The 55,693-nt window shown below is 69.3% G+C and carries 57 protein-coding genes, 1 tRNA gene, 1 pseudogene and 1 riboswitch (1 of these 60 cut by a window edge); of the genes and pseudogenes, 19 read left to right on the plus strand and 40 right to left on the minus strand.

Annotated elements, in window-relative coordinates:
• Positions 1–433, minus strand: a pseudogene (locus tag AB0I23_RS05875) (hypothetical protein); the annotation flags it as partial.
• Between the two features lie 183 nt (positions 434–616).
• Between AB0I23_RS05875 and AB0I23_RS05880 the strand changes: the two are divergent.
• Positions 617–690, plus strand: a tRNA-Lys gene (locus AB0I23_RS05880).
• A gap of 520 nt (positions 691–1,210) precedes the next feature.
• Here AB0I23_RS05880 and AB0I23_RS05885 read toward each other — a convergent pair.
• From AB0I23_RS05885 to AB0I23_RS41600, 3 genes are read right to left on the minus strand one after another with little or no spacing between them, the layout of a single operon-like run.
• Positions 1,211–1,894 carry a class F sortase gene (locus AB0I23_RS05885; RefSeq protein WP_359107195.1) on the minus strand — a complete coding sequence of 228 codons (684 nt, stop codon included), beginning with the start codon at positions 1,892–1,894 and terminating at the stop codon, positions 1,211–1,213.
• 5 nt (positions 1,895–1,899) lie between these two features.
• Positions 1,900–2,508, minus strand: a complete 609-nt coding sequence (locus AB0I23_RS05890; protein WP_359107197.1) for a hypothetical protein — start codon at positions 2,506–2,508, stop codon at positions 1,900–1,902.
• Positions 2,469–2,726, minus strand: a complete 258-nt coding sequence (locus AB0I23_RS41600; protein ID WP_436846877.1) for an HAD hydrolase-like protein — start codon at positions 2,724–2,726, stop codon at positions 2,469–2,471. Before AB0I23_RS41600 ends, AB0I23_RS05890 begins: the two co-directional genes overlap by 40 nt.
• A gap of 172 nt (positions 2,727–2,898) precedes the next feature.
• Here AB0I23_RS41600 and AB0I23_RS05900 point away from each other — a divergent pair, with 172 nt between their 5' ends.
• Positions 2,899–3,678, plus strand: a complete 780-nt coding sequence (locus tag AB0I23_RS05900) for an HAD-IIA family hydrolase (protein ID WP_359107198.1) — start codon at positions 2,899–2,901, stop codon at positions 3,676–3,678.
• A 317-nt stretch (positions 3,679–3,995) separates the two neighbouring features.
• Here AB0I23_RS05900 and AB0I23_RS05905 read toward each other — a convergent pair whose 3' ends face one another.
• The 9 genes from AB0I23_RS05905 to AB0I23_RS05945 all read right to left on the minus strand — a co-directional run bounded on the left by AB0I23_RS05905 (position 3,996) and on the right by AB0I23_RS05945 (position 13,228).
• Positions 3,996–5,057, minus strand: coding sequence for a 2-aminoethylphosphonate ABC transporter substrate-binding protein (locus AB0I23_RS05905; RefSeq protein WP_359107200.1), 1,062 nt, complete (start codon positions 5,055–5,057; stop codon positions 3,996–3,998).
• A gap of 41 nt (positions 5,058–5,098) precedes the next feature.
• Entirely contained in the window at positions 5,099–5,896 is a 798-nt protein-coding gene (locus AB0I23_RS05910; RefSeq protein ID WP_359107202.1) for an ABC transporter permease, read from the minus strand.
• Entirely contained in the window at positions 5,883–6,773 is an 891-nt protein-coding gene (locus tag AB0I23_RS05915; RefSeq protein WP_359107204.1) for a 2-aminoethylphosphonate ABC transporter permease subunit, read from the minus strand. The genes AB0I23_RS05910 and AB0I23_RS05915 overlap by 14 nt, the downstream gene beginning before the upstream one ends.
• Complete coding sequence (locus tag AB0I23_RS05920; RefSeq protein ID WP_359107206.1) at positions 6,766–7,857, minus strand: ABC transporter ATP-binding protein; 1,092 nt, start codon at positions 7,855–7,857, stop codon at positions 6,766–6,768. The genes AB0I23_RS05915 and AB0I23_RS05920 overlap by 8 nt, the downstream gene beginning before the upstream one ends.
• Positions 7,854–8,570 (minus strand): HAD family hydrolase, encoded by a 717-nt coding sequence (locus AB0I23_RS05925; RefSeq protein WP_359107208.1) that lies wholly within the window; start codon positions 8,568–8,570, stop codon positions 7,854–7,856. Before AB0I23_RS05925 ends, AB0I23_RS05920 begins: the two co-directional genes overlap by 4 nt.
• Before the next feature lie 5 nt (positions 8,571–8,575).
• Positions 8,576–9,700, minus strand: a complete 1,125-nt coding sequence (locus tag AB0I23_RS05930) for a TIGR03364 family FAD-dependent oxidoreductase (RefSeq protein ID WP_359107210.1) — start codon at positions 9,698–9,700, stop codon at positions 8,576–8,578.
• Between the two features lie 133 nt (positions 9,701–9,833).
• Positions 9,834–10,598 (minus strand): GntR family transcriptional regulator, encoded by a 765-nt coding sequence (locus tag AB0I23_RS05935; protein WP_359107212.1) that lies wholly within the window; start codon positions 10,596–10,598, stop codon positions 9,834–9,836.
• Between the two features lie 55 nt (positions 10,599–10,653).
• The gene (locus AB0I23_RS05940; protein ID WP_359107214.1) at positions 10,654–11,853 is read right to left on the minus strand and encodes a hypothetical protein; all 1,200 of its coding nucleotides are present in this window, start codon (positions 11,851–11,853) and stop codon (positions 10,654–10,656) included.
• Between the two features lie 166 nt (positions 11,854–12,019).
• Positions 12,020–13,228 carry an ROK family transcriptional regulator gene (locus AB0I23_RS05945; RefSeq protein ID WP_359107216.1) on the minus strand — a complete coding sequence of 403 codons (1,209 nt, stop codon included), beginning with the start codon at positions 13,226–13,228 and terminating at the stop codon, positions 12,020–12,022.
• Positions 13,229–13,284: 56 nt separating this feature from the next.
• Here AB0I23_RS05945 and AB0I23_RS05950 point away from each other — a divergent pair, with 56 nt between their 5' ends.
• The gene (locus tag AB0I23_RS05950) at positions 13,285–14,412 is read left to right on the plus strand and encodes a Gfo/Idh/MocA family oxidoreductase (RefSeq protein ID WP_359107218.1); all 1,128 of its coding nucleotides are present in this window, start codon (positions 13,285–13,287) and stop codon (positions 14,410–14,412) included.
• The gene (locus tag AB0I23_RS05955) at positions 14,409–14,888 is read left to right on the plus strand and encodes a heme-degrading domain-containing protein (protein WP_359107220.1); all 480 of its coding nucleotides are present in this window, start codon (positions 14,409–14,411) and stop codon (positions 14,886–14,888) included. Before AB0I23_RS05950 ends, AB0I23_RS05955 begins: the two co-directional genes overlap by 4 nt.
• A gap of 71 nt (positions 14,889–14,959) precedes the next feature.
• Here AB0I23_RS05955 and AB0I23_RS05960 read toward each other — a convergent pair whose 3' ends face one another.
• From AB0I23_RS05960 to AB0I23_RS05980, 5 genes are all read right to left on the minus strand, one after another.
• Positions 14,960–15,820, minus strand: coding sequence for a fumarylacetoacetate hydrolase family protein (locus tag AB0I23_RS05960; protein WP_359107221.1), 861 nt, complete (start codon positions 15,818–15,820; stop codon positions 14,960–14,962).
• Between the two features lie 136 nt (positions 15,821–15,956).
• Complete coding sequence (locus AB0I23_RS05965) at positions 15,957–16,727, minus strand: YidC/Oxa1 family membrane protein insertase (protein ID WP_359107491.1); 771 nt, start codon at positions 16,725–16,727, stop codon at positions 15,957–15,959.
• A 133-nt stretch (positions 16,728–16,860) separates the two neighbouring features.
• A complete protein-coding gene (locus tag AB0I23_RS05970) occupies positions 16,861–17,196 on the minus strand; it encodes a DUF6412 domain-containing protein (RefSeq protein WP_359107223.1) in 336 nt (111 codons plus the stop codon).
• Positions 17,197–17,349: 153 nt separating this feature from the next.
• Positions 17,350–18,966 carry a sodium:solute symporter family protein gene (locus tag AB0I23_RS05975; RefSeq protein WP_359107225.1) on the minus strand — a complete coding sequence of 539 codons (1,617 nt, stop codon included), beginning with the start codon at positions 18,964–18,966 and terminating at the stop codon, positions 17,350–17,352.
• The gene (locus tag AB0I23_RS05980) at positions 18,963–19,121 is read right to left on the minus strand and encodes a DUF3311 domain-containing protein (protein ID WP_359107493.1); all 159 of its coding nucleotides are present in this window, start codon (positions 19,119–19,121) and stop codon (positions 18,963–18,965) included. Before AB0I23_RS05980 ends, AB0I23_RS05975 begins: the two co-directional genes overlap by 4 nt.
• A 288-nt stretch (positions 19,122–19,409) precedes the next feature.
• Between AB0I23_RS05980 and AB0I23_RS05985 the strand changes: the two genes are divergently transcribed.
• Positions 19,410–20,408 (plus strand): SEC-C domain-containing protein, encoded by a 999-nt coding sequence (locus AB0I23_RS05985; protein WP_359107227.1) that lies wholly within the window; start codon positions 19,410–19,412, stop codon positions 20,406–20,408.
• A gap of 289 nt (positions 20,409–20,697) precedes the next feature.
• A complete protein-coding gene (locus tag AB0I23_RS05990; RefSeq protein ID WP_359107229.1) occupies positions 20,698–21,132 on the plus strand; it encodes a hypothetical protein in 435 nt (144 codons plus the stop codon).
• A 493-nt stretch (positions 21,133–21,625) separates the two neighbouring features.
• On the opposite strand, the gene AB0I23_RS05995 is transcribed toward AB0I23_RS05990, so the two are convergent.
• The gene (locus tag AB0I23_RS05995; RefSeq protein ID WP_359107231.1) at positions 21,626–22,045 is read right to left on the minus strand and encodes a RidA family protein; all 420 of its coding nucleotides are present in this window, start codon (positions 22,043–22,045) and stop codon (positions 21,626–21,628) included.
• Positions 22,046–22,527: 482 nt separating this feature from the next.
• On the opposite strand from AB0I23_RS05995, the gene AB0I23_RS06000 reads away from it, so the two are divergent.
• The gene (locus AB0I23_RS06000) at positions 22,528–25,668 is read left to right on the plus strand and encodes a DUF3427 domain-containing protein (RefSeq protein WP_359107233.1); all 3,141 of its coding nucleotides are present in this window, start codon (positions 22,528–22,530) and stop codon (positions 25,666–25,668) included.
• Here the strand turns inward: AB0I23_RS06000 and AB0I23_RS06005 are convergent.
• The 3 genes from AB0I23_RS06005 to AB0I23_RS06015 form a co-directional block, all read right to left on the minus strand.
• On the minus strand, positions 25,665–26,648 hold the full coding sequence (locus tag AB0I23_RS06005) for a YDG/SRA domain-containing protein (protein WP_359107235.1): 984 nt from the start codon (positions 26,646–26,648) through the stop codon (positions 25,665–25,667). The two genes, AB0I23_RS06000 and AB0I23_RS06005, sit on opposite strands and share 4 nt — an antisense overlap.
• 177 nt (positions 26,649–26,825) lie before the next feature.
• Positions 26,826–27,200, minus strand: coding sequence for a hypothetical protein (locus AB0I23_RS06010; protein WP_359107237.1), 375 nt, complete (start codon positions 27,198–27,200; stop codon positions 26,826–26,828).
• Positions 27,197–27,853 carry an ATP-binding protein gene (locus AB0I23_RS06015; RefSeq protein ID WP_436846878.1) on the minus strand — a complete coding sequence of 219 codons (657 nt, stop codon included), beginning with the start codon at positions 27,851–27,853 and terminating at the stop codon, positions 27,197–27,199. The genes AB0I23_RS06010 and AB0I23_RS06015 overlap by 4 nt, the downstream gene beginning before the upstream one ends.
• A gap of 201 nt (positions 27,854–28,054) precedes the next feature.
• On the opposite strand from AB0I23_RS06015, the gene AB0I23_RS06020 reads away from it, so the two are divergent.
• The 3 genes from AB0I23_RS06020 (at position 28,055) to AB0I23_RS06030 (ending at position 29,786) form a co-directional block, all read left to right on the plus strand.
• A complete protein-coding gene (locus AB0I23_RS06020) occupies positions 28,055–28,900 on the plus strand; it encodes a helix-turn-helix domain-containing protein (protein ID WP_359107240.1) in 846 nt (281 codons plus the stop codon).
• Positions 28,900–29,085, plus strand: a complete 186-nt coding sequence (locus tag AB0I23_RS06025; protein ID WP_359107242.1) for a DUF397 domain-containing protein — start codon at positions 28,900–28,902, stop codon at positions 29,083–29,085. Before AB0I23_RS06020 ends, AB0I23_RS06025 begins: the two co-directional genes overlap by 1 nt.
• A 290-nt stretch (positions 29,086–29,375) precedes the next feature.
• A complete protein-coding gene (locus AB0I23_RS06030) occupies positions 29,376–29,786 on the plus strand; it encodes a hypothetical protein (RefSeq protein WP_359107244.1) in 411 nt (136 codons plus the stop codon).
• Between the two features lie 39 nt (positions 29,787–29,825).
• Here the strand turns inward: AB0I23_RS06030 and AB0I23_RS06035 are convergent, their stop codons facing one another.
• Together AB0I23_RS06035 and AB0I23_RS06040 are read right to left on the minus strand one after the other, a co-directional pair.
• Positions 29,826–29,984, minus strand: coding sequence for a hypothetical protein (locus tag AB0I23_RS06035; protein ID WP_436846879.1), 159 nt, complete (start codon positions 29,982–29,984; stop codon positions 29,826–29,828).
• Entirely contained in the window at positions 29,974–30,459 is a 486-nt protein-coding gene (locus AB0I23_RS06040; protein ID WP_359107511.1) for a hypothetical protein, read from the minus strand. Before AB0I23_RS06040 ends, AB0I23_RS06035 begins: the two co-directional genes overlap by 11 nt.
• Positions 30,460–30,624: 165 nt before the next feature.
• On the opposite strand from AB0I23_RS06040, the gene AB0I23_RS06045 reads away from it, so the two are divergent.
• A complete protein-coding gene (locus AB0I23_RS06045; protein WP_359107246.1) occupies positions 30,625–32,226 on the plus strand; it encodes a peptide-N4-asparagine amidase in 1,602 nt (533 codons plus the stop codon).
• 167 nt (positions 32,227–32,393) lie between these two features.
• Here the strand turns inward: AB0I23_RS06045 and AB0I23_RS06050 are convergent, their stop codons facing one another.
• The 3 genes from AB0I23_RS06050 to AB0I23_RS06060 form a co-directional block, all read right to left on the minus strand.
• Positions 32,394–32,555 carry a hypothetical protein gene (locus AB0I23_RS06050; protein ID WP_359107248.1) on the minus strand — a complete coding sequence of 54 codons (162 nt, stop codon included), beginning with the start codon at positions 32,553–32,555 and terminating at the stop codon, positions 32,394–32,396.
• A gap of 27 nt (positions 32,556–32,582) precedes the next feature.
• The gene (locus tag AB0I23_RS06055; protein WP_359107250.1) at positions 32,583–34,625 is read right to left on the minus strand and encodes a PA14 domain-containing protein; all 2,043 of its coding nucleotides are present in this window, start codon (positions 34,623–34,625) and stop codon (positions 32,583–32,585) included.
• Between the two features lie 510 nt (positions 34,626–35,135).
• On the minus strand, positions 35,136–36,422 hold the full coding sequence (locus AB0I23_RS06060) for a vanadium-dependent haloperoxidase (protein WP_359107252.1): 1,287 nt from the start codon (positions 36,420–36,422) through the stop codon (positions 35,136–35,138).
• A 443-nt stretch (positions 36,423–36,865) separates the two neighbouring features.
• Between AB0I23_RS06060 and AB0I23_RS06065 the strand changes: the two genes are divergently transcribed.
• Positions 36,866–37,195 carry a hypothetical protein gene (locus AB0I23_RS06065; RefSeq protein ID WP_359107254.1) on the plus strand — a complete coding sequence of 110 codons (330 nt, stop codon included), beginning with the start codon at positions 36,866–36,868 and terminating at the stop codon, positions 37,193–37,195.
• Between the two features lie 86 nt (positions 37,196–37,281).
• Positions 37,282–38,034 (plus strand): hypothetical protein, encoded by a 753-nt coding sequence (locus tag AB0I23_RS06070; protein WP_359107255.1) that lies wholly within the window; start codon positions 37,282–37,284, stop codon positions 38,032–38,034.
• 103 nt (positions 38,035–38,137) lie between these two features.
• Here AB0I23_RS06070 and AB0I23_RS06075 read toward each other — a convergent pair whose 3' ends face one another.
• The 3 genes from AB0I23_RS06075 to AB0I23_RS06085 all read right to left on the minus strand — a co-directional run bounded on the left by AB0I23_RS06075 (position 38,138) and on the right by AB0I23_RS06085 (position 41,469).
• Entirely contained in the window at positions 38,138–39,118 is a 981-nt protein-coding gene (locus AB0I23_RS06075; RefSeq protein ID WP_359107257.1) for a hypothetical protein, read from the minus strand.
• A 322-nt stretch (positions 39,119–39,440) separates the two neighbouring features.
• A complete protein-coding gene (locus AB0I23_RS06080; RefSeq protein ID WP_359107259.1) occupies positions 39,441–40,466 on the minus strand; it encodes a C40 family peptidase in 1,026 nt (341 codons plus the stop codon).
• Between the two features lie 685 nt (positions 40,467–41,151).
• The gene (locus AB0I23_RS06085; RefSeq protein WP_359107261.1) at positions 41,152–41,469 is read right to left on the minus strand and encodes a hypothetical protein; all 318 of its coding nucleotides are present in this window, start codon (positions 41,467–41,469) and stop codon (positions 41,152–41,154) included.
• 121 nt (positions 41,470–41,590) lie between these two features.
• Here AB0I23_RS06085 and AB0I23_RS06090 point away from each other — a divergent pair, with 121 nt between their 5' ends.
• Both AB0I23_RS06090 and AB0I23_RS06095 read left to right on the plus strand, forming a co-directional pair.
• Positions 41,591–41,722, plus strand: a complete 132-nt coding sequence (locus tag AB0I23_RS06090; RefSeq protein ID WP_359107263.1) for a hypothetical protein — start codon at positions 41,591–41,593, stop codon at positions 41,720–41,722.
• Positions 41,723–41,831: 109 nt separating this feature from the next.
• On the plus strand, positions 41,832–42,248 hold the full coding sequence (locus AB0I23_RS06095) for a hypothetical protein (protein ID WP_359107265.1): 417 nt from the start codon (positions 41,832–41,834) through the stop codon (positions 42,246–42,248).
• 248 nt (positions 42,249–42,496) lie between these two features.
• Here the strand turns inward: AB0I23_RS06095 and AB0I23_RS06100 are convergent, their stop codons facing one another.
• Together AB0I23_RS06100 and AB0I23_RS06105 are read right to left on the minus strand one after the other, a co-directional pair.
• Positions 42,497–43,075, minus strand: coding sequence for a TetR/AcrR family transcriptional regulator (locus tag AB0I23_RS06100; protein WP_359107266.1), 579 nt, complete (start codon positions 43,073–43,075; stop codon positions 42,497–42,499).
• A complete protein-coding gene (locus AB0I23_RS06105; protein ID WP_359107268.1) occupies positions 43,072–44,574 on the minus strand; it encodes an MFS transporter in 1,503 nt (500 codons plus the stop codon). Before AB0I23_RS06105 ends, AB0I23_RS06100 begins: the two co-directional genes overlap by 4 nt.
• 171 nt (positions 44,575–44,745) lie before the next feature.
• Here AB0I23_RS06105 and AB0I23_RS06110 point away from each other — a divergent pair, with 171 nt between their 5' ends.
• Positions 44,746–45,048 carry a hypothetical protein gene (locus AB0I23_RS06110; protein ID WP_359107270.1) on the plus strand — a complete coding sequence of 101 codons (303 nt, stop codon included), beginning with the start codon at positions 44,746–44,748 and terminating at the stop codon, positions 45,046–45,048.
• Positions 45,049–45,158: 110 nt separating this feature from the next.
• On the opposite strand, the gene AB0I23_RS06115 is transcribed toward AB0I23_RS06110, so the two are convergent.
• Positions 45,159–46,553: a DUF445 domain-containing protein gene (locus AB0I23_RS06115; RefSeq protein WP_359107272.1), complete on the minus strand. Its 1,395-nt coding sequence runs from the start codon at positions 46,551–46,553 to the stop codon at positions 45,159–45,161.
• Between the two features lie 152 nt (positions 46,554–46,705).
• Here AB0I23_RS06115 and AB0I23_RS06120 point away from each other — a divergent pair, with 152 nt between their 5' ends.
• On the plus strand, positions 46,706–47,947 hold the full coding sequence (locus AB0I23_RS06120) for an SGNH/GDSL hydrolase family protein (protein ID WP_359107274.1): 1,242 nt from the start codon (positions 46,706–46,708) through the stop codon (positions 47,945–47,947).
• 53 nt (positions 47,948–48,000) lie between these two features.
• On the opposite strand, the gene AB0I23_RS06125 is transcribed toward AB0I23_RS06120, so the two are convergent.
• The 4 genes from AB0I23_RS06125 to AB0I23_RS06140 all read right to left on the minus strand — a co-directional run bounded on the left by AB0I23_RS06125 (position 48,001) and on the right by AB0I23_RS06140 (position 51,529).
• Positions 48,001–48,654, minus strand: coding sequence for a DUF1707 SHOCT-like domain-containing protein (locus AB0I23_RS06125; protein WP_359107495.1), 654 nt, complete (start codon positions 48,652–48,654; stop codon positions 48,001–48,003).
• 189 nt (positions 48,655–48,843) lie between these two features.
• Entirely contained in the window at positions 48,844–49,824 is a 981-nt protein-coding gene (locus AB0I23_RS06130) for an ABC transporter ATP-binding protein (RefSeq protein WP_359107276.1), read from the minus strand.
• Between the two features lie 39 nt (positions 49,825–49,863).
• Positions 49,864–50,736 carry an ABC transporter permease gene (locus AB0I23_RS06135; protein ID WP_359107278.1) on the minus strand — a complete coding sequence of 291 codons (873 nt, stop codon included), beginning with the start codon at positions 50,734–50,736 and terminating at the stop codon, positions 49,864–49,866.
• Positions 50,729–51,529, minus strand: a complete 801-nt coding sequence (locus AB0I23_RS06140; protein ID WP_359107279.1) for an ABC transporter permease — start codon at positions 51,527–51,529, stop codon at positions 50,729–50,731. Before AB0I23_RS06140 ends, AB0I23_RS06135 begins: the two co-directional genes overlap by 8 nt.
• Before the next feature lie 212 nt (positions 51,530–51,741).
• Here AB0I23_RS06140 and AB0I23_RS06145 point away from each other — a divergent pair, with 212 nt between their 5' ends.
• A complete protein-coding gene (locus tag AB0I23_RS06145; protein WP_359107281.1) occupies positions 51,742–54,057 on the plus strand; it encodes a transglycosylase domain-containing protein in 2,316 nt (771 codons plus the stop codon).
• 171 nt (positions 54,058–54,228) lie between these two features.
• Here AB0I23_RS06145 and AB0I23_RS06150 read toward each other — a convergent pair whose 3' ends face one another.
• From AB0I23_RS06150 to AB0I23_RS06160, 3 genes are all read right to left on the minus strand, one after another.
• Entirely contained in the window at positions 54,229–54,549 is a 321-nt protein-coding gene (locus AB0I23_RS06150; protein ID WP_359107283.1) for a DMT family transporter, read from the minus strand.
• A 38-nt stretch (positions 54,550–54,587) separates the two neighbouring features.
• A riboswitch (guanidine-III (ykkC-III) riboswitch) is annotated at positions 54,588–54,654 on the minus strand.
• A 63-nt stretch (positions 54,655–54,717) separates the two neighbouring features.
• On the minus strand, positions 54,718–55,056 hold the full coding sequence (locus AB0I23_RS06155; protein WP_359107285.1) for a GroES family chaperonin: 339 nt from the start codon (positions 55,054–55,056) through the stop codon (positions 54,718–54,720).
• A gap of 54 nt (positions 55,057–55,110) precedes the next feature.
• Positions 55,111–55,431 (minus strand): DUF3618 domain-containing protein, encoded by a 321-nt coding sequence (locus AB0I23_RS06160; protein ID WP_359107286.1) that lies wholly within the window; start codon positions 55,429–55,431, stop codon positions 55,111–55,113.
• Positions 55,432–55,558: 127 nt separating this feature from the next.
• Between AB0I23_RS06160 and bcp the strand changes: the two genes are divergently transcribed.
• Positions 55,559–55,693 carry the beginning of a thioredoxin-dependent thiol peroxidase gene (gene bcp, locus AB0I23_RS06165; protein WP_359107288.1) on the plus strand. It continues 333 nt past the right edge of the window, so 135 of the gene's 468 nt are visible here — the first part of the coding sequence; the start codon lies at positions 55,559–55,561; the stop codon falls past the right edge of the window.

A 55,693-nucleotide genomic window follows, 5' to 3' on the forward strand; every position in this document is an offset into this window, starting at 1 on the left:
CGGTCCTCAGCGGACCCGGCATACCCTGCGGATTACCCACATCCGCATCGACCGGACCCGGATCGACCGCATCGCCCGGATCCGTCGTCCCATCCGCCGAGCCGGTCCTCAGCGGACCCGGCATACCCTGCGGATTACCCACATCCGCATCGACCGGACCCGGATCGACCGCATCGCCCGGATCCGTCGTCCCATCCGGCCGGGCGGACCCGGGCCCGAGCCCGGCCACCGCGCTCACCGCCCCGGGGGCGCCGGTGCTCAGCACCACGCCGGCCGCTGTGGCCAGCACCAGCGCGCGCCGTGCACCATGCGCGGCGGGGTGCCCTCCGTACCGCGTGGGCAGGGCACGGGCGGCGGCGCGGCGTTGCGAGGCGCACCCCGCACAGGCGCAGTCGATGGCGGGTACGTACTCCTCGAAGGCCGGCACAGTCATGCGAATCCCCTCCGCACTCGTCGAGATCTTTGGGCGCATCTGTACGGGCGTCAGTGTCCAACTCTCCTGACATAGTGCATTTTGACGGATAAAAAAGAAAAAACGACCATCCGACAGGCCGTGATGGGCGAGAAATGGTCAGGAGCACTCCTCTGCATCGGGTAGAGTTCTCCGGGTCAGCAGGCGCCGCTAGCTCAGTTGGTTAGAGCAGCTGACTCTTAATCAGCGGGTCCGGGGTTCGAGTCCCTGGCGGCGCACGCAGAGTCAAGGCCCCCTCACTTCACGTGAGGGGGCCTTGTTCGTATGTCAGCACCTCACCCGTGGCCGACGAGTGGCCCCGAGCCGTCCCTCCCGGGGGTGCGAGCAGATATCCGATCCGCTCGGGAAGCTCTCCGACTGGGGGAACGGCAGTCGGCTGCGCAGGATGTCCTTGGAGAGCCTGCGGCCGCCATCGAGGTGCGGACCTCGGAGGCGCTCGCAGGCCGGCGCCCCCGCCCCCGCACCGGACAAGACCGAGCGAATCCACCCTGACACACCCAGACGCCGAACGACGGAAAGTGACCGTTTCCGGACGTATCGTCATCTATCCGTTGGGTGTAGGCAGTTGGGCGCCCTACAGTGGCACGCAGTGGCCCACACGCCCCCCTTTGCCTCCCGCGTCGGCGCCGGGCTTCTCCCGCAGCCCGCGCACCGCGGTCGAGGACCGGCCCGGTCGGCGCCCCGGGGGAAAGCGGGCGGCCGACCGGGCCGGGTGCACCTCATCCACCGGACGGTCCGCTACGCGGACCTGCCCGCGGACGGCTTCTCGCCGGTCAGGTACGCCGAGACGACCACATTGGCGTTGTACTCGTGCGACGCGCGGTCGAACGTGCCGCCGCAGGTGATCAGCCGCAGCTCCGCCCGGCCGTCCTTGCGGGGCCCGTAGGCCTTGTGGGCGTCGAAGCGCTCCCGGGTGAAGACCTGGACGTCGTCGATGGTGAATTCGGCGACCGAGCCGTCCGTCCGGACGACCCGGATCTTCGCGCCGGGGCGGGCCGCGCTCAGTCCGTAGAAGACGGCCGGTTTGGTCTCGGTGTCGACGTGTCCGACGAGGAGCGCGGCGCCTGCCGCGCCGGGTCGGGTGCCGCTGCCGTACCAGCCGACGGTCTGCGGTTTCGCGAACGGTGGCGGGTCGATCGCCCCCGCCTTGTCCAGGCCGCGGGCGACGACGGGGGCCCGGACTCCTATCGAGGGGATCTCGACGCGTTCCGGCGCCGCGCCCTTGATCGGGGCGTGCGCCGCGGGCAGCGGTACGCCGTGGGGGCGCCCGACCGCCGCGATGTCGCCGGTGGTCGGGGCGGAGCTGGCGCCGGAGCCGTCGGCGATGCCGCGGCCCCACAGCCACAGGCCCAGGAGCAGGATGGCCCAGGCCACTCCGGTGAGCAGTCGGCCGGTGCCTGCTTGGCGGTCCGAGGCGGACATCTCGTTCAGTCCGCGGCCGGGCGGCGACGGCGGGCGCTGCGGAGGGCTACGGCGACGGCCGCGACGGCGGCCAGGGCCAGCCCGAGCACGGCGTGCGCGGTGCCGGGGCCCTCCTGCCGGGCCGTCTGTTCGGTGAGGACGGCAGTGCCTCCGCCACCGGCGCGGACCGGGGCGATCGGGGTGAGCGGTTCGGCACGGTCGCCCGCGACGACGGTGACGGTGCTGGACACCCTGGTGTCCGTGTCGCCGTCGCAGGTCACCCAGATGTCGTACGCGCCGGGCCGGGCGTCGGAGCGGATCCTGGCCTCGGCGAAGAGTCCGTCGCGGCCGGCGGACGTGAGGCGCGCGTCGGCGGCGAAGGCGTCGGATATCCCTTTGGCCTCCTTGCCCTTGCAGCCGTCGACCTGCAGGTCCACGTTGTCGCCGGGGGCTAGGGAGGACGGGGTCACCGAGAGGGTGGCGTGGGCCTTCGAGTCCTTCCCGGAGCCGGTGCCGGAGCCGGAGCCGGTGCCGGTGCCGGAGCCGGTGCCGGAGTCGGCCAGTGCAGCGGGAGCGGGGATCAGGGTCGCCGCGATCACCGCGGCCCCACAGAACGTGAGGGGTATGGAACGCATCGTGAACCTCCTTCTGGCAGGTTCACGCGTCCGGCGGCTTTTCGCATCCGCAGGGGTGAGGGACTGGGCCGTGCGGGTTCAGCGCCTTTCCTCCGGATCCGGCACCAGAAGGTGTGCATGCCCGCCTCCAGGCCGGCGAGCACGTCGGTGTCCATCCGGTCGCCGATCATGGCGCTGGACTCGGAGTGGGCACCGATCGCGTTCAGTCCGGTGCGCATCACCAGCGGGTTGGGCTTGCCCGCGAAGTACGGGTCCTTGCCGGTGGCCTTGCGCTCGAAGGGAACGTTTCCGCCCTGGCCCCGGTCCGGGCTACGAGACGTTCAGGCCCTGAATGCGATGAGTGAATAGCATGGTCACCCCGTGAGTCCGCGTATGGCAGGAGCCGCACCCATGACAGATCAGAAGCCCATCGAATCGTGGCTCACCGACATGGACGGGGTGCTGATGCACGAAGGCGTGCCGATCCCCGGCGCGGATGCCTTTATCAAGAAGCTCCGCGATTCGGGCAAGCCGTTCCTCGTCCTGACGAACAACTCGATCTACACGGCCCGAGACCTACATGTACGGCTCAGCCGGATCGGTCTCGAAGTACCGGTCGAGAACATCTGGACCTCAGCACTGGCCACCGCCAAGTTCTTGGACAACCAGCACCCTGGCGGCACTGCCTACGTGATTGGCGAGGCGGGGCTGACCACCGCCATGCACGAAGCCGGGTACGTGCTGACTGATGCCGAGCCTGATTTCGTGATCTTGGGCGAGACGCGCACCTACTCGTTCGAGGCGCTGACGAAGGCCATCCGACTGATCAACGACGGCGCCCGCTTCATTGCCACCAACCCCGACAACACCGGGCCCTCACCCGAGGGGGCATTGCCCGCCACTGGTTCTGTCGCCGCGTTGATCACGAAGGCGACCGGCAAGGAGCCGTACTTCGTCGGCAAGCCCAACCCGCTGATGATGCGCAGCGCGCTGAACACGATCGGTGCGCACTCCGAGACCTCCGCCATGATCGGCGACCGGATGGACACCGACGTGTTGGCCGGGCTGGAGGCCGGGATGGAAACCTTCCTGGTGCTCACCGGGCTGACGACCAGGGGTGAGATCGACCGCTACCCGTACCGGCCGACCAGGGTCGTGGACTCGATCGCGGACCTCGTCGACCTCGTCTGAGTGGTGGCCTGGCACTCCGCTCCGCAGCGGAGCGTCAGGCAGCCGAAGTAGCGTTCGTGTGGGACTCCTGCCGTACGCCGTGTGCGGGGACGCCGGCGGCACCGCGTTGTGCTGCGCCGACGTCACCGATTTCAGAGGTACGGCCAGGTGGCGGAGGGCGGCGGCCCCGTACCCGATCCGGGACAATCCGGACTCCCATTGGGAATGCGCTCAACTCCCCACTCTCGGCGAGGAGTTGAGCTTCAGTCCAGACCCGTTATCTTCCGGTGCGGATCACCGGTGGTCCCTATCGGTGCCAGGCCCCGTCGAGCGGGGGTTCAGCTGCCGGTGGCGGTCTTCCAGGCGTCGACGTAGTCGCCCAGGTGGGCGCCGATGTCCGACCAGTCCGGCTCGAAGACCTCCACGCCGCCCATCAGCTCGGCCAGCGCCCTCGCGTTGGCGTCGGTGGCCTCGACGTCCTTACGGGCGGAGAAACCGCCGCCGACCTCGCTGACATCCTTCTGCGCCTGCTCGGAGAGCATGAAGTCGAGCAGCTTCTTGCCGTTGGCGCTGTGCGGGGCCTTGTCGACCAGCCCGGCCGCGTACGGCAGGGCGAAGGTGGTGGGCTTGGAGCCCGCCTTCGCGGGGAACCAGATGCCGAGGTTCGGCATGTCCTTGGACTGGGCGTAGTTCATCTGGACGTCACCGTTGGCGACGAGGAGTTCGCCCTTGTCCACCTTGGGGGCGAGCTTGCCGGTGGAGGCGGACGGGCCGACGTTGTTGGCCTGGAGCTTCTTCAGGTACTCCATCGCCGGCTCCTTGCCGCCGAAGTCGTGCATGGCCTTGATGAGCACGGCCGTGCCGTCACCGGCGACTCCGGGGGTGGAGTACTGGATCTTCTCCTTGTACGTCCCGTCGAGGAGCTCGTCCCAGGTGGTGGGTGCGGTCTTCAGCTCCTTCTTGTTGTAGACGAAGCCGAAGTAGTTGTTGACGACCGAGGTCCACTTTCCGTCGGACGCCTTGTCGGCGCCGTCGACCTGGTCGGAGCCGGCCGGTTCGTACGCCGCCAGGAGGCCCTTGGAGTCGGCCTGCTGGATGAACGGCGGAAGGGTGACGAGGACGTCGGCCTGGGTGTTGGACTTCTCGCGGACGGCGCGCTGCACCATCTCGCCGGAGCCGCCCTCCACGTACGTGACCTTGATGCCGGTCTTCTTCTCGAAGTCCTTGAAGACCTTGTCGTACCAACCGTCGCCGTTCTCGCCCTTGAGCCCGTCGGCGCTGTAGACGGTGACGAGCTTCTCGTCGGAGGCGGCGGAGGAACCGCCGCAGGCGGAGAGGGTGGTGGCGAGGGCGAGACAGCCGGTGACGGCGGCTACCGGCTTGAGGAGGTTCTTGCGCATGGGTGTCGTATCTCCTGGAAGGTAAGTACGTGCGGGGAGTGTCAGCGGTACGAGGCCCTGGTACGGATGCGGGAGACGCCGAGGAGCACGAGCAGCGTCGTCCCCATGAGGACCACCGCGACCGCGGCGCCGGTGAAGAGCGAGCCGCGGTCGGTCGCCGCGAAGATCTGCACCGGAAGCGGTGTCCAGTCGGGCGGGTAGAGCATCATCGTGGCGCTCAACTCGCCCATGGACAGGGCGAAGCAGAGCCCCGCGGCCGCGGTGAGGGCGGGCAGCAGGAGCGGCAGTCTGATCCGCCACAGGACGTAGGACGGGCGGGCGCCGAGACTGGCCGCCGCCTGTTCGTACATCGGGTCAAGACGCACTGTTGCGGCTGAAACCGACTGATAGGCAAACGCCGTGACAAGAATGGTGTGCGCCAGGATCACGATCCAGCGCGTTCCGTTGAGCAGCATCGGCGGCCTGCTGAACGCGACGAGCACGGCGAGACCGACGACGACGGACGGCACGGCGACCGGCAGCATGAACAGTGCGTCCAGGAAACGGCGTCCGCGCTTTCGCAGCGAGGCGGCGGCGAGCGCGGCCCAGGAGCCGATGGTGAGGGCGAGCAGGCTGGCGCTGACGGCGGTGATCAGGCTGGTGACGAGGGCCCGGAGTGAGTCGCCGCTGGTGGCCGCCTGGTAGTGCTCGGTGGTCAATCCTGACGGGAAGGCGCCGGACCAGTGGGTGGTGAACGACGCGGCGACGATCACCAGCAGCGGCACCGCGAACAGCGGGACGAAGAGCAGGAAGAACACGGCCCAGGTGGCCCACTTCCCGGTACGGCTATGCACCAACACGGCGGCTCACCATCCGATACAGGCTGTAGAGACCGACGGAGATCGCGATGTTGACGACGGCGACGACACAGGCGGCCGGGTAGTCGGACTCCAGAATCGCCTTGCCGTAGACCAGCATCGGCAGGGTCGTGACACCTTTCGCGCCGGTGAACAGCACGATGCCGAACTCGTTGAGGCACATCACGAGGACGAGGGAGCCGCCCGCGGCGAGCGCCGGAAGCGCCTCCGGGAGGATCACCTGCCGTACGATCCTGGCCGGCTTCGCGCCCAGCGAGGACGCCACCTCCAGCTGTGCGGTGTCGAGCTGGGAGAACGCGGCGAGCAGCGGCCGCATCACGAACGGGGTGAAGTACGTGATCTCGGCGAGGAGGACACCCCACGGGGTGGTGAGGAAGTGGAAGGGCCCGTCCGCCGCGCCGGTGACGTCCGTCCAGACACCGTTGGCCATGCCGACGGTGCCGTAGACGAACAGCAGGGCGAGCGTGATCAGGAAGGACGGGAAGGAGAGGAAGACGTCGATGAACCTGGCGACCGCCCGGGCGCCGGGAAACGGCACGAAGGCGATCACCAGCGCGAGGACGAAGCCCAGCACCAGACAGCCGGCCGTCGAGCCGGCGGCGAGCCAGACGGTGGTGGTCAGCGCCGAGCGGAACGACGCGGACGCGAAGACGTCGCCGTACGGGGCGAGCGAGGTGCCGCCCTCGTCCGGGCTGACGGACTGCTGGACGACAAGGGCCAGCGGATAGAGGAAGACAAGGGCGAGAACGGCGACGGGCGGGAGCGCCCGGACGAAATTGCTGGGGCCCGTCCGGCGATTGAGGACAAGAGGGCTGCCGGACGCACCCGCGGACACGTCTCCGGCCACGGCGCTAGCCATGAACCCCTCCCTCGAAGCCGGCGCCCGCCGGCAGCAGCACCGCGTCCTCGGCGGCGAAGTGCAGGGTGACCTGGTCGCCGAGCGCCGGGGTCTCGCGCAGTTCGCGCAGGTCGGCCTTGATCCGGTGGCCGTGGATGTCGACGTACAGCCGGTGGGTGGAACCGCGCCACTGGACCTCGGCGAGGGTGCCGGTCAGCGCGTTGGGGCCGTCGCCGAGTCCGACCAGGTGGGGCCGGACGCAGAGGGTGGCGGTGACGCCGCCCGCCACCTCGCCGGTCGGTACGGCGAGTGCGTGCCCGGCGAAGTCCACGGCGCCGGTGGTGGCTGTGACGGTGACCGGCAACAGGTTGGCGTTGCCGACGAACGACGCGGTGAACTCCGTACGCGGGCGGCGGTACAGCTCCTGCGGGGTGCCGCAGTCCTGGAGCCGCGCCTTGTCCATGACCGCGATCCGGTCGGCGAGGGTCAGCGCCTCGACCTGGTCGTGGGTGACGTACAGGATGGAGACGTCCGGCAACTCCCGGTGCAGCCGCGCCAGTTCGGCGAGCATCCCGGAGCGCAGCTGGGCGTCGAGCGCGGAGAGCGGTTCGTCGAGCAGGAGCACGCCGGGGCGGATGGCGAGCGCGCGGGCGATGGCGACGCGCTGCTGCTGTCCGCCGGAGAGCTCACGCGGGTAGCGCGTGGCGTACGCAGCCATGCCGACGAGTTCAAGGGCTTCGGCGACCCGCTCGGGGATCTCCGCCTTCGCGACCTTGCGGGCCTTGAGGCCGAAGGCGACGTTGTCCCGGACCCGCATGTGCGGGAACAGGGCGTACTGCTGGACGACCATGCCGATGCCGCGCTTGTGCGGCGGCAGGCCGGTGACGTCCCGGTCGCCGAGCAGGACCCGCCCGGAGACGGGCTGGACGAATCCGGCGACGGCGCGCAGGGCCGTGGTCTTGCCGGACCCGGAGGGCCCGAGCAGGGCCATGACCTCGCCGGGTTCCACGGTCAGGTCGAGCCGGTCGAGGACGATGTTCCCGCCGTACGCGACGCTGACCCGGTCGAACCGGATGCCGCTGCCCCGGGTGGCCCCGCCGGTCATGCTTCCGCCCGGGCTATGAGGTCCGGCAGTTCGCCGACCGAGCCGAGCACGTGCGTGGCGCCGTTGCGCTGCAGCTGGTCCTTGTCGTGTGCGCCGGTCAGCACACCGGCGACGATCCCGGCGCCGGAGCGTACGCCGCTGAGCATGTCGTACGAGGTGTCACCCGCGACAACGATCTGCTGGACACCGTCCACGGCCCCGGTGCGCAGGAACGCGGCGAGGACCATGTCCGGGTAGGGTCGGCCGCGGCCGCCCGCGTCGGCCGGGCAGAGGGTCAGGGCGACCAGGTCCTGCCAGCCGAGCGCGGCGAGGATCGCATCCTGGGTGGTGCGGGCGAAGCCGGTGGTCAGGACCACGGTCCGCCCTTCGCCCGTGAGCCGCTCGATGGCTGCGCGGGCGCCGGGAACCGGCGCGATGCGGCCGCCGTCGACCAGCTCCCCGTACGCCTCCTCGAAGGCGAGGTTGGCGTGCTGGGCCTTGTCCTCGTCGCCGAAGAGGTGCCGGAAGACGGAGATCTTGGACTCGCCCATGGTGGCGCGCACGTAGGCGAGTTTCTCGGCGTGGTCGGCGGAGCCGGGCTCCACGCCGAGGCGCCCGGCGGCGGCGCCGAAGGCCTGCTCGACGAGGCCGCCGTCGGCGACGGTGGTCCCGGCCATGTCGAGGACGACGAGATGCAGCCTGCCGGTGGTGCTCGACGTGTCGGTGTTGCTCAACTTCTTCACCAGTCCAGTTCGTTGGCGGTCGTTTCGGCGATGGCGGGCGAGCAGGTCATACCGCGGCCGCCCGGCCCGGTGACCAGCCAGACGCCGTCCCGCACCTGCTGGCGGTGGACGACCCGGCTGGTGTCGGTGCACTGGGCGTAGACCCCGGCCCAGCGGTGACGGATCCTCGGCAGCGGGCGGCCGAGGAAGGACTCGACGACCCGGGTGAGGTGCTCGTACGGCTCCTCGACGACGTCGAACGCGAACGGGTGCTCGTACTCGTGGGTGTCGCCGATGGTCAGTCCGCCGTCCCGGCGCTGCACCATCAGCAGCTGCATCCCGTGCTCGGCCGCGGTCGGCGCCTGGGCCTGCCCTGCGTTGAGGGCGTCGAGCGCCGCGCCCCGGTACGCCGGGTAGTAGCGGAAGCTGTCGGCGTCGGCGACGGACGTGGTGAGCGTTTCGCCGAGCGGGTCGGTCTGCATCATCTGGAGGCGGACGCGGCGCACGGGCAGCTCGGGTCCGGCCAGCTCGCGGACGAGGCCGCCGAGCCAGGCTCCCGTGCACAGGATGACGGCGTCGCCGGTGTGCACGTCCCCGTGGTCGTCACGGACGGAGGCCGTACCGACGACCTCGCGGACCTCGCGGCCGCCGAGGAACATGTACCGCCCGGATGCCAACAGCTGCTGCTTCAGCGCACGTTGCGCAGTGCGTGGCTCGACGGCGGCGTCCCGCCCGCACCACAGGGCGGCGACGAAGTCACCGCGGAGCGCGGGGTTGATCGCGCGGGCCTCGCCGGCCGTCAGCAGCTTGTAGCCGCGGGCCGCGGCGTCGGGGCGGGCGACGGCCGCCTCGGCGACGGCGATCTCCAGCCCGGTGCGGAGCGGGGTCAGCGAACCGCAGGGCCGGAAACCCAGGCCGGGTACCTGCTCCCCGATGCCCTCCCACAGCTCGCGGGCGCGCAGCGCGGTCTCCAGCTCCTCGCCACCGGCCCGGCCGCTGACCCATATCTGTCCGAAATTGCGGAGCGATGCCCCGCGTGCCTCGCTCTCGCGCTCGATCTGTACGACCTCGTGGCCGCGGTTCACTGCGTGCCAGGCGTGCATGGTTCCCACCACGCCGGCTCCTACGACGATGACTCTCACGACGGCAACGCTCGTGGGGGCGAATGACTCGCCCGGATCGCTACGGCAACGGGAGGGTGAACGGGGACCCAAGGTTGGACCAGACCCGTTATGCATCCGTTATCAACGGGAGTCGATTGCCGTGCCGTGCCTCTCAGTCCTGGCGGCCCAGGTGTGCGGTGAAGGAGAACCGGTCGCCGCGGAAGAGCGTGCGCACCCGCTCCAGCGGCTGCCCGCTCGCGTCCCGCGAGATGCGGTGGAGCAGCAGCATGGGCAGGGCGGGGGGCGTGCCGATCAGCAGCGCCTCGCGCGGGGTGGCGAGCACGGTCTCGATCCGCTCGTCCGCGTCGCCGAAGGTGATCCCGAGCCGGCCGTGGAGGTAGGCGTAGAAGGACGAGTCGGGGTCGAACTCCGTGTCCAGGTCCGGCACGCGGGCGACGGAGACGTACGTGCTCTCCAGGCCGACCCGGTCGTCGTCGGCGAGCAGCACACGCTCCAGGTGCCAGACCGGTTCCCCCCGCTCGACGCCGGTCTCGGCGGCGAGTGCGGCAGGGCAGGGGAACTGCTCAAGGCCGATGAGGTGACGGCCCGGCGTCCGCCCCTGGCGGCGCACGCCCTCCGTGTAGCTCGCGAGGGAGAGCGGCTGCTCCAGCTTGGGCCCCGCGACGACGGTGCCGCGGCCCTGACGGGCGAGGCGGCCCTCCAGCAGGAGTTCGCGCAGCGCCTGCCGCACGGTCTCGCGCGACACCTCGTAACGGACCGCGAGATCACGCTCGGTGGGAAGCATGCCGCCCTCGCCCAACTCCTCTATGAGGACGGAGACATGGGCCTTCACGGCGTAGTACTTGGGGATACGGCCGTGCTCCGGGATGCCGGAACGGATCGGTGCGCCAGGTGCCTGGTCGTGCGGGTAGTCCACCTCCCGATGGTGGCAGACGGACATGAACGACGGTGAACGTTTCGGGGCCCGCAGGTCAACGACGGGTGCGGCGGAGCCGCCGCGCCCCTCTCAAGGCGGCCACACCGCCGACCAGACAGAGCCCGGCGGCGAGACCCTCGGCCCAGATGACGGCCTTCGGTCCGGTCCTGGCGAGCTCGGGCAGGTCCTGCGGGGCCCGGGCGGTGGGCGGCGCCTGCCCGGAGGCCCTGGGGCTGGGTGTGTCACCGGTCCCGCCGATGCCGTCGCCCCCGTCGACACCACTCACGTCACCGGTCCCACTGACGCCACCCACGTCACCGGTCCCACCGCCGCCACCGACGCCACCGCCGCCATCGACGCCACCCACGTCACCGGTCCCGCCGACGCCACCGCCCCCGTCGACACCACCCACGTCACCGGTCCCACCGACGCCACCGCCCCCGTCGACACCACCCACGTCACCGAATCCCGAAGTGGCGCTGTCGAGGGGCGGGTCGGGCAGCACGTCTCCCTCTCGGCTGAGGCCGCCGACGTCACCCGTCCCTCCCGTGTCTTCACCACCGGTGTCTCCACCGTCGCCCTCGTCCTCGACCACGCCGAAGACATAGTCGTCGGACTCGCCGACCCAGTCCCCGTCGTCACCCGCCGGTGCCTTCTTGCCATCGTCGGCGCGTGCGGCCTGCTTCCGCTGGACGATCGCGGCCTTGGCGGTGATCCGATTGGGTTCGGTGTCGGAGGTGAAGGCCATCCGGACCTGGACGGTGACGGTGCGCCCCGCAGGGACGGTGAAGCCGCCGAAGGTGTCGGCGCCGTCGCCGCCGAAGACGCCGATGTGCTCGTCGCGGTCGGTCGTCTCCCAGGTGACACGGTGGGGGATGTCGAGGCGGTCCGGCTCGGAGAACTCCAGCTGGATCTGGTCGGCGGTCAGTTTCCGGTCCTCGTCGGTGAGGACCAGGACCGGGTGGATGGAACCGCAGGGCTTCGAGGTCGTATTGGTCAGATCCAGGAACCAGGTGCCGTATCCCCCGCCGGACGCATACGTCTCCGGGCCACCGTGGATCCGGGTCGTGATCGGGAAGTCGCTCGCCGTCGGCGCACCGCAGGTGGGCTGCTGGTCGGCGGTGACGGCCACGGGTACCGCGGCGGCGGACGCGGCGGACGCGCCGCCGAGCACGACGGCGGGGACGACGGACGCCGCCGCCAGTCCGAGGGCGATTCCGTGGCGCGGCCGGGGAGGGGGCGGTGTGGGAGGCATTGGGGGGACACCCTTTGCTGCTCGTTGCTGCTCGCGAAACGGCCGGATCGCCCCGTGCCCGGAGTTCACCGGTTGTAGGCGGCGACGCTGCCACGCGCGCGCGACCCGGCGGGCGCCGACATGCCGGGATCCGCCCGGTCGGGCGACCCCAACCGCTCGACCGGCCCTACGCTCCGGCGCCGCCGAGTCGCCCGAACAGCGGGGCGAGGACGAGCTGGGCGGCCCCCTCGGCGACCGGCCGGTCCCCGCCCACGGTCATGACGAGCGGCACGGCCGCACCGATGCCGTCACGCCGGACGCGCTCACCGATCACGGCCCGCACCCCCCGGACGTACGCATCGGGGTCGGCGTCGACGGTACGGCCGCCCAGCACCACCCGGTCGATGTCGAGCAGCCCGACAAGGTTGGCGGCGCCGGTCCCGAGTACCCGCGCGGCCTCCGCGGCATCGCCGCCCGAGACGGCGGCGAGGCAGAGCGCCTCGATACAGCCGCGCCCGCCGCAGCTGCACAGGGGCCCGTCCAGCAGCACGGTCTGATGTCCGAACTCACCGGCCCCGGTGCGGGCCCCGCGGTGCACGGCCCCGCCGAGCACGAGCCCGGCACCGAGCCCGGTCCCGAGATGCAGATACGCGAAGTCTCCCGGCCCGTCGGCCCGCAGGGAGAGCCCGAGAGCGGCGGCATTGGTGTCCTTGTCGACGACGACGGGCAACCCGGTGCGAGCGGCGAGGGCGTCCCGGAGCGGAAACCCGTCCCACTGCGGAAACCCGGTGACCCGATGCAGCACACCGCCCCGGTGGTCGAGCGGCCCTGGCACGGCGACACCCAGTCCGAGCACGGTGGCCGGTGGATCCCCGGGGGAGACCGCGTGCGACACGGAGCCGGTTCCGTCAGGAACGGTGGGCGCGGGGTTTCCCGGCCCCGCTTCCGCGGCCCCGCCCGAGCCTGCCCCGCCCGGGCCACCCAGCACCACTCCCACCTCCCGCGCCGCGGCGGCGACCACCTCACCCGCCGGTGCGCCGAAGTCCAGCGGCGCCCTGCGGCTCGCCACGACCGCGCCCGCGAGGTCGACCAGGACCACCGTCAGTTCGTCCCGGTCCAGGTGCAGCCCCACCGCGTGCCCCGCGTCCGGGACCAGTCGCAGCACCGTGCGCGGTTTGCCGCCCGTGGAGGCGCGGTGACCCGCCTCCGTCGCCAGGCCCTCCGCCCGCAGCCGGGCAGTGATCTTGCTGACGGCCTGCGGGGTGAGCGCCGTCCGTTCCGCCAGCTCCAGCCGGCTGATCCCGCGCTCGCCCGCGACACGCAGCAGGTCCAGCACGAGCGCCGCGTTGTGGCTGCGCAGTGTCGGTAGGTTCGCCCCGGTATTACTCCTGTTCACTGCCCCATTGTCTCCCTCGCTTGCACTTTGGCAACAGCGTTGCTTAAGTAGATTGCATGACTGGCATCACGACTCCCGGGACGCCCGGCTCCCCCCTCCGCGTCGGACTCGTCGGCTACGGCCTGGCGGGCTCCGTCTTCCACGCCCCGCTGATCGCCGCGACCGAGGGACTGGCCCTCGACACGGTCGTCACGTCGAACGAGGAGCGTCGGGCCCAGGCCCGTGCCGAGTTCCCCGACGTCCGGTTCGCCACGTCGCCCGACGAGCTGTGGGCGCGCGCCGACGAGCTGGACCTGATCGTGATCGCCTCCCCCAACAAGACTCACGTCCCGATCGCGACCGCCGCGCTCCATGCCGGTCTGCCGGTCGTCGTGGACAAGCCGATCGCCGGCACGGCCGCCGAGGCGCGCGAGCTCGCCGCCCTGGCACAGGAGCGCGGGCTGCTGCTGTCCGTCTTCCAGAACCGCCGCTGGGACAACGATTTCCTGACGCTCTCCCAGCTGATCGCGGATGGCGAGCTCGGTGACATACAGCGTTTCGAGTCCCGTTTCGAGCGGTGGCGCCCGCAGCTCAAGGGCGGCTGGCGCGAGTCGGGCGACCCGGAGGAGATCGGCGGACTGCTGTACGACCTGGGCAGCCACGTCGTCGATCAGGCGCTCGTGCTGTTCGGCCCGGCGCTGCGGGTGTACGCGGAGTCCGACGTACGCCGCCGCGGCGCCGTCACCGACGACGACACGTTCCTCGCGATCACCCATGCGAACGGGGTCCGCTCGCATCTGTACGTCAGCGCCACCACCGCCCAGCTCGGGCCGCGCTTCCGCGTGCTCGGTTCGCGGGCCGGTTACGTGAAGTACGGTCTCGACCCGCAGGAGGCCGCCCTGCGTGAGGGCCACCGCCCCTCGGCCGCCGCCGCCGGCTGGGGCGAGGAGCCGGAGGCGCTGTGGGGCCGGATCGGTTCGGGCGAGTCGCCGCTGACCGGTGGCGGCACCCCGGTCCGCACCCTGCCGGGCGACTACCCGGCGTACTACGCGGCGGTCGCCGACGCGGTGCGCGGAAAGAGCGAGAATCCGGTGACGGCGCTGCAGGCCGCCGCCGCCCTGGACGTCCTGGAGGCCGCCCGCCGCTCGGCCCGCGAGGGCGTCACCGTCACCCTGTCCACCACTTCCGAGGAGCAGTCCGCATGAACCCCACCGCTCCGACCATCTCCGAGCTCATCGCGCAGGAGCGCCGGCTGACGCTGCCGCATTTCAGTTACGACGACGCGTACGCACTCGGCGGGCTGCTCGTCTCCATGGCCCGGGAGCGCCACGCGCCGGTCGCGATCGACATCCGGCGCGGTGCCCAGCAGCTGTTCCATGCCGCGCTGCCCGGTTCGAGCGCGGACAACGACGCGTGGATCGACCGCAAGCGCAAGGTCGTCGAGCGGTACGGCGAGAGCTCGTACCTGGTCGGGACCCGGTTCCGGGCGAAGGGGACGACGTTCGAGGACTCCTCGCGGCTGGACCCGGACACGTACGCCGCGCACGGCGGTTCGTTCCCGATCGCGGTCGAGGGCGCGGGCGTGATCGGTTCGGTCACGGTGTCCGGGCTGCCGCAGGCGGAGGACCACGCGTTGGTCGTCGAGGCGCTGGAACACTTCGCCACCACGATCTCCGGCTGAGACGACGGAAACGACGGAGGGGTGGCTCGCCGCACCAGCGACACACCACCCCTCCGACCTTTACGCAACGGCTATGCGTCCTTCAGCTCCTGCCGCTGCCGCCCCAGCCCCTCGATCTCCAGCTCGACGACATCCCCTGCCCGCAGATAGGGCTTGGGATCCGGCTGTCCCATGGCCACGCCCGCCGGCGTACCGGTGTTGATGACATCGCCCGGGTACAGCGTCATGAACCGGCTGAGGTAGCGGACCACCTCGCCCACCGGGAAGATCTGGTCGGCCGTCGTGCCGTCCTGCTTCAGCTCGCCGTTGACCCAGAGCTTCAGCGGCAGCGCCTGCGGGTCGGGGACCTCGTCGGCCGTCACGAGCCACGGCCCCAGCGGGTTGAACGTCTCGCAGTTCTTGCCCTTGTCCCAGGTGCCGCCGCGCTCGATCTGGAACTCGCGCTCGGAGACGTCGTGCGCGACCGCGTACCCGGCGACGTGGCCGAGCGCTTCCTCGGCGGAGTCCAGGTAACGCGCGGTGCGGCCGATGACGACGGCGAGCTCGACCTCCCAGTCGGTCTTGACGCTGCCGCGCGGCACCAGCACCGTGTCCTCGGGTCCGACGACGGTGTCCGGCGCCTTGAAGAAGAGGATCGGCTCGGCCGGAATCGCCGCGCCGGTCTCGGTGGCGTGGTCGTGGTAGTTCAGCCCGATGCACACGATCTTGCCGATGCGGGCGAGCGGCGGCCCGACCCGCAGCCCCTCGGCGTCGAGGGCGGGCAGCTCGCCCGGCGCGGCCGCGGCGGCCCGCACCCGCGCCAGCGCGGACTCGTCGGCGAGCAGGGCGCTGTCGATGTCAGGGACGATTCCCGACAGGTCACGCAGGGTTCCGTCCCGGTCCAGCAGCGCCGGTCGTTCCGCGCCTGCCGTACCCACACGAAGCAGCTTCAACGGTCTGTCTCCCCTTGGTCGAGATCGGGCCCGTCGGATGGGTGGCGGCCATCGCAGGCCTGGCCGATCCTCCAAGACATCGGATCACTCCGCAAGTCCCTGTTCACACACTGGACCGGCGCACTCGCCCCGCCGGTTACGCCACGCCGGCCATGGCGGCGCCCGCGGCCGGCATGTCGCGGTAGAGAACGGTGCGCTCGACCGCGGTCCAGGTGGTGCTCGTGACGATGTAGAGCGCGGCGGCGAGCGGCACGTACGCCACCGAGACGAGCGTGAAGAAGGACATCAGCGGCATCAGCTTCGTCATCGCCCCCATGCCCGGCACCGGCTGTCCGTCGGGACCGGTGGCGGGGGTGGCCGGGGCGGCCGCGAGCTGGCGCTTCGTACGGCGGTAGTTGAACGTGGCGACGACGGCGACGATCACGAAGAGGCCGAGATAGACGACGCCCTGGGTGCCGAACGGTCCGCCGGCCGCGAGCGCGTCGTGCCAGTGCTCGCCGAGCGGGGCGCCGAAGAGATCGTGGTTGAGCAGTTCGTTGAGGTCGCCACCGATCTTCTGGCTGGAGAAGAGGTGGTACAGCAGGAAGAAGGCGGGCATCTGCAGGAGGCTGGGCAGGCAGCCGGACAGCGGCGAGACCTTCTCCTCCTTGTGCAGCTCCATGAGCGCCTTCTGCATGCGCTCGGGGTTCTTGGCGTGTTTCCTGCGCAGCTCGGCGATCTGCGGCTGGAGCTTGGTGCGGGCCTTCTGCCCACGCGCCGCGGCCCGCGAGAGGGGGTGCACGGCGAGTCGCACGAGGGCGGTGAAGAGGACGATCGCGGCGGCGGTGGCCGCGCCCTGGAAGATCGGGTGCAGCAGATCGGCGAAGGAGCCGACCAGGGTGGCGAAAGCGGACATGAACGTGGACATGAACGTGGACATGGATGAGCCCTCCGGGGGTCTCGTCGTGCCGGGAGAAGGACGATCTGGCTCGGCATGACGACCCGCGCGGGGCACGCCCGGGCACACGTACTCGTGCTCGGGCGGAGAAGGTGCGAAGTCCCTACGCGGCCGTCAGGAGGGCACGGCCGGGGGCTCGGGGCCGCCTGCGGCCCTTGGCGTCGGGATCTCGCTGCGGCAGGAACGCGGTGCGTTTCTCGCGGTCGCGCATGGCGGTACGGACCCGGGTGCGGGGCACCGGGGCGGCGCAGCGGGCGCTGATGACCGAACAGGCGACGAGCGCGGAACCGGCGGCGGCGGTGGCGGCGAGCGCGACCGCCGCGGAGAGGCTGCCGCCCTCGGCGAGGAGGACCTCGCTGAGCAGGAGGAGCAGGATTCCGACGGGCCGGGGCAGGCGGGCGATGCCACCGTGCAGGCGGTTGTCGAGACTGCTGCTCATCGATCCCTCCCCCCCCCCGCTCGATCCGGTGGGCTCGCTCGTTCGGCCCTCCAGTTTTTATACACGATGGCCCCGGGAACCGGCCGATGTCGGACGGGGGCGGTCTCCACCGGCCGGAGGAGCCGGCGCGGCGCGAGCAGGGCACGGCCGCGCTCACGCCGGGCCGACGCCGCGCCGCTGCAGTCGGTCGGGCTGTCGCTGGTGGCGGCGGTCGGCGTCAGCTCCTGCGGGACCGGCGCCCGCGACGGTAACGGTCTCACTCCCAGTCGTGGGGGAGGCCGCAAGAGCCGGCTCCCCGGTCTCGTCCCGCGCGAGCACCTCGCTGTCCGGCCGCTCGTCGTGCTCACGCGGACCCGCGTACGTCACCGCGAGTGCGACGACGAGGTTGGCGGCGAGCGCGACGATGCCCGCGTTCACACCCCACACCGGATCGTTCTCGGTGAACACGAACCCGCAGACCGTTCCCACCCCGACGACCAGCCCGGCCAGCGCCCCGAGCAGCGTCAGGCGCCGCCACATCAGCCCCAGCAGCACCATGGGGAGCAGCTGCGCCATCCCCTCGTACGAGATGAGGGAGAGCCGCACCAGCGTGTTCGGCGCGGTGTACGTCAGCACGAGTGCGATCACGCCCGCGGCCACGACGACGGTCTGGGCGGCGCCCTTCTGCCGGTGCTGCCAGCGCGGTACGAGTGAGAGCACGCTGCGCCCCCACATCGTGCCGATGACCAGCATGAAGACCGCCATGGGCACGATCGAGGACAGGGCGGCGGCCACCCCGATGACGCCGACCGCCCAGGCGGGCAGCGAGTCCACGACGAGCTTGAAGAGCGCGAGGTTGGACTCGGCGCCGACGAGCCCCGGCACGACGAAGAGGGCGGCCATGCCGAGCAGCATCGGGACGAAGAGCAGCACGTTGTAGGCGGGCAGCCACATCGCGTTGCGGCGCAGCACGTCGGCGTTCTTCGCGCCGAGGTAGCCGGCGACGGTGGTCGGGAAGATCACCACGGTGAGGGAGTTGAGGAACGAGGTGGTGATGAACCAGGCCTGCCCGAGTCCGCTGTCGCCGTGCCCCGGGAAGGTCAGCCACTCGCTCCTCTCGGTGACGAGCCGGTCGAGGAAGGGTCCGTACCCGTCGAAGTAGTGCAGGGGTATGTAGAAGGCGAGGAACCCGAGCGTGGCGATGACGAGCACGTCCTTGAGGACGGACACCCATGCGCTGCCGCGCAGCCCGCTGACCACCACGAAGCCGGTGGTGACGGCGAACGCGATGAAGTACGCCCGGTTCAGGCTGATCGCACCGTACGAGATCGTGGAGACGACGACACCCATGCCGGTGATCTGGAGCTGGATGTACGGCAGCAGGAAGACGGTGGCGAGGACGGCGACGAGCGCGCCGAGCCAGGGCCGGCCGAAGCGGTGCGCCACCATGTCGGTGATCCCGACGAGCCCGTGCCTGCGCGCGTACGCCCAGAGCATCGGGCCGACGACGTACCCGACGGCGTACCCGCAGGACATGTAGGCCACCACGTAGAGCACGGGCGCCCCGTAGTTGTAGCCCCATCCCGCGGCGCCGAGATAGCTGAAGCTGGTGTAGCCCTCACCGGCCATCAGCACCCAGATGAAGGCGGTCCCGAGGCTGCGTCCGCCGACGGACCACTCGGCAAGCCCGCCCCTGCCACCGCTCCCCCGCCCCCGCACGGCGAGCAGCCCGAGCGCCACGGTGACGACCATGAAGACCCCGAAGACGGAGGTCGCGACTGCCGCGTTCACCGGCGGTCCCCCCGTCGGGTCAGCCACACGGCGACGGGTGTGAGCAGCGTCGCCCCGAGCAGCCACACGAAGAGGAACGGCAGTCCGAGTACGACGGGATCGACCCGGTTCACGAACGGCAGCGCCCCCAGGTAGAGCATGTAGGGGACCAGCAACCACAACAACTGCGGACGACGTCTGAGCACGTCAGGCAACCTTACGGCCTCAACAACGTCGGCCCACGAGGGCCTACCGCGCCCTGGCGCCCGTGAGCCTGCCCCACACGACGAGCCGGTACGGCGCCCGTCCACAGCCCACGCGCGGCGAGGCGCCGCCCACGCGGGTTCCGCTGCACCGCGACCGGTATCCGCCCCTCACGGCCCGCACGACAGGGGCACGACCCGTAACTCACCAGGCCGGAACAACCCTCCGCCCAGTAGCCGTACAGCAGTACGGTGTGGTTCATGCGCCCCGACACGCCTGCTGACCACATCGCCGAAGCCGAGCGCCTGCTGCGCACCGCGGCGCAGTACCCCGACGACCGGGAGCCGCTGCTCCTGCGCGCCGCGGCCCACCTGGAACTCGCCGACCGGCGTCCCCGCGCCACCACCCTCTACGACGAACTGCTCGCCGCGGATCCCGCCGAGCCGTCCCTGATCAAGGCCCTCAAGGCAGCGAATCTCTGGGAGTACGGTCACGAGGCCGAGGCCCGCGCGATCATCGACGGCCTCCGCGCGGCGGGACCTCTCGAAGCGGCCCCCTGGAGGATCGCGGCCGAGACCCTCGAATCGCACGACGAGCTGGATTCGGCGCACGACTTCTTCTCGACCGCTCTGACCCTGCTCCTCGCTCCGGGCGAGGAAGTCCCGTACGCCACGCAGTCCCTGCTGTTCGGCCGCCACCGTGTACGACGTCTGATGGGCCTCGGCCACGACGCCTGGGACGAGCTCGCCGACACCCTCCACAGCGCCACGGTCCCGCTGGACGAGCTCCACGACCCGAAGCGCCTGTGGTCGCTGGGCTCGTCCGACCCGGGCGAGCTCCAGGCCGAGATCACCCGCCTCCGCGCGGAACTGGGCACCTACCGCCTGGCGCTGTCCCGCCCGTTCCCGGTGGCGGTCCTGCACTGGACGGCGGCGGAACTCGATGAGCTCCTCACCGCGTACCCGGCCCTGCGCGCCGAGTACCCGTCCCACCCCGAGCACCTGATCCGCCTGGAAGCCTCTCTCCGTGACCTGCACGCGGCAGGGACCCCGAACCTCGGCATCGTCACCGGCACGGTTCCGTCGTACGAGGCGTTCGCCGCCTCGGAGGCCGCGTCGCCGTCCGACCCGGACCTCCTCCCCCAGTACGCCACCACCCTCGCGGCCCGCGGCCGCGCGGTCCCGTGGCCGCCGGCCCGGAGCGCGGCGTGCTGGTGCGGGTCGGGGCGGGCTTATCGGGAGTGCCACGGGGCGGCGTGAACGACCGTGACCCGCACGGGTTTCGTCCCCACTGGAGAAGAACTCCAGCTGGGCGACCGCCCCGGGCTCGGTTACGTACGGAGTACGGCGGGCGAGGTCTGAGGGGCGCCGCGGCCCGAGGGACGCGGTTCGCCGGAGAACGCACCGGGCGACGGCTCGGATGCCCCGAGCACCGATCCCCGCCGGGCCACCCCGCTCACACCATGGCCCCGCCCCCGGTGCCTCCTGTCGGCGTAGCCCCGGGTACCGCCCCGTCCCGGTCCGCACCGGCAGCGGCCGGGGCGGGGCCATGCCGCAGGTCAGAACTTCCACCGCCGAACCGGACTTCGCGCTGCCCGCGGCACGCACCGAGTACATGACCGTGCGCGGCCGGCAGCGCGAGACGTACTTCAGTCAGCAGGCCGGCGAGGGTGGCGCGTACGTGCCGCTGCCCGTCATCCAGACCGGCAGCGTCGCGTGCACGGCCGGCAGCACCTGCGCCGACCGGTGGAACGCCGCCGTCATCGGCCCGGGCCTGGCGCCTGTCAGGAACGACGCGCCGTCGATCGGCCGCGCCGGTGACGGCACCATCAGCGCGGAACCTCAGCTGTCCGGCCCCCTGACCGCGGCGAACCGCCCCGGACACACACCTTCCACTCTCCGGCGTTGGGCCCGGCGCGAGCTGAAGCTCGCACCGGGCCCTCCTGTCCAGGCCGGTGCTCGTGCGAGGATGCGTGAGTGGTGACGGAGGCGGAGTGGGAGCGAGTTCAAGGTGAGCTGCGCTTCGGTCAGGTCGTCACGGGCACAGTCGTCCGGGTGCCCAGGCCCGGGGCGATCGGTGTCTTCGTGGACATCGGCCTCAGTGTCGAAGGCTTCGTCGACGTCGTGCTTCTGCCTCGTGGGCGAAGCGAGGACTGGCCTGTCGAGGGGACTGTGACCGACTTCGAGGTCTGGTGGGTGCACAGTGATCACCAGCAGGTACGGCTGAAGCCGTCCGATCCGCGGTACCTGTGCGAGGACTTCGCCGATTTCGTTGCCCGATACAGGCCCACTTGGCCATCCGAAATCGGCGAAGCCGTAAGGGGCCCGAAGCCATCAACTCCGTAGGAACTGCTCAGGCTTCGCTCCGCTGAAGAGCCGCAAAGTGTGAGACACGGGTGCGGGCAGCTCAGGAACGCATGGCCCGCAAGCTGCGGACCAAGCCCGGCAAGACGGTTGCCCGTTACCGACGCACTCTCCTAGCTTTCGGGTCCCTCGGCCGGACGGACCGCGACCGCGTCGATCTCGAAGAGCATCCCGGGCAGCGCGAGCGAAGCAACCCCACTGAGCGTCTGGGCGGGCAGCCGGTCGGCCCAGGCGCCGTGCAGCGCCTTGCCGAGGATCTCCAGCTTCTCCAGGTCATGGTCGACGATGTAGGTGCCGAGCCGTACGACATGTTCGAAGCCAAGACCGACACCGGCGAGCGCGATGCGCAGGTTGCCGAAGGACCGCTCGACCTGTGCGGCAAAGTCGCCGGGCACGACCTGACCGGTGTCGTCGGAGGCGTACTGCCCACCGATGAACACCAGCTCGCCGGGTGCGGAAGCGGCATGGCTGTAGCCGAACGGGGTGGGGTCGTGCAGCCCGGCAGCGTTGGTGATGGTGCGGTTGTCGCTCATGTGTGGCGATTCCTTCAAGTGCGGTGTTTCCACCCGGTGAAGCTCCCCCAGCGGAGTGGACACTCGATCTCTGCGCTGCGAGGGCGATGTTGTGACTCTACTTGAGGCGCTTCGTGCGGGTTTCGGCAGCCGGGCGTGGAGTGCAGCCGTCGGCGGCTGCAGTGCACTGCGATGAAGCGGAAGACGTCGGCCCGAGCCGCGATTCCCGGCCGGCCAGAGGATGGAGCCGATTTCGGATTTGAGGGCGGCGACGAAGCTCTCTGCAGCAGCGCTGTCGTAGCTTCCGGGCGAGGACGCTTCGGTGGTATCGGGAACGACCGCCTCGGCTGCATCCTCGACGCCGATGGAAGTTACCTTGAGTTGATCAAGACACCCTTCTGAAGACCCTCCCCTCAACACGGGCAGGCGCATGCGAGAGCGGCTTCGTCAGTCCTGCTTGATAGAACTGCATGCATAGCTGACGAGATGAGGGGGACTCGGCGATGCCCAACGACTTTGCAGGCGAAGCAGCTCCGGTTGCTGGGCTCTACGAGACGCTGATCACCCATCGTCTCGAAGAGCGTATGAAGCAACTCGACTCCACAGGCTGGCGATCCATCGATGAAATAGTCGGCGCTGAATCTGCACCTCACGTGCTGTCACGCCACATCGGGAGCGTCGTGCGGCGGGTCCTCCAGGGCCTCTCACCTGCGGAGCAGGTGGTCGCCGCCAACCACATCCTGGATTCGCTCAACACCATCGAAGGTGCGACCGAGTGGGTCGATCTCGTCACCGAGGGCCCCCGGCAATTGCTCGCAGTCGCGGAGCAAGAAGCTCCTGGCGTCTACGCCATTCGCCCAGCGACACCCCTCTCCGAGACGGCACTGATCACCAACTCGCCTGATGATCCGAGCCTTGGCTTTGAACTGCGCGCCGAGTTGGCCACGGCAAACCGTGTTGATCTCCTCTGCGCCTTTGTGAAGTGGCACGGACTCCGAGTCCTTGAGCAGTCGCTCTCCTCCGCACGCGATCGCGGTGTCCCCATCCGCGTACTGACAACGACCTACATCGGCGCCACAGAACGTCGCGCGCTGGATCGCCTGGTCCGCGAGTTCGGCGCCGAAGTGAAGGTCAATTACGAACTCCGCTCGACCCGCCTCCACGCCAAGGCATGGCTCTTCCGTCGCGACAGCGGCTTCGATACGGCATACGTAGGCAGCTCGAACCTGTCCAAGGCTGCGCTTCTCGACGGGCTCGAATGGAACGTTCGGCTGTCGTCGGTCGCCACACCGTCCGTCCTCCGCAAGTTCGAGGCAACATTCGACGCGTACTGGAGCGAGCGCTCCTTCGAGCCGTACGACCCCGACAGCGACGCGCAGCGACTCGACGATGCGCTGTCTCACGCTGGCGGACCCAACCGCAACGATGGCGCCACCATCACGCTCTCTGGACTCGAAGTCCGGCCCTACCCGCACCAGCGCGACATGCTTGAACGCCTCCAGGTGGAGCGCACCGTCCACGGTCGGAACCGCAATCTCCTCGTCGCTGCGACGGGCACCGGCAAGACCGTGATGGCAGCATTGGACTTCAAACGCCTGCGGCAGACGCTGGGCCGTGATCCGCGGCTGCTCTTCGTAGCCCACCGCAAGGAGATCCTGGAGCAGTCTCTGCGCGTCTACCAGAACGTGCTGATTGATGCGAACTTCGGCGAGCTCTTCGTCGGCGGGGAGATTCCCGACAACTGGACGCATGTGTTCGCCAGCGTCCAGTCACTCAACTCACGTGCGCTGGACCGCTTTGCTCCAGACCACTTTGACGTCATCGTGATCGACGAGTTCCATCACGGCACATCCCCCACATATCGCCGGATCCTGGATCACTTCGAGCCACAGGAACTACTGGGACTCACCGCTACGCCGGAACGTATGGATGGGCTGAACATCCAGGACGAGTTCTTTGAGGGCCGGATCGCAGCAGAGATGCGCCTCTGGGAGGCCCTTGAGAACGACCTACTCAGCCCATTCCACTACTTCGGCGTCACCGACAACACCGACATGAGCGCCATCACGTGGAAGCGAGGATCGTACGACGCCACATCCCTCAGCAATCTCTTCACTGGCAATGACGCACGAGCCAGACTCGTCGTACAAGCCGTGAAGGACAAGGTTGCCGATCCTGGCACGATGCGCGCCCTGGGCTTCTGCGTGTCGGTCGCGCACGCAAACTTCATGGCCGACTTCTTCCGTCGAGCCGGCCTCAATGCAGTCGCTCTGTCCGGCGAGACCCCACGCCATGACCGTAAGGACGCCCTCGATCAGCTCAAGGCAGGCACACTCCAAGTCATCTTCTCTGTGGACCTGTTCAACGAGGGGCTGGACATCCCTGATGTCGACACTCTGCTGCTTCTGCGCCCCACATCCAGCGCCACGGTGTTCCTCCAGCAGCTGGGGCGAGGCTTGCGCCGGACCGAGGATAAAGCCGTTCTCACTGTCCTGGACTTCATCGGTCAGCATCGCAAGGAGTTTCGCTTCGAGGAACAGTTCCGCGCGCTGACCAACCTCACCCGAAATCGCCTGCTCAGCAACATCGAGCACGACTTTCCACAGCTGCCGTCTGGCTGCCAGATCATCCTTGAGTCGAAGGCTAAGGAGCTGATCATTGACAACATCCGCAGCCAGATCAGCGTCAACGTCGCTCAGCTCGCTCGCGAGGTCGCCGATTACGCCGAGCCTCAGCTCGCCGACTACCTCAAGGAGAGCGGTCGAGAGCTCAAGGAGCTCTACCGAGGCAACGGGAACTCATGGACGGGTCTACTCCGCCGAGCCAAGCTCCTCCCTGAGACCGGGCCGGAGGGTGAAGCATCGCTACTGAAGCGCGTATCGGCGTTCCTTCACGTCGATGACCCGCTCCGAGTCGCCGCGTACAGCAAGCTCCTCGCTGACGACGCCCCCACATACGATGACCTCAGCGAGCAGGAACAGGCGTACGCACGCATGTTCTTCTTCTCTCTGTGGCCGTTGGGCGGCGACTTCAACAGCTACCAGAAGGGCTTCAACACCCTTCGTCCGCAGCACCCCTTCCGCGACGAGCTCCGCCAGGTCCTCTCCCACGCCCTGGACCAGGCGGACCACGTGCCTGTCCCACTGCTCAGCGGGCATGCAAGCCTGCCGCTGACAGTGCACTCCTCGTACAGCCGCGAAGAGATCCTCCCCGCCCTGGGGCAGTCCCACGTGGACGGCTTCATGCCGGGGCACTTCCGCGAAGGTGTGAAGTGGTGCGAAAACATCCAGACTGACGCGCTACTCATCACCCTCGAAAAGGACGCGAAGGACTTCTCGCCAGAGACTCGCTACAAGGACTACGCACTGAACGAGTCGTTGTTCCACTGGGAGTCCCAGCGCCAGACGTCGGAGACATCGCCCACCGGGGTCCGATACCAGACCCACAAGGAGAAGGACACCCACGTCCTCCTCTTCGTCCGCCGCTACAAGAAGACGGACATGGGCGGGCCCCAGCCGTGGATGCTTCTCGGCCCCGCCGAGTACGTCGAACACAAGGGCAGCAAGCCCATGGGCGTTGTCTGGAAGCTCCGTCATGAGATTCCTGCTGATGTATGGACCTACTCAGCAATTGCCGCGGGTTAGCGATCCAGATCGCTTATGCGCCAGAAGCGGCGGTGTGCTCGCAGGAATCGCTTCCCAATGCGGTGCTGTTCCACCGTCCTCAACGGAACCGTTCGCGAGGTCAGACCTTCTGCATAGCGATCCACAACATGAAAATCATCGGTCAAATAAAGGGCACCACGGTCAAGTCGCACATGGCAGTTAGGGCATAGACACAACACATTCCCTTCGACATCGGGACCCCCGGCCGAGCCACCAAGCGCTTGTATGTGAGCTCCCTCGGCATAGCTCTTACCCCCAGCCCCAACTGTCAGCGCTAGAGCACAGATCTGACACGTGTACTCGTGCCACCGCTTGACCCGGCGGACAACAGCCGTGTCGCGGACGATGCGTTCGACCGTGGCCTTCCGCCGCTGCGTAGCCACCCCAGGCACGTCAGCACTGTTCTCAGCGGCGGCACCTTGGTCTTGCCGGTCGAGGATTTCTCGGACCTGCTGCTCAACGGGCGTAAGTTCCTGCGTTTCAGCTGGGAGGCGACGCAGCCTAAACCGACAGATCCGAAAGCCGGCCTTACCGACTTCGGTCCACTCTTCGACAATCTGGTAGAGGCCGTCATACCGGTACCCGCTTGCAGGCGAATAATCTTGCTCACCATCACTGCCCCGGATGACCCGTATAGGGTTGGCCAATATCCGACTTCTCCGGAGACCCGCGTTCCCACGGTTCTCCCAAGTCTGATCCTCTATCTGCCGACCAGTGTTGCGATCCCGACCACCAGCACCTGTGTAAATGACCTCATCCCACTTATCGAGATCGTCTTCATAGCCCTGATTCAGCACGATCGCATCGGCAGCTCTCTCCCCGTCAGCATCAAGCCCCCACGAGATTCCCGCCTCGCGCTCTTTGTGAAGCTTGGCATCCTTGACAGCTTGCCGGGATTCAAAATGGACGCCCGGAAGACATTCATCCACATGTCCGAAGAAAGCTCTGTACGCAGCCATGCGAACATACTTCCGGCCATTCGATCGTTTTAGATCACTCCTGCCGCCTCGTGGGGCTAAGTGGCCGAATTCCTCCTACACTTGACCTAAAGGCGACCACGAGCTGGGCCCGGTCCGGCACCTCGCCGGGGCCATGGTCGCGAGCACAGTCGGTGGGGAGATCAGCGTCCAGTTTGACTACTCATTGGAACGACTCGCAGCATTCTCGTGAAAGGCCATAAGCAACTTCGAGCACACTTCGCCGATCCTCGCCAACAGATGACTGATCGCCGCCGTCCCGGTACCCGGAGCTGGAGGTTCGATTTCACGCCAGTGGATGGGGGCTGTGGCCAACACGATCGTCGGCGTCACCTCAACAGTGATGAGGAAAAAGTCGTCCCGCCGACCGAGGGGAACGAGTTGGTACACCGACACTCCGGGCAAGAAGCCACAATGCTGTGCAGCGCACACGAGGCACCACAGGTTGTACGAGTCTGCCCAGTCGCAGTCCGCTTCCAAGTCATCCAGCTCTTCAGCGATTTCGACAAGTTCCTCAGGCGAAGGCTGCTTCACGCCGGATCAGCCACCTCGGCTTCGAAGTGCATTTGCGCGCAGTCGAGGGCGTCGTCCGGATCGCAGCCGTGGGCACGGAGCCAATGGAGGAGGTCGACGATGAGATCGATCGCCATCTCCCTCCCCAAGGTCAGGCTCAGCCGTTCACGACGGGAGTTCGCCAGGACGCCGCCGAGCCCACAAAGCCCCAGCAGTGCTTCCGCCTTAGCGACTTGGGGACCATCGACGTGATCGTTTGATGACCGGAGGCCGGTGGCCAGCTCGCACCAGGTGACCTTGGAGTCACCGCGCAGGATGACGCCCCAGCGATCTGCAATACCGTCCACAAGGGCCATGCCCCGCCCCGCCTCACTCTCCCCCGCTGCCGTGATGAGCGTAGGGAGTGCTTGCAGATCGGGATCGCTTACCTCGATGCGAAGACGGTCTCCGTTCATGGATACGGCGAGACACGACGGGGTGCCGGAACCTACATGCCTGACCACATTTGTGACTAGCTCCGTGACGCAGACCTGGGCCGCGTAGACGACTCCTGGCAACCCCCAGAGCTCCAGGTGTAACCGCATCACCCGCCGCAGGCCGGCGAGCTCCTCCGCTTCTGCCAGAAACGCCAGATCCCAAGCCTTTCTGTCCACGCCGAAACGACACTCATCCAAGCCGACCACTCCTCCACCCCTAGACGGTCACCGTGTGTGCCCGTTGCCTCTCATACAGTGGCATTGGAACTCTCAAAATGGAACTCTCATGTGGAAGTAATGGGAGCTCACGAACTGACGCGCGCCCCCGGAGTGCGCTGTCTTGCTCGATGTACCCCGCACGATGCACGCTCTTGGGGATCAACATGAAGGACCACAGCCATGCCAGTCGGACCAACCACCCGTAGACGTCAACTCGGCGCAGATCTGCGCCGTTTCCGCGAGCGCAAGGGCCTCACGTTGGAGGAGGCCGGGGCTCGGGTCGGCATCTCCAAGGCGACCTTGAGCCGCTACGAGACGAAGGAGGGCACGGTTAAGTGGCCAGCCGTCGACGCCCTCTGCCGTGAGTACGGCGCCTCGGATCAGGAACGTGCGTCGCTGGTCGAGCTGGCCAAGGGTGCACGGATCCAGGGATGGTGGCGGTCCCTCGCGGATCCAATCCCCGAGTCGATGAATCTCATGCTGACTCTTGAAGATGAAGTGGTCAGTGAGGACCATTACGCCTGTATGTACGTGCCTGGCCTGCTCCAGACGCGCGCGTACGCAGAAGCAGTTCATCGCGCCTCAGAAATGCGGTGTACGGACCAGGAAATCCACCACATGGTGGACATTCGCATGAAGCGGCAGGAGCTCCTCGCTCGGGCCGAGCCTCCGCACATCTGGGCAGTGATTGACGAAGCGGTCATCCGGCGCATTGTGGGTGGCCGCGCCGTCATGCGCGAGCAGTTGAAGCATCTCAGTGCGCAGGCCACCCAGCCCCACGTCACCGTTCAGATACTGCCGTTCGAAGCGGGCGCTCACGCCGCTGCGGTGGGCAGTTTCGTCGTCCTCGGCGGCCCCGCACCCGAACTCGACGTCGTGTACGTGGACATCATCGGTGGCGGACTCTTCATGGAGAAGCCGCAAGAACTCGCGCGCTATAAGTTGGCATTCGAGTACCTGCGTGCGCAGGCGTTGGACATCGACCTGTCTGCCGCGCTCCTGGATCACGTCTGTGGGGAGCTTTGATGGATCACGAACGCGTGCACTGGTTCAAGTCGTCGTACAGCGGTGGGAGCGGCACCGAGTGCGTCGAGGTCGCGGACCTGCACTCGGCTGTCGGCGTGCGGGACTCCAAGCGGCCCCGCGGGCTCCACATAGCCGTACGCCACAGCGCGTGGTCGGGGTTCGTCGCATTCCTGCGCGCCCAGTAGGTCGGGGTCCCTCCACATGCCCCGGCGTGCATAGCCCACCACCCCGCAATCCGTGTCCCGCCCCCTTGTACGAAGATGAGGATCGTCTGCCCGTGAGTGGCGGCGGCAGGGGGTGCGGGATGGGCATGTGCGGTCGTCGTGGGGTCTTGGTAGGGATGGCCTCGGTGGTGTTCGCCCTCTCAGTGTCCGGGTGTGTGCTGGGGCAGTACGCGGAGGTGCCGGCTGTTACCGGGGTCTCGTCGGCGGAGATCGTCGGGACCTGGCGGTGCATCGATGGCACCGCGGTCACCATGCGGAAAGACGGAACCGCTGTCGTGAAGCTTCTCGACGGGCAGGAATTCGACTTCGACGATCAGTGGCGGATGTCCGGCACCGGAACATGGGAACTGACCGACCGGGACATCGGTTGGGGTGATGGTCAGCACGTGTCCCTCAACGTCACTCGGCGCACCTCGTCGGCGTGGCGTGAAGTCAAGGGTACAGAGGAGGGGGCGATGGGCTCCACCGACCTCAGGGAGCCCGCCCCGGACGCGTACACCTGGACCCTGGAACTGGAGCGCGGCGACAAGGGGCTGGCCCTGTATTTCTTCTTCAGCGATCCCGACAGCCGCAACACTTATTACCTGGAGAAGGAGCGGCCGACTGCGGAAAGTTCCGGGCCGTCATCGTCCGCAGTCCCCGCCGAAGGAATGGTTCGGTGAAAGTAAAACCGATGGCACGGGACTGCGTGGCGGCCGCCGTCAGCGAACGTCGAGGCTCCGACGTGCCTGGGCGATGACGTGTTGTGTCTCGGCTCCGAACACGGCGGATTCGCTCAGGCCTTGCCACACCCGCTGGTACGTGGCGATGGTGTCCGCGTCGTCGAGCCACAGCTCGGCGTGCCAGTCCTCAGTGATCACGAGGCGGCCGTCGAAGCTCCAGTGGAGCGCGGGCGTCGTGGTCGAGGCCGGCCGCGGCGGTGGCCAGTTCCACCGAGAAGGAGTCCAGCAGGCTCACGGCTCGCAGGACGCGGCGCACGTCCGGGGTGAGGTCACGGAACGTACGCGCGACAAGGGCGGGGAAGTCGAGGTTGAACTCGCCGGGGGCCGGGGCGCGGTCGTGGCGGCGGTAGAGGTCGAGGAACCGCATGACCGCCAGGTCGAGGTAGAGCGGCAGGCCATGGGAGTTCGCGGTGATCAGGTAACGGGTGCGGTCGTCCATCAGCGGTTGTCCGGCGATGGGCAGGCCGGCGATGCCGCACTGGTGAAGCAGGCCCCAGGCGAGCGACTTGAGCCGGCCGCCGAGATGCTGCCGGGCAAGCCACAGCAGACAATGAGGACCTGAGCGTGCGTCAAGGCCGCCGGGATCGGAATACGGAAGGTCGCCAATCTGCATGACGTCCCATGGAGCGCTGAGGGGTGGCGAGTGATAAAACCGTGCAAGGTTCGCATTCCGCCGGAGTTCGCGGCAATCGATTTTTCCGCACGAGCACACAGATCACACCAAGATCGAACATTCGCCCCTGGCGCACTTGATCGTCCCGCGCTTCACTCCTGACTCATGAAACGACAGATCACGTCCATGCTCGCCGGACTGGTGCTGGCCGCCGGATCGGCGCTCGGCGCGAGCCCGGCGACCGCGGCCGAGCCGGTTCCCGTGGAGTTCGGCACCGACTGGCACGACCCGCTGACCGCGGCGCCGGCCATCGAGAAGCCCGACACCCGATCCTGCGACGTCACCATCGCAGAGGCGCAGTTCCGCGATTTCACGCCGTACAGGGGAAGTTACGTCCCGCCCAAGGAGTGCGGAGACCGCTGGAGCAAGGTGGTGCTGCGCCTCGACGGAAAGGTGAAGGGCCGTCAGTACGACCGGCTCGGCTACCTCCGTATGGGCGGCGTCGAGGTGTTCCGTACGTCCACGCCCGAGCCCTCCGTCGACGGGATCACCTGGTCGGTGGAGAAGGACGTCACCCACTACAGCGACACACTGCGCCGCGAGCAGCCCGTCGACATGCTCATCGGCAATGTCGTCGACGAGACATACACCGGCGTCATCGACGTCAAGGTCACGCTGACCTTCTATGCCGCGAAGGGCAGTACGAAGGCCGCCGAAACGCCCGACAAGGTGGTCCCGCTGGAGGGCGCCACGCTGACCACGCCGCGTAACTCCGAGCGCATCGTCGCCGAGGTGTACGCCACCGGATCCGGCGGCGGCTGCGAGGAGTACTGGTACCTGACCGTGCCGGACACCGAGCCCTACTCGTGCAAGGCGGACAAGGGTCCGTACCGCGAGGTGCAGGTCAAGGTCGACGGCCAGCTCGCGGGAATCGCGGCGCCGTTCCCGACCGTGTGGACCGGCGGCTGGTCCAACCCCTTCCTGTGGTACGTCGTTCCGGCGCCGCGTGCCTTCGACGTGAAGCCGATCGAGTACGACCTGACGCCGTTCGCCGGCATCCTCAACGACGGGCGCGAGCACCGCGTCGAGGTGTCGGTCGCGGGCCTGCCCGACGGGCAGAGCGGCTGGAGCACGCCCACGAACGTCCTCGTCTGGCAGGACGAGGGCAGCGAGCACGTCACCGGGGCGCTCACGAAGCACGATCAGAGTGATCTTTCCAACTCGACGACGATCACGCCCGGTTCACTGAACCGGCTCGACACCAAGGGTGACCACCGGCTCACCGTCGCCGGCTATGTGAACACCTCGCACGGGCGCGTCGAGACCACCGTCTCGCGCACCCTCGCCAATACCTCGGCCCACCAATGGACGGAGGACGAGAACACCGACGGGCTCACGTCACGCTGGGACGACGACGAGACGGTGACCGTGGACGGCCGCGGCCCGGCGCGGGTCGCGCACACCCATCGCGTCTACACCATGGACGGCGAGACCACGATCGGCGCGGACAACCGGCTGCGCACCGTCCTCACGCTCGGGGACCGCGCGGACACCTCGGTCGTACGCGCCGGCAAGCGCATCTCCTGGTCGCGGCTCGACGACACGTACACCGGCGACGCCACCTGGACGCTGGGTGTCCCGCGTGACCAGCGCCATGCCGTCGGCACGTCGAGCGAGCGCTACCGGCTGGACGGGTCGGAGGGCTGCTACGACCGCACACTGCGAACCGAGCAGGGCATCCTGACGGAGGACCGTACGGGCTGCTGAGCCTACGCGGGGCCCGGCTGTGCGTGCCGGGCCCCGCGCTCTCCCACTCATGTGATTTCGACTGTCAGTTCGCTTCGACCGCGATACGCCTCCCGGATGAGAGCTTGCAGCCCGCCGCCCCGGATCAGCCCAAGGCCCCACGACCGTGCGCCTGACGTGCTGGCTGGCTAGACGCGGTCCTGGAAGACGCAGCTCCACACGTGCGTGCCCGCGACGCTGCCGTCGGCGCGCACCGCCTCCAGCGTGTAGAAGTGCGTGGTCCCCCGCGCGGCCATGGTGTCCGTGTAGGCGCGGGTCTCCGCCGGCAGCAGTCCGGATGAGCCCGGCAAGATCCGGACGACAGGCCCCCAGGTCCCTCAGACGCGGTCCTGGAAGACGGTGTACCAGGGGTACGTCCCCACCACGGCGCCGTCGGCCGTCACGGCCTCCAGCGTGTAGAAGTACGTGTTCCCCTTCGTCGCCGTGGCGTCCTCCCACGTCCGGGCGTCCGCCGGGAGCAGTCCGTCGTGCTGGGGCTCGTACGCCTTGGTCGCCGGGTTCCACCGGCTCACGCGGTAGCCGGTGACCGTGGCGCAGCGGGCCGTGTCGGTGCACTGCCAGTCGACGGACGGACGAGTGGCCGTCCGGTTGTGGCCCAGACTGCCGAGGCTCCAGTCCCGGGTGACGGTCACGGACGGCCGGACGTCGAGCTCGGTGGCCTCGACCACGGTGACCTTCGGGTCGCTCGGGTGCAGCGTGTTGCCCCAGTGGTCCTTGGCCATCACCGCGTACACGTGCGTCTCGCCGTCCGGCAGGTTGCCGCAGAGGATCGCGAGCCAGTTGCTCGTGCCCTCCGAGCAGGTGTCGGGGCCGAGCCACTTGACCGTGCCGTCGGCCTGCCGGACGCCCTTCCACACCACGTACTCGTCGATGTCGTCCTCGGGCGAGGCAGCCCAGCTCACCAGCATGCCGTCGTTGCGCGGGGTGACCTTCACGCCGGTGACCGGGCCGGGCGCCACGGTGTCGCCGGTGCGGACGACGACCGGCGCGGAGTACGCCGACTCGTTGCCGTACGGGTCCACCGCCGTGACGGCGTACGTCACGTACGTGTTCGCGGGCATGTCCACGTCGTAGCAGTTGCCGCCGTTGCTCGCCTCGTGGCTCTCCTCCGCGACGCAGGTCACCTGGGTGCGCGCGGTCGGGTCGAACGTCTTGCCGGGCGAGCGGTACACGCGGTAGTGCCCGCCGTTGTCCCAGTCCTCGAAGAAACCGTCGGGCTGGCTCCAGTGCACGTTGGTGTAGCCGGGACGGGCGCCGGCGGTGACGCCGGTCGGGGACTTCGGTGGCATCCGGTCGACGCCGTCGCTGGTGACCGTCGCGTACGCCCCCCGGTTGCCGGCTGCGTCGAGGGCCCGGACCCGGTAGTACGTGTTCGTGTTCACGGCGCCGCTGGTCCGGTACGACGTCGTGGTCGTCGTGCCGCGCAGCTCGAACGGTCCGGCAGCCGCGGACGAGGCGTACACCTCGTACTTCGCCGTGTCGGCGACTCCCTGCCAGTTCAGGGTGTCCCACCACCCGTCGCCGGTGGCGACCGTGAGTCCGGTGGGGGCGGCCGGCCCGGTGCGGTCGACGGTCGTCGCCGTCACGTCCGGGCTGCCGGTGGACTCGCGGCCGGCCTTGTCGACGGCGCGGACCTCGTACAGGAAGGTCTGGCCGGTGGCGGGCGGGGCGTCGACGAAGGACCGGGTGGTCAGCAGGGACGTCCCGCTGACCTTGGCCCAGCTGGTGGCGCTCAGCCGGCGGTACACGCGGTACCCGGCGAGGTCCATCTCCTTGTTGGCGGTCCAGCGCAGGGTGGTCTTGGCCGTCGTCCAGTCGTACGCGGCGGTGAGGCCGGTCGGGGCGAGCGGCTTGACCGTGTCGACGGCGGCCTCGGTGCGCGGGGTGTACGTGAAGGCGGCGTTGGCGGCGCCGGTCCATGCGACGTAGTCCACGCGGATCGTGTGCTTGCCGGCCGGGACGGTCAGGTCGACGGTCTTGCGGGCGGTGGTGGAGACGTTCTTCCACAGGTCGATCTTCCGCACACCGTCGACGTAGACGCGCATGCCGTCCTGCGTGGCGGCGGAGAGCCGGAAGGGGCCGCCGGAGCCGAAGTCACGGGTGAGGGACCAACGGACGGAGAAGTTGTCCTTGGGCAGCGTGACGCCGGCCGGGTCGCCGTACCCGTAGTTCTCGCTGATGGCGGTGTCGCAGGCGGTGAGCTTCGGCGTGCCGCTGAAGGTGGAGTTGCCGAAGTACTGCGCCCTCCAGACGGGAGAGGTGCAGGTGACCGCCGCGGAGGCGGGGGCGGCGGTGATCAGGCCGCCGGTGGCGGCGAGGGCGGCCGTCGCGGCCAGCGCGGTCAGCCGGGTATGAGTCATCACAGAGAGCGGGCCCCTTTCGGACCAATGGGAAACCTGTAAACAGGTGACGCCTGTGTGACCCATGAGGCGGGGGCAGGGTTGCCCCGCCCCCTCAGCTTTTTCACGGACGTTCGCCACGCGTCGGCCGTACCGGTGGACGTCAACCGTAGCGGCGCGGCGTCCAGGTGATCGTCCGGCCGTTGCCCCGCTCGACGGCCCGCGTCTGCGAGGAGCCGATCAGCAGCAGGGTGCGCGCATGGGCAACAAGCCGGGAGTCACCCCTTCGGGTGACCAGCCGCCTCGACCTTCCTACGAAATTGCCCGCCCGACTTCCGGGGGCACCTCATCCTTCAGTCCGCCGCATCCAGCCTCGCTCGACTCCCGGCATTTCTGGCAGTGCTTCAACCGCCCCGCGACGTCTGGCGTGGCCGTAGCACAATGTTCGGGCCGGCTGTACCCGATACGCCGGGTACGGCTGGCTCTTGGCCACAGCCGTGCAGCGCGTCGACGCTGCACGGGTGTGGGTGGTCAGATGTGTTGCGCCACGAAATCGGCGACCTGCGTGCCGAGTTGCCGGCCTGCCCGGTTGTCGATCGAGGTGTGCTGGCCGGCCCATATCCGGCTGAGCCACGCTTCGGTGGCGGCGCGCTGGAAGCCGGCGAAGGTCCGGGTGGCGCCCTTCGACGTCACCACGAGGTGGTGCTGCGCACCGTAGAACCTGGTGAGTGTCGTTGCCGCCGCCTGGCTGAGAGCGCCGTGGGCGGCGGGGTAGGACGGATCCGGGGCGGTCGGCAGCAGGGGGGTCCAGTTGGGATCGCCAACGATGCGCGGGTTGTAGTGCGTACCACCGAGCCGGAGGGCGGTCACGGGCCGCCATACGCGGTAGGCGTACTTGGCGTCGTACATCGCGATGGTGGTGTCGGCGAGGGACAGGTTGAGCTGGGCGAAGACCTTCACCGCCTTCTCCAGGCTTGCGTGCTGGGAGGTGATGAGGTCCTGCGCGATCTGATTCCAGACGTTCCAGACGGGCGCTGCCGCCCAGAACTTCCCGGCTGCGGTCTGATCGGGGGTGCGGGTGGTACTGGTCTTTCTCCCCAGGCTCTTGACCTCATTCAAGGCTGTGGCGTATTCGGCAGTGCTGACGGCCGGCGGCGGCGCCGGGCGGAACTGGCTTCCTTCGGCCAGCACGAACGGCTTGACCGAGCCCCAGTTGGTGAACACCGGTGTGGGGAAGTCGGGCGGTGTGGGCCGGTAGCCGCCGGCCACATTGCGGGGACTGAACGGCGGCGGCGTGGTCGAGGACCCATCATGGGATCGCAGGCTGATCAGCCGGCGGGCGACCTCGGCTCCCACGCCAATACCCGCCTGCTTACCGGGGCCGTTGGGAATCGCGGACAGCTGGCTGCTCAGCCGTTGGTCCACGCTTGCGCGCTTGGCCGGGTACAGGGCCACCAGCACATCGTGGGCCGCTTGGTCCGCTGCGGCGTCTGCGCGGGCGCCTCGCGGCGCCGGCACCGAGAACACGTAGGCAGGGCCGGCCCGGGTGACCGATACCACCGCGTCGTACTCGGCGGCCTGAAGGAGCGCGAAGCTGCGCGTGGGGTGAATGGTGGGCGGTTGGGCCTTCGGATCACTCAGGACGGTGATGAGCTCACGGTTCCACTCCACGACCGACATCCCAGAGGACCGGGCGGCGGCGCGCAGAGTTGGGGAGTGAGCAGGTGTGGTGGCGGTGGGCCCGAGGGCCAGACCAGTGAGTCCGGCTGTCAGCGCAGTTCCGGTCAGTGCAGCGAGTATCTTGTGCTTTCCGTCCATATGCTGTGGCTCCCTGTGGTGGGTGGTGGGCTGGGGCAACCGGTGGCCGTGCACTTCGACCACGTGAGCCACTTCGGGCCAGACGGTCAACGGGCACCACTGAGCGAGAGGGGAGTCCGCAGCGTGTGCCGCAAAGAAGTACTCCGGGCGCTTGCTCCGGAGTTCGACCGGGACGTGAAGCCGGTTCCCTCTGCCTGAGTCCCGTGCTGGGGCGGTCGTTGGAGTATCGCGACCGGACTCACCGGGGTACCGGCCCCTGAGGCGGCACGCGTCACCCGCACCCATGTTTCGAGGGGTCGACCGGGCGCGAGTGGTCCTGCAACCTGATCACCTCTTTGCGTCATCAAGGTCGCTTGCCAGATACAGCCTGCGGGGTCTCGAAGCACGCCGCAACTCCGGCCTGTGGTCATCTGCCTACAGTCGGCTGCGCCGGTTGCTGGTCGGTGCCCGACGAGCCCCGCCTTTCGCACTGGTACGACGGCGAGGTCAAAGCGCCGCCTACGGCCGCTTCCACTCGGGCACGAGCCGGCGCCCGGGACACGCTGCCCCAGACCGCGCATCTGCGGTCCGGTGAAGAGATCGTCCACGGCCGGCGCCTGACACTCACCCGTGACCAGTACGGTCTCACCATCGACGGGGCGGTCGTGGGATCCCTGCGAAGCCCTGGCGGCGCGCACCAACTCTTCGTCCACCACCGCAACGTGGACGCCAACGCCGCGGGCTTGTTCCGCCGCTGGGCGGATCACGCCCCGGCTCATGGGATCGCGCGCTGAAGGGGCGATTTCAGGCCACACCACAATGCCCCTTACGCTGCGACATGTCGGTCAGCAACGGTCGGCCGGAAACGAAGGGCGACACCATGACCTCAGAAGCCAACACACAGGGCACCGTCGATGCCACAACCGCCTTGCTGCAGGCGGAACTTCCGCGCCTGGAAGAGCACCAGCAGGCTCTGGAGAAGGAACTCGCGACGGTCACCGAACGCCTGGAGTCGGTGCGCACCGCTCTGACCGCTCTGCAGGCGCTGTCCACCACTCCCCTGGCACCGGCCACTGCGGTGGTCGGCAGTGAGCCGAGCGCCGTCCCCGCTCCGTCGGCGAACGCTGAGACGGAGACGGAGAACGTCGCCGCTCCTAAGATTCCGCGGCAGGCGCAGGGGCGCACCGACTCTGCCGTCGAGGCGGAAGCCCCGCAGGAGAAGGCAGCAGCCACCCCTGCTCGCCGTACGGCCCGGAAGGCACCCGTGGCCAAGGGCCGCAAGCAGGCGCCCGCCAAGCAGAAGAGCGAGCCGGCCAAGAAGGCCGTCGCCGCCAAGGCCACCAAGGCCGTCAAGCCCGCGAAGACCGTCAAGCCTTCGACGGCCAAGGCGCCGAAGAAGGCTGCGCCCGCCGAACCGGCAGTCGACGACAGCGGCAGCCTCACCGAGATGGCCATGAAGGTCCTGGCCGCCTTCGGCGACACCCCCGTCCGTGCGCGTGACGTCACGAAGGCCCTGGGACGCGAGCTCACCCCCGGCAGCATCAACACCGTACGCAGCACACTCGACCGGCTTGTCGGCACCTCCCGCGCCCACCGCGCCGGCCGCGGCCTCTACCAGGCCCCCGCCAACTGACGGCTCCCCTCGGGAGGAGCCGCGCGCACGCCCTCGTCACGGCCCGGAGGCCGTAACGGGGGCGAGGGGTGTTTCTCAGTCGCTGAGCTCCCTGAGGCTGTCGTCAGCCACCATCGAGCGCGACGGGCGGCGCCCCGTTGATCTTCGCGAACCGTTCCCGCCACGGGATGCGATCGGGCTCCGGTGCGGGGGCGCCGTAGAAGGTCGCGTACGCGGTGGACCGGCGGCACGGGGCGCATTCCGTCTCGTCTCCCAGGGGCCGGAAGACGTGTTCCTCGCCAGGGGCGGAGCAGGTGATCGGGGCGGCGGCCGGCGGGAGTTGAAGCAGCGGGGGCGGGGCCGGGTCCGCGGGGAGTTTCTGGACGAGGCGGTAGCGCAGGAAGCCGACCGCCGAGCGCACGCCGCCTTCCGGACGTTCGGCCAGCAGTGCCTGCCGCAGGTCGGACTCGCTCAGCCCGCGCTCCAGCCACTTGACCGCCTCCACGGCCAGTGCGCGGGCCTCGCGCATTCCCAGGTGCAGTTCGCGGCGCGTGTGGCGCAGCGAGAGCAGGACCCGTTCCGCGCGGGCCAGTTGGAGGGAATTAGCCGTCCCCGCCGCCGGTTCGGGATCCGGGTCCGTCGTCGGCTCGGCTTCGGAGGGTGGGTGGGGAGTGGTCTTATCACTGTGGTCTTCTACCGGTTGATAGTCACCGACCCTCCGAGCGGTCGGTTCACCGACCGCCGGAAACTGCGTACTCGGTGGCGGGGTGACAGGTGGGGCCCCTCGCAGGTGTCCTGCCTGCTCACTCGTCAGGGGGTTGTTCGCGACCAGTTGCTCGGTGACCCAGCGGCCTCGGTCGCCCTGGCTTCGCCACTCGTGCACGTACCCGTGCGCGACCAGCTGTTCCTTCGCCTTCTGGTACGCGCGGCCCTTGATGCCCAGTTTCCGGGCGAGTTCGCTCAGGGGCTTGCAGGGGATCCCTTCGGGAAGGCCCTGGACGTACAGGAGCAGGATCTTCGCGTCACTGCTCAGACGCGGATGGCGCACGACATCGTGCGATGCCTTCGTGAAGCGCCGGGACGGCGCGATAGCATGACGCAGCATTTCCGGTGGGTCCTGTCCACTGGTGATGAAGGCCCTCGGTCGGTGTTGGTGCACCGCCGGGGGCCGCTCCATGTGCGCGTGTACACACGGAGCGTGATGGTTTCGTCACCGTACCGCACTGCCGCCATCTCCCACCATGTGAACGGGACTTCACGCCGCACCCCCGGTGTCTGTCAGGCACCCAGCACGTGCGCGGGAAGGATCTGTTGGGGGCGGAGCGGTCGTGCATCGGCGAATTGAGGTCCGCCCCGCCGGTGACCTGTGGTCTCCGGCGGGGCGGACAGTCGGTACGGGGCGCGGAAATTCGCCTGTTCGCGCGTGATCAGATGCGCACCGCGGCCTGGTAGCTGCCGATGGTGTTCATCGACTCGTAGCGGACGTAGGCGCCCGGGTACGGGGCGTGCAGCACGGTGTTGTTGCCCGCGTAGAGGCCCACGTGCTGGGTGTTGCTGAAGAAGACCAGGTCGCCCGGCTTGAGGGCGCTGCGCGCAATGCGGGTGCCCTGGTTGATCTGGGTGTACGTGGTGCGGGTGATCTGGGCACCGGCCTGGGCGTAGGACCACTGGGTCAGGCCCGAGCAGTCGAAGGCGTTGGGGCCGGTGGCGCTGCGGACATACGGCTTGCCCACCCGGGTGGAGGCGGCCTGGAGGGCGGCGGCGCCGAGGGCGGAGGCGGGGGCCTCGTTGCCGAGTTCGACCCGGTCGCCGGCGGCGCGGCTGGCGCGCTGGTCGTCCTCGGCCATCTTGGCGCGCTCGGCGGCGGTCAGGGTGTTGAGCAGGCGCTGCGCCTCGGCGAGCTTGCCCTGGGACTTCTTCTTGTTCTCGCCGAGCGTCTTGCGGACGTCCGCGAGGTCGCCCAGCTTGTCCTGGGCCTCCTTGCGCTGCTGCGCGAGGGCCCGCTGCTTCTCCTGGATCTTGTCCAGCGACTCGGTCTGGTTGGCCGTCAGCTGGTCGAGGGCCGAGGCCTCGTCGAGGAAGGTGTCCGGGTCCGAGGCGAGGAAGAGCTGCACGGACGGGTCGATGCCGCCGGAGCGGTACTGCGCGGCGGCGAGCGAACCGAGGCCGCTGCGGAGCGTGTTGAGCTCCTGCTGGCCGCGGGCCACCTTGTCCTGCAGCGCGCCGACCTGCTTTTCGAGCTTCTGCTGCTGCTCCTTGGCCCCGTTGTACTTCTCGGTGGCCTTCTCCGCCTCGTGGTAGAGCTTGTCGACCTTCGCCTTGACCTCACTCTTGGTCGGCTTGGGGTCGGCGTGGGCGGCCTGGGAGGTCAGGGCCACGGCCGCGGCGGCGGTCGCGGTGAGCACGGTCACACGGGCGCGGCTCGGCTGCTTGGGACGACGGTGGGACGCCACGAAGGCGAGCTCCTTCTTCCTCTGAGCCGCCTACCGGGCTGTGGGGGGAACTGAATCCCCGGCTCCGTGCAGGTCACGGACTCGGCGGTTCCTTCACTGCCACCCCGGATGGGTGATCAATCGCGCGAAGGTTCGAAACCCGACCTTAGTAACCATCTTGTGATCAGTTCAATCTCCACAGGAAGAATGTCGACACACGAGGTACTTCTTTACTCGCCTCACACGTCGTGTAGCGGCGACTTGACGGTCTGTTCCGTCATTTCCGGCACGTCGCGACAAGTCTCACCAGACGCGCGAAAGCCGCTTCAGGAGCAAGAGGGACGCAACGGGCTTGGCCCCGCCCTCCGCCACCCCGTCGGCCACCTCGCGATCGGTGGAGACCACGGCAGGCCGTCCGGACGGTGTTTCACGGCGGCCCCGGCGCCGGACTCCTCCCAAGCTCTGCGGTCGCTGAGCTTCAGGCCCGGAGATCGTCTCCCGGGGCCCACGGCCCGTCTTGATCGCTTCGTGTGTGAGGTTCAGCTTGCCGCTGGTGAGCTCGGCCTGCCAGATGCTGCCCACCTGGACGGGGTCCACGGGCGGGACCGCCGGCGCACCGACGCCGCGGAACGCTTCTTCGGGCAGATGGACGTGCTGCTGCTCCCCGCGCTCAGTCGGCCGGCGGCGCAGGCCGAACGCTGGGGCGTCACCGGTGGACTCTGCGGTTGCGCACCGCCTTGATCGTGACGGTCACGGCCACCCCCACGATCACGATCAGTGCGATCGCCCCGATCGCCCGGTCGCCCTGGTTGAAGATCGTCGAGCCCAGCATCAGAGCGACCGTCAGCACGAACTGCACCACCACCCACAGCACGACGAGGCTGATGGCCACCCGGATGACGAACGAGAAGCGCGGTCGCCTCAGGTCCCGTACGGCGTTCTCCAGGCGTGCCAGGTCCGAGGCCATGCGCTCCTGGCTCTTCTCCAGCGCCGCCAGGCGTTCTTCGAGTTCAGGGGTGGTCATGGGCATGACTCTACGTGGCAGGGCGGCCGTGGGCCATCACCGCAGGCCGGGGCTGCGGACGGGGTCCGTGCCCCGCAACGGCGTTGATGGAGCTGTCGGCGCCGCCTCCTACGGGGGAGGCATGACGACGTCCTCTGCCGACTTCCAGCCGGTGCCGGTCCGGGTGGCGCTCCCCGACAGCCGGGCGTTCTCCGGTCAGTGCCGCCCGTGGTGTGGCGCGGCCGACCGCAAGAGCCGATCGCCCGTACGGTGAGCCGGTGACGCGTCTTCTTCCGTGGCGACACCGACCCGACCGGGATGCTCGTGCGTCTCCGCGGACGGACTACGCGGGAGCCGTCTACGGATCCCTCCTGGCTGCCTCCGTGATCGCCGCCACGGGCGCGGTCGGCGAGTTCCCCCGCCTCGAGACCGTCGTACTGCTGCTCGTCACCGGATTGGTGTTCTGGGCCGCCCATGTCTACGCGCGCCTCGCCGGTGAGAGGTCGACCGGCCGGTCCGTCGACTGGTCCGAGGTACGCCGGGTCGGACGGAGCGAGTGGTCGATCGTCGAGGCGGCCGTGTTGCCGGCCGCCGCCGTGGGCCTCAGCCCGCTTCTCGGACTGGGCCTGAGCGCCACCTGGTGGCTCGCCCTGGCGGTAGCCGTGGTGCAGCAGGTGACGTGGGCCTGTCTCGGTGCCCTTCACGCCGGTGCGTCGCATCGGCAGGCGGCCGTGGAGTCATTGGTCAACCTGCTGCTCGGACTGGTCATCGTGGCGGCCAAGGCCGCCCTGGGTCACTGAGGCAGCTGTTGGCCGCCTTCATGGCGACGTATCACCTCACCGTGATCCATCACAAGGTCATGTGAAGACACGGCCCAGGGCCTCTCCCCGGGGGAGGGGCGCGAGGAGTGACGCGGCCCCGTCAGCGGTAGTCCAAGCGGGCCCTGAACTCCTTGATCCGCGCGCGCGGTTCGCCGGGCCCCTCCAGACGCGCGTCGTGTCCCGCGCGCCGGGGACCACGCGCACCGCACCGGCGGACCGTGCCGCCCTCAGCCCGTGATCAGGGTCTGGAGCGCGGGTGCGTACAGGTCCGCGAGGTGTTCGGGGGTGGCCCGTGCACCCGCGCCCTCGCGGTGCAGGCTCAGGGTGGCGCCGAGGCCGAGGAGGTGGCCGGCGATCAGTTCGGCTCGCAGGGCGCGTTCGTGGCCGGGGAGGCGGGCGGTCAGTGCCTCGGTGACCTGTTCGTGGAAGCGGTCGCGCAGCAGCGAGCGTTCGTCCCGGTTGCCGAGGGAGAACACCACGCGCAGCAGCGGGTCCGTCTGCTGTTCCCGGCGGCGGCGCACGAGCGTGATCACCATGTGGCGGCCGAGCTCGTCCAGCGGGGCGTCGAAGAGCTCCTCGGCGGCCGGGCCGAAGTCGGCGACCGTGTTGAAGAGTTCTTCCTTGCGGCCGAAGTGCTTGACCACCAGGGAGGGGCTGACTCCCGCGTCGGCGGCGATCCCCCGGATGGTCACCTCCGCGTACGGGCGCTGGGTGAACGCCCGCCGGGCCGCCCGCAGGATCGCGTCCCGGCCCGTGCCGGGGTCGACGGGGGCCGGAGCCGGAGCGGTGGCCTGGCTGCCGGTCATGCGCCCTCCTGGATCGTGATCGTCCGCGCACCGCCCTTGCGGTCGCCGCGGCTCTCTCCGACCGTACCCGCCCCGGACCTGCGCCTGCCGGGCAGGAACAGCGTGGCCGTCAGCGCCAGCAGCGCCGCGCCCGCCGCGATCAGGAAGACCAGCTGATACGCGTGGAGCGTCGGAGCCGTCCGGCCGCCCGCCCGGAACGTGAGGTTGGCCAGGACGGCGGCCACCGTCGCGCTGCAGAACGCCTGCCCGATCGATCTCATCAGCGTGTTGAGACCGTTGGCCGCGCCCGTCTCGCCGACCGGGACCCCGCGCATCACCAGCGCGGGCAGCGCCGAGTACGCGATGGCCGTGCCCGACGCGACGACCGTCGCACCGGCGATGATCAGCCACAGGCTGTGGCTGGTGAAGTACCGCACCATGTAGCCGACGGCGATGATCCCGGCCGCCAGCGTCAGGCTGACCTTCGGTCCGTACGTCGCGGAGATCCGGGCCGAGACCGGCGAGAGCGCCACCATCATCACGCCGCCCGGCAGCAGGCACAGTCCGCTGACGACGAGCGAGGCGCCGAGCCCGTAACCCGTCGCCTTCGGCTCCTGCACCATCTGCGCGGTGACCAGGGAGTTGGCGTAGAAGGCGAAGCCGATCAGCAGGGCGGCGACGTTGGTCAGCAGGACGGCCGGGCGGGCCGAGACCCGCAGGTCGACCATGGGCGTCGTCACGCGGAGCTCGTACGCGCCCCAGAGCAGCGCCACCACCACGGCGGCGACGAGCAGTCCGACCGTGCGGACCGACGTCCAGCCCCAGTCGGCGCCCTGGGTCACCGCGAGCAGCAGACAGACCAGGGCGGCGGACAGCCCGAGCGCACCGACGGCGTCGAAACGGCCGCGCGAGCGCAGCGGGGACTCGGGTACGCAGCAGAGCACCAGCACGATGTCGACGAGGCCGATCACTCCCGACACCCAGAACATGGTGTGCCAGTCGAAGTGCTCGACGACGAGCGCGGCGACCGGCAGCCCGACGGCCGCACCGATGCCGAGCGTCGAACTCATCAGGGCGACCGCGGAGAGGACACGCTCGGGCGGGAGTTCGTCGCGCAGGATGCTGATGCCCAGCGGTACGACGGCGAGCGCGGCGCCCTGGAGGGCGCGGCCGGTGATCAGTACGCCGATGTGTGAGCTGACCGCGCACAGCACGGAACCGATGACCAGCACCGCGAGCGAGGCGACGAGCACCCGCCGCTTGCCGTACATGTCGCCGACCCGGCCCAGGACGGGCGTGAAGACGGCGCCGGTGAGAAGGGTGACGGTGACCAGCCAGCTCGCGGCGGCGGGGGTCGCGCCGGTGAGGGCCGGAATGTGCGGGAGGAGCGGGACGACGATCGTCTGCATGACCGCGACCACGACCCCGCAGAAGGCGAGGACGCCCACGGCGAAACGGGGGTGGTGCGGGGTCGGGGTCCGGGCGGCTGCCCCGTCGGGGGCAGAGGTGTCCGCGGGCATGCGATCTCCGTGGGGTGCTCGGCGGTGGCGGCGGAAGCCAGGGGGTGCACAGATGTTCACCTCGTAGGGTAAACGCTTGTGCACCCCCTGGCGAGTCGGAGTGTCCGCCCGCCGCGTTAGCCTCGGAAGCCACAGCAAGGGCCACGACACGAGAAGGCGAAGGTGGCGGCGATGGCAAAGGTTCCTACGGCGGCAGTGGCGGCGAGCGGACTCGTCGGCGGTTACGCGGTCGCGCGGTGGACCAAGAAGCGGCCGCTGGGCGGGGTCGCGCTCGCCGCAGCGGGCACGGTCGCCGCGTACCGGTGGAACCGGCAGGCCGGACCGCGTGCGGCCGTCGCACTGACCACGACGTACGTCGCCGCGTTCGCCGGATCGCACCCGCTGGCCAAGAAGCTCGGCGCCTGGCCCGCCGTCTTCACCGTGGCGGGCACCGTCGCCGCCGCGTCGTGGGCGGTCACCCGCCGCGCCGCCTGAGAAATTTTTTCACCAGGCCCGCAGCACACTGAACGCGGGCGCGCCGGCAGCCGTATTCAAGAGCACTCCCCACCGATGTACGCACCCGGACCCTCACCGGGGAACGGCGCTCAGGCGCCGAACGCCTGCGACACCGTGTAGATCAGCAGGCCCGCCAGGGCACCCACGACCGTGCCGTTGATCCGGATGAACTGCAGGTCACGGCCGATGTGCGCCTCGATCTTCTTCGACGTCTGGTCCGCGTCCCAGCTCGCGACCGTGTCACTGATCAGCGAGGTGATCTCCGCGCGGTACGTCGTCACGACATACACCGCCGCGTCCTCCAGCCAGCCCTCCAGCTTGGCCTGCATCCTCCCGTCCGTCGCCAGCCGCGCGCCGAACGTCAGCAGCGAGGCGCGCGCCCGCAGCCGCAGCTCGCTCTGCTCGTCGTCCGCCGCCGCGATGATCATCGTGCGCACCGACGCCCAGGCCGACGCGATGACGTCCTGGACCTCACCGCGCCCCAGGATCTCCGTCTTCAGCCGCTCCACCCGCGCCCGGGTGTCCGAGTCGGTCTGGAGGTCGGCCGCGAAGTCCGTCAGGAACGTGTCGATCGAGGCGCGCGCCGGATGCCCCGGCATGTCCCGCATCTCCGTCACGAAGCGCAGCAGCTCCTTGTAGACCCGCTCCCCCACCCGCTTGTCGACGAACCGCGGCGTCCACCCCGGCGCCCCGCCCTGCACCGCGTCCATCACGGAGTCGGCGTGCAGCACCAGCCAGTCGTGTGCCCGCAGACAGATCAGGTCCACGACCCGGCGGTGGCCGCCGTCGGCAACGATCTTCTCCAGCATCTTCCCGAGGCCGGGGCCGACCTCCGCCGCGTTCGCCCGCCGGGTGATCGCCTCACCCACCACGGCCTGCACGTCCGAGTCGCGCAGGACCGTCAGCGCGCCGCGCAGCGCGGTCGCCAGCTCGGCGGTGACCCGGTCGGCGTGGTCCGGCTCCGCCAGCCAGGCCCCGAGCCGGCCGCCGACGCCCAGCGCGTGGATCCGGCCGCGTACGACATCGCCCGAAAGGAAATTCTCCCCGACGAAGGAACCCAGAGAGGCCCCGAGCTGGTCCTTCTTGGTGGGGATGATGGCGGTGTGCGGGATCGGCAGGCCGAGCGGACGCTTGAACAGCGCCGTGACGGCGAACCAGTCGGCCAGCGCACCCACCATCCCCGCCTCGGCGGCCGCGGCGACGAAGCCCGGCCAGCCGCCCACACCCGCGTTCTTCGCCCAGGTGGCGAGGACGTACACGAGCGCGACGAGCAGAAGGAGGCCGGTGGCCGTGGTCTTCATACGGCGCACACCACGCCGCTTCTCCTCGTCCGCGGCCGTGTACGCGAAGGAGGCGAGAGGGGCGGGGCGTGCGGGAGCGGAGGCTGCGGTGCCGGAGCTCCTGTCCGCGCCACCCAGTGCCCGTGCGGGCTCGGCCGGACCGCCGCCCGGCTCGCCCGACCTGGTCCGTTCGATCCGTTCCATCCGCTCCACCCGTCCGCGTCCGCGTACGCATCGCCCCCGGTGCCCCGTACGCATTGTCCCTACCTGACGTACTCCCGGGCCGCATGTCGAGTTCCCGGCACCGTGCCCCATCATGAGACCACCCCCCATCACCACGAGGAGACACCCCGCCCATGCCCAGGCGCCAGGGAACCGCCCTGCTCATCGCCCTCGTGGCGGGTACCGCCGCGCTTGCCGCCCTCGTGGCGTACACCGGGTCCGCGCTGTTCTCCGGCTCCGGGTCGCAACAGGTCGGCGCGCAGCCTGCGACCCGTCCGCCCGCCGCGCCCGCCCACTCCACCGGCGTCTGGGTCGCCACCTGGGCCGCGGCGCCCGTGGCCGGGGTGGCGGACCCGTACCCCGGACACGACCTCGCCCGGCGCACCATCCGTAACATCGTCCACACCAGCATCGGCGGCGACGCGGCCCGCATCACCCTCTCCAACCTCTTCGGTACGCGTCCTCTCCTCGTCGACCAGGCCACGGTGGACACCCGGCCCGTCTCCTTCCGCGGCGCCCCCTCCGTCACCGTCGCCGCGGGCGGACAGGTCGTCAGCGACCCGGTCGTCGTCCCCGTCGAAGCCGACGCCGATCTCGAGGTCACCCTCCGCACGCCCACCGCCGAGGGACCCGTCACCGTCCACCCGAACAGCCACCAGACCTCGTACCTCGCGGACGAGCGCGGCACCTGGCAAACCCATGGGTGGCGCTACCTCACCGCGGTGGACGTCCGCAACGCCTCCTCCGCCGGAGCAGTCGTCGCCATCGGCGACTCGCTCACCGCGGGCAGCGGCTCCGCCCTCGACGCCAACGGCCGCTGGCCCGACGTCCTCGCCGACCGGCTGCGCGGACGCTACGCGATCGTCAACCAGGGCATCGCAGGCAACCGCATCCTGCGCGACGGCCAGGGCCGCGGTCAGCGGGCGCTCGCCCGCTTCGACCGCGATGTGCTGGGCGTCGCCGACGTGAAGACCGTCATCATCGCCCTCGGCATCAACGACGTGCAGCAGTTCCCGCAGGAGCGGGACCCGCAGCACATCGTGGACGGACTGACGGCCATGACGGAACGCGCCCACGCCCGCGGGCTGCGGGTCGTCGGGGCAACCCTGATGCCGTACGAGGGGTACCCCAGCTGGACACCCGCACGGGACGCCGTCCGGATGCGGGTCAACGAGCTGATCCGCGCGGGCGGCGTCTTCGACGAGGTCGTCGACTTCGACCGGGCGGCACGCGACCCGTACCGCCCCGGCCGGCTCCGCCCGGCGTACGACTGCGGCGACCATCTGCATCTCAACGACGCCGGATATCTGCAGCTGGGCCGGCAGGTGGACCTGCGGAGCCTGGACCAGGAGGCTCCGGCGTCCGGCCGGCTCTGACGGAAGGCCGCGGTGGGCGGCGCGTCCACCGCGTCCTCACGCGCCGGACGGGCTCATTCGTCCCCGGTGCCCTTCTTCAGCTGCCGGGCCCGCTCCTTGTCCGCCTTCGTCCGCTTGCGCTCCACACCGACCCCGCCCATCAACGCGAACCCGGTGATCCGCACCCGCGGCGAGCCCGGCGAGGGGACGCCCTCGCCCGTCGCCCGGTCCCCGAAGCCCCCCAGGATGCCGATGCCGCTGACCTCGACATTCAGCTCCGGCGGGACCGTCACGCGCATCCCACCCATGATCGTGAAGCAGCGGATGACGACCTCGCGGTCCTCGAAACGGGCCTCGCGCAGATCGATCTCGCCGCCGCCCCACATCGTGAACGCGGTGAACGTCCGGCCCACCGTCCACCTGCCCTTGCGCCCGAACCCACCCCAGACGGCGAACGCACCCTTCGACGTGGCGGGACCGCCGATACGTTCCGCCCAGTCGACGCCCGCCGAACCCGCGCGTGCGGGCGCCCCGCCCGCAGGCACCGGCGCCACCGCACCGCCCGGTGCCGGAAGATCGTGGACCAGTGGCTCCAACTCCCCATGCGTGCGCGCCTTGTAGGCCGCGTCGAGCCGCTGCTCGAACTCCTCCATCTGCAGGCGTCCCTCGGCCACCGCCTCGCGCAGGACCTCGGCGATACGTTCACGCTCGGCATCGGAAGCACGCATATCCGGAAGTTCGCTCGTCATACCGCACAGCCTATTGAACGCGCCCGCTCACGTCACCGATCCACCGCGCCTCGGACCCGGCGCACCTCGGATCCACCGCGCCCCGTCTCCCCTGCGCCTGGGATCCACCGCGCCTCCGATCCACCGCTCCTGGGATCTACCGCGCCTGGGATCCGCCACGCCTGGGATCTACCGCGCCTCGGCCGACGCGTACATCTTCGCGATCACGGCCTCGATGTCCGGCTCCCGCACCGAGAGATCCACCAGCGGATACTCCGCGGCGATCCGTGCCACCAGCGGAGCCGCCGAACCCGACGCCGGAAACGCCAGCCACTGCCTCGGCCCCTCCACCTTCACCGTACGCACCGAAGGCTCCGACTCCAGCCGGATCGGCGGGAGTTCACGCTCCAGATCCACGACCAGCGTGCGCTCGCTCTCACCGATCTCATGCAGCCCGGCGAGCGCACCGTCGTACATCAGGCGGCCGTGATCGATCACCATCACCCGTCGGCAGAGCTGCTCGATGTCCGTCAGGTCGTGGGTGGTGAGCAGCACCGTCGTGCCCCGATCGGCATTCAAGTCCCTCAGGAATTCACGGACCTTGGCCTTGGAGACCACATCCAAGCCGATCGTCGGCTCGTCCAGATACAGCACCTCCGGGTCGTGCAGCAGAGCCGCCGCGATGTCTCCGCGCATCCGCTGCCCGAGCGAGAGCTGCCGCACCGGCACGTCCAACAGCTCGCCCAGTTCCAGAAGTTCGACACAACGGTCCAGGTTCTCCCGGAACCTGGCGTCGGGGACCCGGTACATCCGGTGCACCAGCCGGTACGAGTCGCGCAGCGGCAGGTCCCACCAGAGTGTGGTGCGCTGGCCGAAGACCACACCGATCCGGTGCGCCAGCCTCGTACGCTCCCTGGAAGGATCGATGCCGGCGACCCGCAGCCGCCCGCCGCTCGGGGTGAGGATGCCCGTCAGCATCTTGATGGTGGTCGACTTGCCCGCGCCGTTCGGGCCGATGTAGCCGACCATCTCGCCGCGCTCCACCCGGAAGCCGATCCCGTCGACCGCGCGGACCTCGCGCCGCTCGCTGCGCAGGAAACCCGTCCTGCGGCGCACGTCGAAGACCTTCTCGACACCGTCGAGCTCAATGAAACCCGTACCCGTATCCATGCCCCGTCCTCGCTCCGCTCGTCCTCAGACCGGCCGGTCTCAGTTTCCCGTGCTCCGGTACGAGCGCAGCCCCGCCCGCCACGCCGCCCCCGCGAGCACCCAGCACACCCCCGCCACCACCGGCGGCAGGAACGCCACCCACTCCGGCAGCCCCAGCGGGTACTCCCGGCCCAGCACAAACAGCGCGGGCAGCCAGTTCACAAAGGCCAGCGGCACCACGAACGTCACCCCGCGCACCAGGTCCTTCGCGAAGACCGTCGGCGGGTACTGCAGCAGCGTGTTCCCGCCGTACGTGAAGGAGTTCTGCACCTCCGCCGCGTCCTGCGCGAAGAACTGGAACGCCGCCCCGCCCACGAACACCGCGCCGAAGATCGCCGCCCCGCTCAGCAGCATCAGCGGGATCATCACCACCTTCAGCGGCGTCCACGCGATGTCCAGCGCCGCCAGCCCGTAACCGAGCACCAGCAGCCCCTGCGTGATCCGCCCCAGCCTGCGCAGCGCGAACCGGTCCGCCGCCACCTGGGCCAGCACCGGAACCGGGCGCACCAGCAGCGTGTCCAGCGTGCCGTCCCGGACCCGGCGACCCAGCCGGTCCATCGACCCCAGCACCAGATCGGCCAGCCCGAACGCGGTGCCCGAAGCCCCGTACAGCAGGGCGATCTCCGGCAGCGTGTAGCCGCCCAACTCGTCGACGTGCGCGAACATCAGCAGGATCGCGACGAAGTCGAAGCCCGTCGCCGCGAAGTTCCCGAACGCCGTCATGGCGAACGAGGCACGGTACGCCATCGTCGAACGCAGCCACATCGCGACAATCAGCCCGTACGCGCGGACCCCTTCGACCAGCCTCGACCGCTCGACGAACACCGCATCGGGCACCTCGACGGCCCGCGAGACCTCGGTGACCTCAGCCACCCTGAACCACCACCCTCCGCGTCGCCACCGACTGCACCAGCCGCCCCGCCAGCAACAACGCCAACGCCCAGCCGCCCTGGAAGGCGAACGCCTCCACCAGCCCCCACCCCGCGTGCTTCCCGAGGAACACATCGGCCGGTACCTGGAGCAGCGCCGACCACGGCAACGCTCGCGCCACCTCGCCCAGCACCCCCGGGAACAGCGTCAGCGGAAGCAGCAGACCCGAGAAGAACAGCCCCGCCAGGAACGCGATCTGCGCCGCACCCGCCCCGTCCATCAGCCAGAACGCGGAGAGCGCCACCAGATAGCGCAGAGCGAAACCGACCACGACACCGAGCGCCACCGAGACCAGGAACGCCAACCAGACCCCCGGCGAGCCGGGCAGAGACAGCGGGAACGCCAGCGCCCCCAGCACCATCGGCACGACACCGCGCGCCAGCAACTGGAACGCAGCCCGCCCCGCATCGCCGGCCAGCCACCACAGTTGAAGATCGACCGGCCGGTAGAGGTCGACCGCCACATCACCGGTGCGGATCCGCTCGACCAACTCGTCCTCGAATCCGCCGCCCATCATCGCGGAGGTCGCCAGCAGCGCCTGCCCCAGCCACACATATGTGAGCGCCTGGGACATGTCGTAGCCGCCGAGCTGCGGACGCTCGTCCCACAGCGCCGTATAGGTGTACGCCAGGATGAAACCGAAGACGGTGTTGGTGAACACCCCCGCCGCCGTCGCGATCCGGTAGGTGGCATGGCGCCGGAACCCGCCCACCGCAACCACCGCGTACAACCGCATCCCCATCACCCCCGCACTCGTTCGCACTCGTGCGCCCAACCGCGTTGGACACCAAAGCGCACGACCCTAGTGCAGCGGGAACAGCCACCGCGACCGCTTTTCGGCGGCCGATCCGGGAGCGATCGCAGGTCGGTCCGGGGTCGATCCGGGGCTTATTCCACAGAAAAGGGCACTATGGGGAAACCGACCGCGGCCGAGGAGTCTCCACCGATATGAGCGACGAGCCACTGCAGCAGAGCGGGGGGCCCGACCACGGGAACCGGGCCCCGAGGGACCCCTCTGCCGGCACCGGCGCCCCCGCGGGCCCAGCCGCCCCCGGCGGGAGGAAAAAGGGGAGCAAGAACCGCCCCGGGCGCACCGGCCGGCGCCGGGCCGTCCCCACCTGGCGCATGACGCTCGCCACGCTCCTCGTCATCGCCCTGGTCCTGATCGGCGGATTCATCGCCGGATACCAGCTCGTCGGCATCCCGCCCGCCAACCCCACCGCCACCGCGCAGTCCAACGTCTACCTCTACAAGGACGGCAGCATCATCGCCCGCGACGGCGAGATCAACCGGCAGAACATCCAGCTCGCCCAGGTCCCCCTCACCGTCCAGCACGCCGTCCTCGCCGCCGAGGACCGGAACTTCCACTCCGAACGCGCCGTCGACATCAAGGCCATGGTCCGCGCCGGCTGGAACACCCTCACCGGCAAAGGCACACAGGGCGGCTCCACCATCACCCAGCAGTTCGTGAAGAACTACTACCTCGGCCAGGAACAGACCGTCATGCGCAAGGCCAAGGAGTTCTTCATCGCGATCAAGCTCAACCGCGAAGTGAGCAAGAACCAGATCTTCGAGGGCTACCTCAACACCAGCTACTTCGGCCGCAACGCCTACGGCATCCAGGCCGCGGCGCAGGCGTACTACGGCAAGGACATCGGCGACATCACCACCGCCGAAGGCGCGTACCTCGCCTCCCTGCTCAACGCCCCCAGCGCGTACGACGTCGTCGTCCACCCCGAGAACAAGGCCGCGGCCGTCGCCCGCTGGAACTACGTACTCGACGGCATGGTCAAGGAGAACTGGCTCAGCGCATCCGAGCGCGCCACCATGCGGTTCCCCGTGCCCGGCAAGGTGAAGGCCTCCACCGGACTCTCCGGACAGCGCGGCTACATCGTCCAGGCCGTCAAGGACTACCTCACCACCCACAAGGTCATCGACGAGAACACACTCGCCACCGGCGGTTACCGGATCACCACCACACTGGAGAAGAAGAAGCAGAACGCCCTGGTCAAAGCCGTCAACGACAACGTGATGTCGATGACGAGCAACGAACGCCCGGCCGACCGCAACGTCCGCGTCGGCGGCGCCTCCATCGACCCCGCGAACGGCCGGGTCGTCGCCATGTACGGAGGCATCGACTACACCAAGCAGTACGTCAACAACGCCACCCGCCGCGACTACCAGGTCGGCTCCACCTTCAAACCGTTCGTCTTCACCTCCGCCGTCGCCAACCGGTCCACCACCCGGTACGGCCGGCGCATCACCCCCAACACCCTCTACGACGGCACCAACAGACGCATGGTGCGGGGCCCGAACGGCCCCACCGGATACGCCCCCGCCAACGAGGACGACATCAGCTACGGACCCATCACCGTCCGAGCCGCCACCGACAAATCCGTCAACGCCGTCTACGCACAGATGGCCGAGGACGTCGGCCCCGGCACCGTCGAAGACACCGCCATCGCCCTCGGCATCCCCGAGAACACCCCCGACCTGACCGCCTCGCCGTCCATCGCACTCGGCACATCCACCGCCAGCGTGCTCGACATGACCGGGGCGTACGCGACGCTCGCCAACCACGGCAGACACGGCACCTACACCCTCGTCGACAAGATCAGCAAGAATGCCGAGGAGCTCGCACTCCCCGGCAGGAGCACCACACAGGCCGTGAGCCGCGAAGCCGCCGACACCACCACCTCGATCCTGCAGAGCGTCGTCGAAAACGGATCGGGAACCGCCGCCCAGGGCGCCGGCCGCCCCGCCGCCGGCAAGACCGGCACCGCCGAGGAGGACAAAGCCGCCTGGTTCGCCGGCTACACCCCGAACCTCGCGACCGTCATCGCCGTCATGGGCCAGGACCCCGACACCGGCGTACAGAAACCGCTGTACGGAGCACTCGGCCTGTCCCGCGTCAACGGCGCCGGCGCCCCCGCCCAGACCTGGGCCCAGTACACCGGCGCCGCACTCAGCGGCACCGCCGTCGAAGAATTCGACCTCGAACTCGAAAGCGGCGCCGAGGAACCCGCCCTGCCCACCGACGAAGGCACCGGCCCCACCGACACCGGTACCCCGTCCGAGACACCGTCCGGCCAACCGCCGAGCAGTCCGCCCAGCACCCCGCCCACCAGCCCCGCCACCAGCGAACCCGCCACCTCGGCACCGCCCGCCGACGGCAGCACGGACACCTTCGGCGACGACAACGGCGGCATCGACGAGCTCTTCCCCCAGGGCGCCGCCGGCGCCCCCCCGACCCAAACCGAGTGACCTAGACCGACCGGCAATTGGGGGGTGGGCGAAGGAGCGGGGCTGGGGTGCGTGCATCGCAAGGCGGAGGATTGAGCCATGGCGGAGCCATGGTGATTGACGACAACGCCGCGAGGTGCGTGCCCCAGCCCCGTGACGCCGCCCCCCAATTGCCGGCCGGTCTTACGGAACTCAGTGCCCCGACGTCGCCTTCAGCCCCACCACAGCCACCAGCAACAGAGACACGAAGAAGATCCGGGCGGCGGTCACCGGCTCGTCCAGCACCACCATGCCGAGCACCGCCGCCCCCGCCGCACCGATACCGACCCACACGCCGTACGCCGTACCGATCGGCAACGTCTTCGCCGCCTGCGACAACAGCACCATGCTGGCCACGATCCCGAACCCGGTGCCCACACTCGGCCACAACCGGGTGAACCCATCCGTGTACTTCATCCCGATCGACCAGCCCACTTCCAGCAGACCGGCAACAACAAGCAGAACCCACGCCACGACGGCACCTCCGACACCACAGACACACGGACATCACGGGTGCGTCGTCTTTGCGAAAACCCGGTACGGCGCGTCTCGTCGGGGTCCCACCACCCTAGCAAAAACATGCAAAGGGCCTGGTGACACCGGTCACCAGGCCTTACGCCACACGTCTCACAGGCGGCAGAGCTACAGATACAACCCGGTCGAATCCACCGAACCCTCGAACCGGTCCGCCGCCACCGCGTGCAGATCCCGCTCCCGCATCAGCACATACGCCACACCGCGCACCTCGACCTCAGCACGGTCCTCGGGGTCGTACAGCACCCGGTCGCCCAGCTCCACCGTCCGCACATTCTGGCCGATCGCAACCACCACGGCCCAGGCCAGCCGGCGCCCCACGGCAGCCGTCGCCGGAATCAGAATGCCGCCGCCCGAACGCCGCTCACCCTCAGGCGTATCGGACCGGACCAGCACGCGGTCATGCAGCATGCGAATGGGCAGCTTGTCGTCGGTGTTCTCGCTCACGACCTGAAACCTACCTGTCCACAGCCGTCCCGCACGCCCCCGGGGTCAGCCTTCTCAACGCTTCCCGCGCCGCACCGACACCACCAGCAGCCCCACCACACCGGCCGCCAGCAACGCCGCCGGAACCACCCGCTCCAGACGCGGCGCGCCATCCTCCGTCACAAACTGCGCCTTCACGTCCGACACCGTCCGGTTCACCGCGACGAACGCCCGCCCGGCCGTCCGGTCCACGGCCTCGGCAGCCTTGGCCTTCGCATCACCGATGATCGTCTTCGGGTGCACCCGCACCCCGATCTCATCGAGCACCACCGCAAGCTGCTCACGCCTGCTGATGATGTCCGCCTCGATCTGCGCAGGGGTCCTGGCATCCGACACTGCGCCGCCTCCGTGGTCCTCGTCCGGTACACCTTCATCGACAGTCTGTCAGCTCGGCCGCCCACACACCCGGCGGCACCCCTATTACGCTCGGTCCCGTACAGCCCACACGCCCCTGAGGAGAACCATGAGCGAGCGACTCCAGCCCGGCGACACCGCCCCCGCCTTCACCCTCCCCGACGCCGACGGCAACGACATCTCGCTCGCCGACCACAAGGGACGCAAGGTCATCGTCTACTTCTACCCGGCCGCCCTCACTCCC

The sequence above is a fragment of the Streptomyces atratus genome (genome assembly GCF_040655115.1).
Classification (GTDB): domain Bacteria; phylum Actinomycetota; class Actinomycetes; order Streptomycetales; family Streptomycetaceae; genus Streptomyces; species Streptomyces atratus_D.

Coding starts and splice junctions, on each gene's coding strand:
- AB0I23_RS06030 (WP_359107244.1), top strand. CDS start 29,376: ATGCGGAAAGACGGAACCGCTGTCGTGAAGCTTCTCGACGGGCAGGAA.
- AB0I23_RS05950 (WP_359107218.1), top strand. CDS start 13,285: ATGACTGGCATCACGACTCCCGGGACGCCCGGCTCCCCCCTCCGCGTC.
- AB0I23_RS06020 (WP_359107240.1), top strand. CDS start 28,055: ATGCCAGTCGGACCAACCACCCGTAGACGTCAACTCGGCGCAGATCTG.
- AB0I23_RS06090 (WP_359107263.1), top strand. CDS start 41,591: ATGACGACGTCCTCTGCCGACTTCCAGCCGGTGCCGGTCCGGGTGGCG.
- AB0I23_RS05905 (WP_359107200.1), bottom strand. CDS start 5,057: ATGCGCAAGAACCTCCTCAAGCCGGTAGCCGCCGTCACCGGCTGTCTC.
- AB0I23_RS05995 (WP_359107231.1), bottom strand. CDS start 22,045: ATGAGCGACAACCGCACCATCACCAACGCTGCCGGGCTGCACGACCCC.
- AB0I23_RS06145 (WP_359107281.1), top strand. CDS start 51,742: ATGAGCGACGAGCCACTGCAGCAGAGCGGGGGGCCCGACCACGGGAAC.
- AB0I23_RS06130 (WP_359107276.1), bottom strand. CDS start 49,824: ATGGATACGGGTACGGGTTTCATTGAGCTCGACGGTGTCGAGAAGGTC.
- AB0I23_RS05940 (WP_359107214.1), bottom strand. CDS start 11,853: ATGCCTCCCACACCGCCCCCTCCCCGGCCGCGCCACGGAATCGCCCTC.
- AB0I23_RS06110 (WP_359107270.1), top strand. CDS start 44,746: ATGGCAAAGGTTCCTACGGCGGCAGTGGCGGCGAGCGGACTCGTCGGC.
- AB0I23_RS06045 (WP_359107246.1), top strand. CDS start 30,625: ATGAAACGACAGATCACGTCCATGCTCGCCGGACTGGTGCTGGCCGCC.
- AB0I23_RS05965 (WP_359107491.1), bottom strand. CDS start 16,727: ATGTCCACGTTCATGTCCGCTTTCGCCACCCTGGTCGGCTCCTTCGCC.
- AB0I23_RS05915 (WP_359107204.1), bottom strand. CDS start 6,773: ATGGCTAGCGCCGTGGCCGGAGACGTGTCCGCGGGTGCGTCCGGCAGC.
- AB0I23_RS06040 (WP_359107511.1), bottom strand. CDS start 30,459: ATGCAGATTGGCGACCTTCCGTATTCCGATCCCGGCGGCCTTGACGCA.
- AB0I23_RS05985 (WP_359107227.1), top strand. CDS start 19,410: ATGCGCCCCGACACGCCTGCTGACCACATCGCCGAAGCCGAGCGCCTG.
- AB0I23_RS05890 (WP_359107197.1), bottom strand. CDS start 2,508: ATGCGTTCCATACCCCTCACGTTCTGTGGGGCCGCGGTGATCGCGGCG.
- AB0I23_RS06140 (WP_359107279.1), bottom strand. CDS start 51,529: ATGCGGTTGTACGCGGTGGTTGCGGTGGGCGGGTTCCGGCGCCATGCC.
- AB0I23_RS06070 (WP_359107255.1), top strand. CDS start 37,282: ATGACCTCAGAAGCCAACACACAGGGCACCGTCGATGCCACAACCGCC.
- AB0I23_RS06055 (WP_359107250.1), bottom strand. CDS start 34,625: ATGACTCATACCCGGCTGACCGCGCTGGCCGCGACGGCCGCCCTCGCC.
- AB0I23_RS06005 (WP_359107235.1), bottom strand. CDS start 26,648: ATGGCTGCGTACAGAGCTTTCTTCGGACATGTGGATGAATGTCTTCCG.
- AB0I23_RS06060 (WP_359107252.1), bottom strand. CDS start 36,422: ATGGACGGAAAGCACAAGATACTCGCTGCACTGACCGGAACTGCGCTG.
- AB0I23_RS06115 (WP_359107272.1), bottom strand. CDS start 46,553: ATGGAACGGATCGAACGGACCAGGTCGGGCGAGCCGGGCGGCGGTCCG.
- AB0I23_RS06105 (WP_359107268.1), bottom strand. CDS start 44,574: ATGCCCGCGGACACCTCTGCCCCCGACGGGGCAGCCGCCCGGACCCCG.
- AB0I23_RS06120 (WP_359107274.1), top strand. CDS start 46,706: ATGCCCAGGCGCCAGGGAACCGCCCTGCTCATCGCCCTCGTGGCGGGT.
- AB0I23_RS05990 (WP_359107229.1), top strand. CDS start 20,698: ATGCCGCAGGTCAGAACTTCCACCGCCGAACCGGACTTCGCGCTGCCC.
- AB0I23_RS06100 (WP_359107266.1), bottom strand. CDS start 43,075: ATGACCGGCAGCCAGGCCACCGCTCCGGCTCCGGCCCCCGTCGACCCC.
- AB0I23_RS06025 (WP_359107242.1), top strand. CDS start 28,900: ATGGATCACGAACGCGTGCACTGGTTCAAGTCGTCGTACAGCGGTGGG.
- AB0I23_RS05920 (WP_359107206.1), bottom strand. CDS start 7,857: ATGACCGGCGGGGCCACCCGGGGCAGCGGCATCCGGTTCGACCGGGTC.
- AB0I23_RS05970 (WP_359107223.1), bottom strand. CDS start 17,196: ATGAGCAGCAGTCTCGACAACCGCCTGCACGGTGGCATCGCCCGCCTG.
- AB0I23_RS06085 (WP_359107261.1), bottom strand. CDS start 41,469: ATGACCACCCCTGAACTCGAAGAACGCCTGGCGGCGCTGGAGAAGAGC.
- AB0I23_RS06075 (WP_359107257.1), bottom strand. CDS start 39,118: ATGCTGCGTCATGCTATCGCGCCGTCCCGGCGCTTCACGAAGGCATCG.
- AB0I23_RS06000 (WP_359107233.1), top strand. CDS start 22,528: ATGCCCAACGACTTTGCAGGCGAAGCAGCTCCGGTTGCTGGGCTCTAC.
- AB0I23_RS05955 (WP_359107220.1), top strand. CDS start 14,409: ATGAACCCCACCGCTCCGACCATCTCCGAGCTCATCGCGCAGGAGCGC.
- AB0I23_RS06125 (WP_359107495.1), bottom strand. CDS start 48,654: ATGCGTGCTTCCGATGCCGAGCGTGAACGTATCGCCGAGGTCCTGCGC.
- AB0I23_RS41600 (WP_436846877.1), bottom strand. CDS start 2,726: ATGCGCACCGGACTGAACGCGATCGGTGCCCACTCCGAGTCCAGCGCC.
- AB0I23_RS05900 (WP_359107198.1), top strand. CDS start 2,899: ATGACAGATCAGAAGCCCATCGAATCGTGGCTCACCGACATGGACGGG.
- AB0I23_RS05885 (WP_359107195.1), bottom strand. CDS start 1,894: ATGTCCGCCTCGGACCGCCAAGCAGGCACCGGCCGACTGCTCACCGGA.